This window comes from Pseudomonas sp. B111 (genome assembly GCF_026428275.1).
Taxonomy (GTDB): domain Bacteria; phylum Pseudomonadota; class Gammaproteobacteria; order Pseudomonadales; family Pseudomonadaceae; genus Pseudomonas; species Pseudomonas aeruginosa.
Genome location: NZ_CP097857.1, coordinates 3,488,936 through 3,544,065 on the forward strand (window position 1 = coordinate 3,488,936; position 55,130 = coordinate 3,544,065).

Sequence of the window (55,130 nt, forward strand, 5' to 3'; positions counted from 1 at the left end):
TTCGTCGAGCAGGTCGAGGACGCTCAGCGTTCCGATCGCCGACTCCAGCCGGCGGCGGGCGGTGTCGAACAGGTCTTCGCTGGCTGCGCTGCTGTCCAGGTAGAGGGTGGCGCAGCCGGAGTGCTGGTTGCATTGCGAGGTGCGTCGCAGGGGGATGAAGGTGGAAGGGGACTGTGCGGTTATTGCGGGATTCGACGTATCATCGGCCTTAGCCATGGGTCAGCTCCTATCGTTAAGCTGGTCTCTGGTTAGCGGGTCGTAGGTGTTCCTGCACCTGCGGCCCGCGTCTTTTCTGCCCCCAAGAAAACAGATGGACTTGGCGACCCCTCCATCTTCCTCCTACTGGTTTTTTATCCAATTCCTGGGCGTCTGAGAGAGGCTGCGGAAAAGTCTGGGGGAGATGTCCGGCGTTTCCAGGGCATGTCATCCGCCGCTGTCACGGGTATGTGGCGGATAACCGCCAGGCGGTTATCCGCCCTACGGGGTCGGGCCTCAAGCGGGCAGCGCGGGGGCGTTTGCCTGCGCGTAGCGCGGTGGTGGGGCGAATGACGCCATGGGCGTTATCCGCCGCTGCCATGGGTAATCGGCGGATAACCGCTAGGCGGTTATTCGCCCTACGGGGCTGGGCAACCGGCACGACCCTGCTGACCCTTCCTGACCACCCCGTCAACCCGTAAACTACGCGGTTCCCCTGCCCAGACAAGGACTGCCGTGAACAGCCCCGCCCTGCCCCTTTCCCGTGGCTTGCGCATCCGCGCCGAACTCAAGGAACTGCTGACCCTCGCCGCGCCGATCATGATCGCGCAACTGGCGACCACCGCCATGGGCTTCGTCGACGCGGTGATGGCCGGGCGCGCCAGTCCGCACGACCTGGCAGCGGTGGCGCTGGGCAACTCGATCTGGATCCCGATGTTCCTGCTGATGACCGGCACCCTGCTCGCCACCACGGCCAAGGTCGCCCAGCGCCATGGCGCCGGCGACCAGCCCGGCACCGGGCCGCTGGTGCGCCAGGCGCTGTGGCTGGCGCTGCTGATCGGACCGCTGTCGGGGGCGGTGCTGTGGTGGTTGTCGGAGCCGATCCTCGGCTTGATGAAAGTGCGCCCGGAACTGATCGGGCCGAGCCTGCTGTACCTCAAGGGCATCGCCCTGGGCTTCCCGGCGGCGGCGCTGTATCACGTACTGCGTTGCTACACCAACGGCCTGGGACGGACCCGGCCGAGCATGGTGCTGGGGATCGGCGGGCTGCTGCTGAACATCCCGATCAACTACGCGCTGATCTACGGCCACTTCGGCATGCCGAAGATGGGTGGCCCCGGCTGCGGCTGGGCCACCGGCTCGGTGATGTGGTTCATGTTCCTCGGCATGCTGTTCTGGGTGAACAAGGCCTCGATCTACCGCGCCAGCCAGTTGTTCTCGCGCTGGGAGTGGCCGGATCGCGCGACCATCGGCCCGCTGGTGGCGGTCGGCCTGCCGATCGGCATCGCGGTGTTCGCCGAGTCGAGCATCTTCTCGGTGATCGCCCTGCTGATCGGCGGGCTCGACGAGAACGTGGTGGCCGGCCACCAGATCGCCCTGAACTTCAGCGCGCTGGTGTTCATGATTCCCTATTCGCTGGGGATGGCGGTGACCGTGCGGGTCGGCCACAACCTCGGCGCCGGCCTGCCGCGCGACGCGCGCTTCGCCGCCGGCGTGGGGATGGCCGCGGCGCTGGGCTACGCCTGCGTCTCGGCGAGCCTGATGCTGTTGCTGCGCGAGCAGATCGCCGCGATGTATTCGCCGGACCCGGCGGTGATCGCCATCGCCGCCTCGCTGATCGTGTTCTCCGCGCTGTTCCAGTTCTCCGACGCCCTGCAGGTCACCGCCGCCGGGGCCCTGCGCGGCTACCAGGACACCCGGGTGACGATGATCATGACCCTGTTCGCCTACTGGGGCATCGGCCTGCCGGTGGGCTACAGCCTCGGCCTCACCGACTGGATCCAGGAACCCACCGGACCGCGCGGCCTGTGGCAGGGCCTGGTGGTGGGCCTGACCGGCGCGGCGATCATGCTCTGCATCCGCCTGGCGCGCAGCGCGCGGCGCTTCATCCGCCAGCACGAGCGCCTGCAGCGGGAGGACGCGGCGGCCGCCTCAGTCCTTGGCCGGTAGCGCCGGGGCGGCGCCACGCGACTTGACGCTGAGGGTAGTGCCGACCGAGGCGAGGATGATCGCGCCGATGGCCAGCCATTGGGTCGGGCTCAGCCGCTCGCCGAGGAACAGCAGCCCGGAGAGCGCGCCGAAGGCCGGCTCGATGCTCATCAGGGTGCCGAAGGTGCGCGCCGGCAGGCGGGTCAGCGCGACCATTTCCAGGGTGTAGGGCAAGGCCGTGGAGAGCACCGCGACGCCCAGCGCCAACGGGATCAGCGCCGGGTCGAGGAGGTCGGCGCCGGCGTGGGCGACGCCGATCGGCACAACCAGGATCGCCGCCACCAGCACCCCCAGCGCGGCGCCCTGGGCGCCATGGTCGGCGCCGGCGCGCTGGCCGAAGAGGATGTACAGCGCCCAGCACACGCCGGCGCCGAGGGCATAGGCGGCGCCGACCAGGTCGAGCGGCTCGGCGCTGTTGCCCAGCGGCAGCAACAGCCAGATGCCGAACACCGCCAGGCCGATCCAGAGGAAGTCCAGCAGGCGCCGCGAGGAGAGGATCGCCACCAGCAGCGGCCCGGTGAACTCCAGAGCCACCGCGATGCCCAGCGGCACGGTGCGCACCGAGAGATAGAACAGCAGGTTCATGCCGCCCAGGGCGATGCCATAGACCACCACCGAGCGCAGCGATTGCAGGCTCAGGCGCTTGCGCCAGGGACGCAGGAGCAGCAGCAGGATCAGCGCGGCGAAGAACAGCCGCAGGGCCGTGGTGCCCTGGGCGCCGACCAGGGGGAACATGCTTTTCGCCAGGGAGGCGCCGCTCTGGATCGAGGCCATGGCGATCAATAGCAGGCCGACCGGCAACAGCGTTCCGGCGAGGCCGCGGGAGGTGGAGGTCATGGAAGAGGTCCGGCAGTGGGAAGCAGCCCGATGGACTGCGGGAAACGGGATGTGCACTATAATGCGCAAAACCGCGACAGTGAGCAATATATTGCCCAGCCCTACCGAACGCCCCAGCGTCCTCGAACATGTCTCCGGCAACGTCCGCCGCCTGCGCCTGCAAGCCGGCCTCAGCCAGGAAGCGCTGGCCCGCGCGGCCAGTGTCAGCCGGCGGATGCTGGTGGGCATCGAGAGCGGCGACGTCAATGTCAGCCTGTCGACCCTCGACCGTATCGCCGCCGCCCTCGGCGTGCTGTTCCCCGACCTGGTCCAGGCACCGGCCACCGACCGCTCGCGGATCAATGCGGTGGCCTGGGTCGGCCACCACCCCGAGAGCCGCGCCACCCTCCTCGCCAGCGCACCGGCGCGGCGCGAGGTGGAACTCTGGGCCTGGTCGCTGGGACCGGGCGAGCGCTACGTATCGGAACCCGACGCCGCCGGCTGGCGGGAGATGGTTCTGGTCATCGAAGGTCGCCTGCGCCTGGAACTGGCCGACGGCGAACGGCGCATCGAGGCCGGCGACTTCCATGCCTTCGCCAGCGACCAGCCGTACGCCTACGTCAACGACGGCGACGAGGTGGTGCGTTTCACCCGCAACGTGGTGAGCTAGGCTCTAGCCTCGAGCCAGCCTTCCAGAGGAGACCGCGATGAGCGCACGCGTACGCCCCTTCCTGATGTTCCAGGGGGTCCAGGCCGAGGCGGCCATGAACTTCTACCTGTCGCTGTTCGACGACGCCGAGATCCTCCAGATCCAGCGCTACGGCGCCGAGGGGCCGGGCCCGGAGGGCTCGGTGCTGAAGGCGCTGTTCCGCCTCGGCGACCAGAGCGTGCATTGCATCGACAGCCATGTGCGGCACGCCTTCGATTTCACCCCGGCGTTCTCCTTCTTCGTCGACTGCGAGAGCAACGCGCAGATCGAGCGCCTGGCCGAAGCCCTGGGCGACGGCGGCAAGGCCCTGATGCCGCTCGGCGACTACGGCTTCAGCCAGCGTTTCGCCTGGCTGGCCGACCGCTTCGGGGTGTCCTGGCAGCTCAACCTGGCCTGAGCCCGGCAGTTGCCGTCAGGCTTCCTGGAGGACTTCCTGGCACACATCGACCCACTGCGCATCCACCAGCTCGGCCATCCGTTGCGGGGCGATGCGGACCGCGCTGTGCACCGCCCCGGCGGCCGGCAGCACTTCGTCGAAGGCTTGCAGCGAGACGTCGCAGTACACCGCCAGCGGCGTCGCCAGGCCGAACGGGCAGACTCCGCCGACCGGGTGCCCGGTCAGCTCGACCACGTCCTCGGCGCCGAGCATCTTCGCCTTGCCGCCGAAGGCGGCCTTGATCTTGCGGTTGTCCAGCCGCGCGTCGCCGCGCGCCACTACCAGTACGGTGCGCTCGCCGACCCGCAGCGACAGGGTCTTGGCGATCCGCCCCGGCTCCACGCCATGGGCCTCGGCGGCCAGGGCGACGGTGGCGGTGCTGGTTTCCAGCTCGATGATGCGCAGGTCCGGGGCTTTCTCGGCGAAGAACCGCCGGACGGATTCGAGGCTCATGGGGTGGGCTCCTTGGCGAAAACCCACGAACTTATGCAAGCGCGCCGAGGCTGTCCAGCGCCGCGCGCTCAGGCGAAGCGCACGCAGTAGATCGGCGGCAGGTTGGCGGAGAGCTGCTGCCAGTCCTCCCCGCCGTTCTCGCTGAGCCACAGGCCGCCGGTGGTCGAGCCCATGGCCAGGCGCTCGCCGCTGGGGTCGATGTCCAGGCCGTGGCGGTAGACCAGGTCGTAGGCCGGGCCGTCGGGCAGGCCGCGCTCGAGGGTCTCGAAGCTGCGGCCGCCGTCGCGGGTGCGGGTGACCACGAAACGGGCGTCCCTGGGAATGCGGCATTCGTCCTTGGTCGCCGGGACGAACCAGGCCGTGTCCGGCTGCCGCGGATGCACGGCGACGGCGAAACCGAAGCTGGACGGCTCGGCGACCACGCCCTGCCAATGCAGGCCGCCGTCGCGGGAACGGAAGATGCCGTTGTGGTGCTGCACCCAGAGGAACTCCGGGCGCGCCTGGCACTGCACCAGGCGGTGCGGGTCCTGGATCGCCGCCTCCTCGCTCTGCTCCGGCGGCATGTAGTCGGCGCGCATGCCTTTGGTGGTGCAGGTCCAGCTGCGGCCGTCGTCGTGGCTCTGCCAGACGCCGCCGCAGGACACCGCGACGGTGAGGTGGCGACTGTCGCGTGGGTCGACGCAGATGGAATGGATGCCGGGATGGTCGTAGCCGCCGCCGAACCACTGGGCGCGCTCGGGTCGTTCCCAGAGTTCGCGGTTGAGGCGCCAGCTGGCGCCACGGTCGTCGGAGCGGAACAGGCCGCCGGGGATGGTCCCGGCCCACAGCGTGCCGGGCCGGTCGGCGCCGCCTGGCTCGAGGATCCACAACTGCTGTAGCGACCAGGGTGGCTCCGCCGCCTGGCCTTCCAGCGGTTCGGCCGCTGGCGGCTGCGGCGGATAGACCGGCACCGCGCATTCCATCCAGTCCGTCGCGCCGGCGTCGCGACGCCACAGCTTGACGCCGAAATGGCCGAGGTTCAGCGCCGCGTAGAGCGCGCCGTCGCGCGGGTCGGCGAGGAGCATGCTCAGCGGCTCGCCGAGGAAGTGGCTGGCCATCGGCAGCCACTGGCCCGCCGCGTTGCGCCGCAGCTCGAACAGGCCCTTGCGGGTGCCGACATAGAGTCGCTCGCTCACCGGATGTCCTCCTCTGTTGGTCAACCGCCGCTCAGCGCCTGCACCACGTAGATCTCGCTATCGTCTTGGAGCGGATCGCCCAATCCCCGGCGATCGCGGACCTGCACGCCATCGACGAACAGCGCCACATGCCGGCGCAGACTGCCCTGGTCGTCGAGCAGGTAGCCGCGCAAGCGCGGCTCGCGGGCGAAGGCCGCCTGCAAGGCGGCGGCGACGGTGGCGGCGCCGACGTCCAGCGCGGGCATGGCGACATGCCGCTGGATGGCCGGGGCGAAGACGATACGGGGCATGCCGAGGCTCGCGGAAATGGTTCTGCTGGAACAGTGTAGAAGCCCTGCAGGCCACGGCTGGCGCGGCCCGCCCAGCGGTCGGCACACTCCGCAGCGACGCTCGTCGGCCATCCCGGCCGCTCGGCGCGGGCCTCCTATACTGCCCCGGCCAGCGAAAAAACCGCCGTCGCCTGTCGATCCGCCGGCCTGCCGTTCGACCAGTTCGGGAGGCGGGCCAGAACGGACCGTCATTGCGCAGAACAACAAGGAGAACGCAGATGAGATTCATGGTGATCGTCAAGGCCACCCAGGCTTCCGAAGCCGGCGAGATGCCCAGCGAGGAACTGCTCGCGGCGATGGGCCGCTACAACGAGGAACTGGTCAAGGCCGGGGTGATGCTCGCCGGCGAAGGGCTACAGCCCAGCGCCAAGGGCGCCCGGGTGCGTTTCTCCGGCAACGCGCGGACGGTGATCGACGGCCCCTTCGCCGAGACCCGCGAGCTGATCGCCGGTTTCTGGATGTTCCAGGTGGCCTCCCTGGAAGAGGCCATCGAGTGGGTCAAGCGATGCCCGAACCCATTCGACGGCGAATCCGAGATCGAGATCCGCCAGGTCTTCGAGGCCGAGGACTTCGGCGAGGAGTTCACCCCGGAACTGCGCGAGCGCGAGGAGCGCCTGCGCGCCGAGCTGGAAAAACGCAACTGAACCGCCCCGCACTCCGCCAAGAACGAGGAAAGCGCCATGCAAATCGTCCCCTACCTGATCTTCAACGGTAATTGCCGGGAGGCCTTCAGCTGCTACCACCAGCACCTGGGCGGCACCCTGGAGGCCATGCTGCCGTTCGGCGACAGCCCCGAGTGCGGCGACATCCCGGCCGACTGGAAAGACAAGATCATGCACGCACGGCTGGTGGTCGGCAGCTTCGCCCTGATGGCCTCGGACAATCACCCGGCCTATCCCTACGAAGGCATCAAGGGCTGTTCCATCAGCCTCAACGTCGACAGCAAGGCCGAGGCCGAGCGCCTGTTCAACGCCCTCGCCGAGGGCGGCTCGGTCCAGATGCCGCTGGGCCCGACCTTCTGGGCGGCGAGCTTCGGCATGTTCACCGACCGCTTCGGCGTGGCCTGGATGGTCAACTGCGAGCAGGACCGGTAGCGTCCGCTACGCGGGCCCGCCGCCAGGTGAATCGGCGGCGGGCCCGCGTTCCGCTGTGCGCGAGTCGCGATCGATAGACGCACTGCCGCGATAATTTAAGTTGCATTTTAAAACCAAAATTCCTAGCCTCCGCCTTAGTTTCATATTGAAACCTTACGGAGCGCTTCGCATGCCATCCTCGCCATCCTCCCTCCCCTCCGCGCTGGTGCTGCTGTTCGCCGTCGCCTGCGGTCTCAGCGTGGCCAACGTCTATTACGCCCAGCCGCTGCTGGACGTCCTCGGTGCCGAGTTCGCCATCGGCCAGGCCGGGGTCGGCCTGCTGTTCGGCGCGACCCAGGCCGGTTGCGCCCTGGCGCTGCTGCTGGTGGTGCCGCTGGGCGACCTGCTGGAGCGGCGCCGGCTGATGTTCGTCCAGCTCCTGCTGCTGGTGCTGTCGCTGCTGCTGGTGGGCTTCGCCGGCGATACCCTCGGCCTGGCGCTGGGGCTGCTCGGACTGGGCCTGCTCGGCACCGCCATGACCCAGGGACTGCTGGCCTACGCCGCGGCGCTGGCGGCGCCTGGCGAGCGCGGGCGGGTGGTCGGCGCGGCGCAGGGCGGCGTGGTGATCGGCCTGCTGCTGGCGCGCAGCCTGGCCGGGCTGCTCGCCGACCTCGGCGGCTGGCGCAGCGTCTACCTGGTCTCGGCAGCGAGCATGGGCGGGCTTGGCCTGCTGCTCTGGCGGGTACTGCCGGCGGCGCCGAGCAACGAACTGGGGCTGTCCTACCGGCAGCTGCTCGGCTCGATGTTCGGCCTGCTGGCGAGCCAGCGCGTGCTGCAGGTGCGCGGCCTGCTCGGGCTGTTGATGTTCGCCGCCTTCGGGGTGTTCTGGAGCAGCCTGGTATTGCTGCTCGGCGCGCCGCCGTATTCGCTGTCGCACAGCGCCATCGGCGCCTTCGGCCTGGTCGGCGCGCTCGGCGCGCTGGGCGCGGCGCGGGCCGGCAGCCTGGCCGATCGCGGCCACGCCCAGGCGCTCAGCGGCGGCGCCCTGCTGCTGTTGCTGCTGTCCTGGCTGCCGCTCGCCCTCGGCGCGCATTCGCTGGCGGCGCTGATTCTCGGCGTGCTGCTGCTCGATCTCGCCGGCCAGGCGATCCATGTGCTCAACCAGAGCCTGGTCTTCGCCATCGACCCGCGCGCCCACAGCCGCCTGGTGGGTTGCTACATGCTGTTCTACGCCGCCGGCAGCGGCCTCGGCGCCAGCGCCGGCACCGCCATGTACGCCTGGGCCGGCTGGGACGCGGTGAGCCTGCTCGGCGCGGCGATCAGCCTGGCGGCCCTGGCGTTCTGGTGGTTCACCCGCGGCGTTGGCGGCGAAGCGCGGACGGCCTGCGCCAACGGCGCCTGAGCCGGCCTCAATCGAGTTCGCGCAGGCGCTGCTCGATGAAGCGCCGCTCCGGCTCCTGGCGCGCCAGGGCCAGCGCCGCGCGGTAGGCCTCGCGGGCCTCGCGGCGGCGACCGAGACGGCGGCAGAAGTCGGCGCGCGCCGAGTGCGCCAGGTGGTAATCGGCCAGTTCACCCCGCGCCAGCAACGCATCGACCGCGGCCAGCCCGACCTCGACGCCATCGCACATGGCCAAGGCCACGGCGCGGTTGAGTTCGATCACCGGCGATGGCGCCAGGCGCAGTAGCGCGTCGTAGAGGGCGACGATCCGTGCCCAGTCGGTGTCCTCGGCGCGCGGCGCCTGGGCGTGCACCGCGACGATGGCCGCCTGCAGGGTGTAGGCCCCGAAACGGCGGCTGGCCAGGGCCCGCTCGACCAGGCCGAGCCCCTCGACGATCAGTCCACGATCCCACAGCGCGCGGTCCTGCTCGTCGAGCCGCACCAGTTCGCCGCTGGCCGAGGTCCGCGCCTGGCGCCGCGAGTCGTGCAGCAACATCAGGGCGAGCAGGCCGAGGGCCTCGGGGTCGGGCAGCAGTTCGACCAGCAGGCGGCCGACGCGGATCGCCTCGCCGCTGAGATCGGCGCGGGTCAGGCTGGTGCCGGTGGAAGCCGAGTAGCCCTCGTTGAACACCAGGTAGATCACTTGCAGGACGTTGCCCAGCCGCTCGGGGAGTTCCTCCAGGGTCGGTACCTGGTAGGGAATCCGGGCCTCGCGGATCTTGTTCTTGGCCCGCACGATGCGTTGGGCGATGGCGCTGGGCGCGGCGAGGAAGGCGCGGGCTATCTCCTCGGTGCGCAGGTCGCAGACCTCGCGCAGGGTCAGCGCCACCTGTGCCTCGGGGGTCAGCGCCGGGTGGCAGCAGGTGAAGATCAGGCGTAGCCGGTCGTCTTCCACCGCATCGCCCTCCTCCGCCGGCGCCTCGGCCTGCTCTTCCAGTTGCTCGGCGAGCAGTCGCTGCGAGGCGTCGAAGCGCGCTCGCCGGCGCAGGTTGTCGATGGCCTTGAAGCGCCCGGCGGAAACCAGCCAGGCGCGCGGGTTGCGCGGGATACCGTCGCGCGGCCACTGCTCGACGGCGGCGATGAAGGCGTCGTGCAAGGCTTCCTCGGCCAGCTCGAAATCGCCGAGCAGGCGGATCAGGGTCGCCAGCACGCGCCGCGACTCCTCGCGGTACAGTGCCTCGATGCGGCTGCGCAACGGCTCGCCGTGCTCCCTCAATGGCTGGCCTGCGCGTGGCAGCAGGCGCTTTTCGGCGCCTCGTCGTAGCGGTCGTGGTGACGCAGCCAGTCCATGATCGCGTCCTCGTTGCGCCCCTTGGGCGTCAGGTCGAGGAAGTTGTAGGTGGTGAGCAGGATGTCGAGGCCGCGCGCATAGGCCGAATAGGTGTGGAACACCTCGCCCGCCGGATTGCGCAGGAACACGCTGGCACCCGGCATTTCCTCGCCGGCGTCGGGGGTCGGCTGGTAGTTGTAGTCGACGCTGCCGGCGGCCAGTTGCGCCTTGTCGAAGGACACCCCGAAGTCACGGTTGAAATCGCTGCCGTACGAGGAGTACCAGTCGAAACGCCAGCCCATGCGCCGGCGGAACGCCTGGAACTCCTCCAGGGGCGCGCGCGATACCGCCACCAGGCTGACGTCGTGGTGCGCCAGGTGCCGGTTGGCGCCGTCGATGTGGTCGGCGAGGAACGAACAGCCGACGCAGCCTTCGCTCCAGCCCGGCGCGAACATGAAGTGGTAGACGATTAGCTGGCTATTGCCGCCGAACAACTCGGCCAGCGAACGCTCGCCGCGCTCGCCCTGGAAGCGGTAGTCCTTGTCCACCCTGACCCAGGGCAGTTCGCGTCGTTCGGCGGCGACCTGGTCGCGCAGGCGGGTGAGTTGCTTTTCCCGCGCCAGCAGACGGCGACGGGCGTCCAGCCATTGTTCCCGGTTGCTCACCGGGTGGTCCTGCAAAGAAGGATTCATTGCCGATTCTCCACGGAAATTCTCGGTTTTCCAGCCTGCCCGGGGTCGTTCCGCCAGCGGCGCCGGCGCCCGGTCGCCAGGGCGAAGCCGGCCAGCGAAGCGCCGCCGGCGCACAGCAGGGACAGGGATGCGATGCACAGGGGGCACATGCTTCACCTCCGGCGCCGGGCGCCCTCACTCCCATTCCTTGACCGGTCGCACTTCGACGCAGCCGAGCCGTCCCGGCGGAATCTTCGCGGCGATCTGCAGGGCCTGGTTGAGGTCGCGCGCCTCGATCAGGTAGAAACCGCCGAGTTGCTCCTTGGTCTCGGCGAACGGCCCGTCGGTCATCGCCAGCCGCCCGCCCTGGTGGCGCAGGGTGGTGGCGGTCTGCACCGACTGCAGGGCGTGCGAGGCGATGTAGTGGCCGGCCTTGCCCAACTGGTCGGAGTAGGTCATGCACTCGTCGACGATGGCGGCAAGCTCCTCGGCCGGCACGGCGGCCAGCTTCGCTTCGTCGAAATAGATCAGGCAGAGGTATTTCATGGCGGTGGGCTCCTGGTGCGGATCGACGATCCGTTCGTTCGGTAGTCGCCCGGCGAGGGCGCCTTTCGACAGCGGCGGGGAAAAAAGCCCGCGGCGCGGACGAACGGTCGGCGCTCGCCGTGGAACGCCGCCGACCGCAGCACAAGCCTAGACCCGCCCGGCCACCGGGCGCGGGCCGTCGGTCAGGGCTGGCGCGGTGCGTAGGGATTCAGGCGGGGATCGCGCAGCGGGCTTTCCCGGGTCGGCCCGGGATCGTCCTGGCGCAGGCGGAGACTGCCGTTGCCGATCTTCAAGCCGTCCTTGGTCGTCGCCTCCCCGTCGGCGCTGGCCGCGTCGCTGCCCGGCAGGTCCGGCTCGGCGGCCTCCGGTTGCGGCTGTGGCGCGCTGCCCATGGGCAACGGCGCGACCGGCGGCGCGGCGGGCAAGGCTGCCGGCAGCTCGTCCGGCAGGGGCGCGGCGAGGGTCGGTTGGCCCAGGCCGGCGAGCACCATGGCCAGGAGCAGGAAAAGCACACGCGACATGACAAAGCCTCGATAGGCCTCGGGACTTCCACCATAGCCGCGCAACGGCCCCGGCGAGCGAAGTACGGACCAGCGGCATCGCGCATTGGAAAAAGGGAATTCCTGGAATTGTTCGATAGGACCCTGGCCACCTCCGTCAGCTGTCAATCGACTTTTCGAACAACGCGCCCGCCCCCTATTAGAACAGCGCAAAAAAACTCGATCAAAAGTACAGCCTGAGCATGAGGTCGCGGATATAACCTGAAATCGAATTGCGCCCCGGCGTAGTTGCTCCGGTAACACTTCGCAGACGCAGGAGTCGAACGCCACCGAAAAGAAGATAGCACTTGCCAGAGAAACTTCCGCAGGACCCAACGAACATCCCGGCACGCACTCGCCTCGCCATCTTTCTTCCATTCAAAGACCCGCCCACATGTAAATGAGTGGAGTAGCCAATGACGCTATTGGATATCGAAAAGCTGCTGGACATGACTCACCACATGTCGGTGCACATTCCCATCGAACTGATCATTTCCTGGGAGCAGAGCGAAGAGGCCTGGAGTGTGAAAGACAACTGTCTCAACTTCGTCTATGTCAATCGTCGCTATACCGAACTGATCACCCCGCGGTTCGGCCAGAAGAACTCCCTGCTGTCCCCCTTCAGTGCCAGCATCGAAGAGCACGACAAGCTGGTCATCCAGACCGGCAAGCGCATCGAGGCCCTGGCGCTGCTCAGGCCGGACGACCATCCGGCGCCCTGCTGCCTGTACTTCGAGCGCATGCCGCTGTATGACCGGCGCGGCAACCGCATCGGGGTGATCGCCCATGCCAAGACCCTGACCTCGGTCGCCCCGCGCGGCTTCATCGCCACCGACGGCATCGGTACCTTCACCTTCACGCCCCCCTCGGAGTTGTTCACCTCGCGCGAATGGGACGTGATCTACCTGCTGCTTTCCGGTCTCTCGGAAAAAGAAATAGCCGAACAGATCAGCCGCTCCCTGAGTACCGTCAAGTTTCACAAGAGCAACATCTTCCAGAAGGTCGGTTGCAGTTGCATCGGCGCCTTCAAGGCACTCGCCCGGCAAAAGAAGTGGAACTTCTATATCCCGCCGACCTTCGCCAGCGCCAAGTACATCATCAATCACTAGTCGCGCCTCGCGAGAGCCTTCGGCGTGCCGGGCGACGCTTTTGCCGGCAAAACCGAGCGGTTCGAATGGACAAGGACAACAGCATGTCTCGAAACAATCCTTCGCGTCATTCAATACTCGTCACTTCCAACATAAACGCGGCCAATGATGCGAATCGTCTTTCCGAGCTTTGTCGACAACTGGAAATACGCGGCTATCGGCTCTTCCAGGCGCCAAGCCGCAAGGTCGCCCTGGATTTTCTCGGCAACGCCGCGCACCCCGCCGGCATCCTCCTGCTCGTCGCGGAGCCGACAGGCGAGAACGAGGCCGCACAATTGTCGGCCCTCGATGAACTCCGCCAGGTCGCGCCGTCCATCCCGCTGTTCCTGTTGTTTCGTCAACTGCGCATCGAGCAGTTGTCCAGCCAGCTACTGGACGAGGTCCAGGGATGCTTCAACCTGGCCGCCGGCCCCGCACGCTTCATCGCCGAGCGCATCGACAGCGACCTGCGCGAATGGCGCGCCCCGGCGGGCCCCAGGCGGCTGCGCGACTATGCCCCGCCGGTCCCGCGCACGCCGGTGAGCGCCCGCTACAACGGCCGCGCACGCCTCGATCTGGCGCCGGCCAAGCAGTGGCGGATCGGCTCGGGGAGCACCGCGGAGCGCCTGGCGACGCCGCTGAACGACCTCTCCACGGCCTACCGCAAGACGTCCGCAGGAGCCCCGGCGGCGCACGCCGGCGACATCGCCGAGGCCTTTCGCCGGGCGCTCTGGGAAGCCGCCGCGCGGCTCGCCAGGGAGGATGGCGATACGTGGTTCTTCGAGATACTGCGGGGCAACCCGGGGCCTGGCATCGAGGCCGGCCGGGAGACGCCGGCGAAGCGCTGGCACGGGCTCGCCGAGACACTCGACAGCAGTCCTCGGCTGGACCCGCTGCGCGTCGCCCTGAGCGCCCCCGGCCTCGATTCGCGCGGTCGCCCGGCCAGCTTCGGAGTACCCGCCGCGGTGGTCTGCCGCTACCTGCGCCGGCACGGCATCGCCCCGTTGCGCACCGGCGACTATCGCTTCCTGCTGCTGTTTCCCCAGGGCGCCAGGGCGGAACACGCGCAGCCGCTGGTGGACAGGCTGTGCGAATTCAAGCGCCGGCACGACGACGATGCGCCGCTGAAGCAGGTGTTGCCGGAGTTGCTCGACAGCTCGCCGCTGTACCGCTACATCGGCCTGCGCGAACTCTGCGCGATGATCCACGAGGCCAGCCTGCGGCTGCACCTGACCGCTCTCGCCGACGCCGCCGCCAGGGCTGCCGGCCACGCCGCGCTGGCGCCGGCCACGGTCTATGGGCACCTGGTCAGGGACGAAACCGAAGCGGTGGCGATCGACAGGCTCGGCGGCCGTGTGGTCGCCAGCCTGGTCGGCGTCCATCCGGCGGCCGCGCCGCTGCTGTTGCCCGGCGAACGGGTGGCCGAGGAATCGCCGGCGCTGATCGACTACCTGCTGGCCTTGCAGGCCTTCGGCGAGCACTTTCCCGGTTTCGCTCCCGAGTTGCAGGGCATCGAGATCGATGAGCGCGGCCGCTACCGGGTCCGTTGCGTCAGGCCGGCCGCCCTCGCCCGCGGCTCCGGCCTGCGCCTGGCCACGCGCCGGCCGGACTGAGGCGCGCCGCTCAGCGCAGCGCCTTGCTCAACTGGCCACGGTGCTTGAGTTCCAGGCGCTGGACGAAGGCCTGGAGGATGCGCCGGTAGAGTTCGTCGCCGAGCTGGCCGTCCTCGATGCCGGCATCGATATTCGGGTTGTCGTTGACCTCGATGACCAGCACCTTGTCGCCGGCCTGCTTCAGGTCCACCCCGTAGAGGCCGTCGCCGATCCGCCCGGCGGCCTCCAGGGCCAGCTCCAGCACCGCCGGCGGCACCTGCTCCAGCGGCACGGCGCGGCACTCGCCGTTGACGTCCTGGCCGTCGGCCTTGTGGTTGTAGATCTGCCAGTGGCCGCGCGACATGAAGTACTGGCAGGCGTACAGCGGTTGGCGGTCGAGCACGCCGATGCGCCAGTCGTACTCGGTGTAGAAGAACTCCTGGGCCAGCAACAGGACCGAGCGCTCGAACAGCTCGCTCGCCGCCGCCAGCAGTTCGCTGTCGTCGTTGACCTTGACCACGCCACGGGAGAAGCAGCCATCGGGAATCTTCAGCACCAGCGGGAAGCCCAGGCGCCGGGCCACCCGCTGCCAGTCCTGCGGGCGTTCCTTGTAGAGGATCTCGGTGAGCGGCATGCCCAGTTGCCGGCAACCGAGCAGGTCGGCCAGGTAGACCTTGTTGGTGCAGCGCAGGATCGATGCCGGGTCGTCCATCACCACCAGGCCTTCGCGCTCGGCCTTCTCGGCGAAGCGATAGGTATGGTGGTCGACCCGGGTGGTCTCGCGGATCAGCAGGGCGTCGAACTCGGCCAGGCGCGCGTAGTCCTTGCGTCCGATCAGTTCGACGTCGATGCCGAGGCTGGCGCCGACCCGTACGAAGTTGGCCAGCGCCTGCGGGTTGGACGGCGGCAGCGCTTCGTCGGGATCGTGCAGGATCGCCATGTCGTAGCGTGCCACCCGCCGCGAACGCGGCATGCGCCAGGCGCGCCGGCTGAAACCGTCGAGGGCATCGGCGAAGACATCCTCCTGGTCGCTGCGCAAGCGGTTCAGCACGCCAGGGCGCACGCCCTCGATATGCCAGCCCTGCTGGCGACGGAACTCCACCAGCAGGATCGGGCAGGGAAAGGCTTCGAACAACTGGCGCGCGAGGTCGGCCAGCGGCTCGAACTCGGTATGGCCGAAATACAGGGTCAGGGTGAAGCCGTCGGTGGCGCCATAGGGCGTACGGCACAGCGCCTTGTCCAGGGCCTTGTCGAGGCCGCCCAGGGCCAGCCCGTACACCGACTTGCGAGCCAGTTCGCTGATGCAGCGCAGCGACGGGATCACCCGGTGGCCGCGGGCCTCGGCCAGCAGCGAACAGTAGTAGCCGAGGCCGAGGTACTTGTAGCCGCGGCACAGGTTGATCACCTGCACGCGGCGGCCGCCGTGGTCGCGCGCCGATTGCTCGAGGTATTCCTGGGCGGTGAGTACTTCCTCGCTGGGCAGGTAGGAGGCCCAGTCCTCGCGTCGCTCGACGACGATCATCAGGCGGCTGCCGAGGTCGGCGAGAGCCGGCGGTCGGGGTTGCTCGACGGGGGTCATGCGGAGCGACCCGTCGAGGGTGGCTAACGAGGCTGCTGACATGAGTGGCGGTATCCTCTGAATGACGGTACCTGCCGTTCTAGACCTGCCGGCGCCTCCTGTCGCGCCTCGTTACGCAAGCTTTACGAGCGCCGCCGCCAGACGCCGGCGCGGCAACCGGCCAGGGCCGCCGGGTACCGCGCCGCGAGTGCCGAGGAGCATTTTTACGCTGGCGTTGCGCGCTCGTCAGGCCAGGCTGTCGAGCACCCCGCCGTCGACCCGCAGGGCCGCGCCGGTGGTCGCCGAGGCCTGGGTCGAGCAGGTGTAGACCACCAGGTTGGCGACTTCCTCGGGCGTCGCCAGGCGCTGGATGATCGAACTGGAACGGTGCTGCCGGACAAAGGCGGTGCCGGCCTCTTCTATGCTCTGCCCGGCCTTCTGCGCATCCTCGCGAAGCATCTCGGCGACGCCTTCGGTGAGGGTCGGTCCGGGCAGCACCGCATTCACCGTCACCCCGGTGCCGGCCAGGCGCTTGGCCAGGCCGCGCGACACCGAGAGGTTGGCGGTCTTGCTGAAGCCGTAGTGGATCATGTCCGCCGGGATGTTCAACGCCGATTCCGAAGACAGGAACACCACTCGCCCCCAACCCCGCTCGACCATTCCCGGGACGTAGGCGCGGGCCAGGCGTACCCCGGACATCACGTTGACCTCGAAGAAGCGGCTCCACTCGGCGTCCTCGATGTCGAAGAAGTCCTTCAGCTCGAAGATGCCCAGGTTGTTGACCAGGATGTCCGCCTTCGGCTCGGCCGCAACGAAAGCCGCGCAGCCTTCCGCCGTGCCCAGGTCGCCGGCGACGCCGCGTACCCTGGCATCCGGCTGGCCGTTCCGGATCGCCGCGATCGCACGGTCCACCGCCGCCTGGCTGCGTCCGTTGACCACCACGGTGGCGCCGGCGGCGGCGAGGCCGCTGGCGATGGCGAAGCCGATGCCGGCGGTGGAACCGCTGACGATTGCCAGTTTGTCGCTCAGATCGATCTGCATGGGAGTCTCCTGTCGAGTGACGAACCGCTCAGGAACGCGGCTCGGGGAACAGACGACAGCCTAGACCAGCCAGCGTTCCGTGCCCGCCCTGGGCCTCAGAGACGCAGGCCGAGGTTGATCATCGCCGCCGAATTGCCGAGCAGCACCAGCTCGCTGCCCAGCGGGCCGAAGCGAACGCCCACCGAGGGGATGATCGCCGGCGCGACGCCGAAGCGGTTCAGCGGGATCTTGTCGCGGTATTCGCCGCGATAGCCCTGCAACAGGCCGCCGGTGAGCTTCAGGTAGACCGGGTGGCTGTCACTGTCGAAGCGCTTGCCCAGGTAGGCGTAGTTGGAGCGCTGGCTGAACGAGTTGCGGAAGGTCGCGCCGCCGGCCAGCACGCCATCGGCGCGGTTGTATTCGAGGCCGAGCAGGTCCTGGTGATTGTTGTGTTCCGGATCCGGGTTGAAATGCCGGGTGTAGACGCTGGTCTGCAGGTACCAGAAGTCGCCGTCGTCGGCAGCCCAGGCAGGTGCGGCGAGCACGGCCAGCAGGCTCAGGATGAGATAGCGCATGGGGACTCCAGGCGGCCGTCGCCAGGTAAGAAAGGCAAGACGTGACGGCTTGCGCCTCGCAGCGTGAATTCTGCTGAACCCGGCCTGAATCGGGCCTGAACGAAGCCTGAACAATTTCTGAACGAACCGTCAGAAAAACCCGGAATGGCTCAAGAACGGACCTCGGCGAAACGTTCGGAAAACCGAACGCCATGCCCCGAAAATATTCGGAAGAGCGGACGAAAGGCCATTTCGGGGCATTTTCATCCAAATTTAATTTCTTTTACTTTCAAATATTTAGGCTAAAAAAAGCCGGATTTCATAAGCTGGCATGCATCCTGCCACTACACTGTTCGGCAAGCACGATACTCTCGTGGCTTCCCCCGCCGGGGAAAACCGCGAAACACCCTGTCCCGGAGAGGCCAGGCGCTCGCGGCTCAATAAAAATCAAAACAAGTCGAGGAAGAAATTCATGCGTATCGCTCCCAGTCTGCTGAGCACCGCCATCGTGGCCGCTCTGTTGTCCGCTCCGGTCGTCGCTGACGAGCTCACCGGCACGCTGAAGAAGATCAAGGACACCGGCACCATCACCCTCGGTCACCGTGACGCTTCGATTCCCTTCTCCTACCTCGGCACCGAGCCGGGCAAGCCGATCGGCTACTCCCACGACCTGCAACTGAAAGTGGTCGAGGCGGTGAAGAAGGAACTCAACCTCCCCGACCTGAAGGTCCGCTATAACCTGGTCACCTCGCAGACCCGCATCCCGCTGGTGCAGAACGGCACCGTGGACATCGAGTGCGGCTCTACCACCAACAACGAAGAGCGCCAGAAGCAGGTCGACTTTTCCGTCGGCATCTTCGAGGTCGGCACTCGCCTGCTGTCGAAGAAGACCGCCAACATCAAGGACTTCGACGACCTCAAGGGCAAGAACGTGGTGACCACCGCCGGCACCACCTCCGAGCGCCTGCTCAAGGCCATGAACGCGGACAAGAAGATGGGCATGAACATCATCTCCGCCAAGGACCACGGCGAGTCCTTCATGATGCTCGAATCCGGCCGCGCGGTGGCCTTCATGATGGACGACGCGCTGCTCTACGGCGAAATGGCCAAGGCCAAGAAGCCGGACGACTGGGTCGTCGGTGGCACCCCGCAGTCCTTCGAGATCTACGGCTGCATGGTGCGCAAGGGCGACGCGGCGTTCAAGAAAGTGGTCGACAAGGCCATCACCGATACCTACGCCTCCGGCGAGGTCAACAAGATCTACGACAAGTGGTTCACCCAGCCGATCCCGCCGAAGGGCCTGAACCTCAACTTCCCCATGAGCGAAGAGCTGAAGAAGCTGATCGCCAGCCCGACCGACAAGGCCGCCGAGCAGATGTAACGAGCGCCAGGCGTTCCTCCCGGAGCGCCAGCGCTTCGCGCGTCGCCCCCGCCTCGCGGCGGGGCCTCGGGGACGCGGGAGGGGCCTGCCCCTCCCCAGCCGTCTCCCCCGGAAGAGCAGCGCCGCCGGCCCGCACGGCCGCGCCGGCGCCTGCCTTCCCCGCCAGTGTCTGCAACCGATTGAACCGAGGGGAAACCCCAACATGAATTACAACTGGGACTGGGGCGTGTTCTTCAAGTCCACCGGGATCGGCAGCGAAACCTACCTCGACTGGTACATCGCCGGTCTGGGCTGGACCATCGCCATCGCCCTGGTCGGCTGGATCATCGCCCTGGCGCTGGGCTCGCTGCTCGGCGTCATGCGCACCGTGCCGAACCGCCTGGTATCGGGGATCGCCACCGCCTACGTGGAAATCTTCCGCAACGTGCCGCTGCTGGTGCAGCTGTTCATCTGGTACTTCCTGGTACCCGACCTGCTGCCCGAGGGCCTGCAGACCTGGTTCAAGCAGGACCTCAACCCGACTACCTCGGCCTACCTCAGCGTGGTCGTCTGCCTCGGCCTGTTCACCGCCGCGCGGGTCTGCGAGCAGGTGCGCACCGGCATCCAGGCGCTGCCCTACGGGCAGACCTCGGCGGCCCGCGCGATGGGCTTCCGCCTGCCGCAGATCTACCGCCACGTGCTGCTGCCGCAGGCCTTCCGGATCATCATCCCGCCGCTGACCTCGGAGTTCCTCAACATCTTCAAGAACTCCTCGGTGGCGTCGCTGATCGGCCTGATGGAGCTGCTGGCGCAGACCAAGCAGACCGCCGAGTTCTCCGCCAACCTGTTCGAGGCCTTCACCCTGGCCACGCTGATCTACTTCACGCTGAACATGAGCCTGATGCTGATCATGCGCCTGGTGGAGAGAAAGGTCGCCGTACCGGGCCTGATCTCCGTAGGAGGTAAATGATGGACTTCAGTGGAATCGTTCCCGCCCTGCCGAGCCTCTGGGAAGGCATGCTGATGACCCTCAAGCTGATGGTCCTCGGCGTCCTCGGCGGCGTCGCGCTGGGTACCGTGCTGGCGCTGATGCGGCTGTCGCACAGCAAGTTGCTGTCGAACATCGCCGGCTTCTACGTCAACTACTTCCGCTCGATCCCGCTGCTGCTGGTGATCACCTGGTTCTACTTCGCGGTGCCCTTCATCCTGCGCTGGATCACTGGCGAGGACACCCCGGTGGGGGCGTTCACCTCCTGCCTGGTGGCCTTCATGATGTTCGAGGCGGCCTACTACTGCGAGATCGTCCGCGCCGGCATCCAGGCCATCCCGAAAGGCCAGATGGGCGCCGCCCAGGCACTGGGCATGACCTACGGGCAGACCATGCGCCTGGTGATCCTGCCGCAGGCGTTCCGCAAGATGACCCCGCTGCTGCTGCAACAGAGCATCATCCTGTTCCAGGACACCTCGCTGGTCTATACCGTCGGCCTGATGGACTTCCTCAATTCGGCCCGTTCGCGCGGCGACATCATCGGCCAGGCCAACGAGTTCCTGATTTTCGCCGGCCTGGTCTACTTCGTCGTAAGCTTCACCGCCTCGTTCGCCGTCAAACGTCTGCAGAAAAGGTTAACCGTATGATTTCCATCAAGAATGTCAGCAAGTGGTATGGCGACTTCCAGGTCCTGACCGACTGCTCCACCGAGGTTGCGAAAGGCGAAGTGGTGGTGGTCTGCGGGCCGTCCGGCTCGGGCAAGTCGACCCTGATCAAGTGCGTCAACGCACTGGAACCCTTCCAGAAGGGCGACATCGTCGTCGACGGCACCTCCATCGCCGATCCGAAGACCAACCTGCCCAAGCTGCGCTCGCGGGTCGGCATGGTGTTCCAGCATTTCGAGCTGTTCCCCCACCTGAGCATCACCGAGAACCTGACCATCGCGCAGATCAAGGTGCTCGGCCGCAGCAAGGAAGAAGCCACCAAGAAGGGCCTGGCCCTGCTCGAGCGCGTCGGTCTCAAGGAGCACGCGCACAAGCACCCCGGCCAGCTCTCCGGCGGCCAGCAGCAGCGCGTGGCGATCGCCCGCGCGCTGGCGATGGACCCGGTGGTGATGCTGTTCGACGAGCCGACCTCGGCGCTCGACCCGGAAATGGTCAACGAAGTGCTCGACGTGATGGTCCAGCTGGCCCACGAAGGCATGACCATGATGTGCGTGACCCACGAGATGGGCTTCGCGCGCAAGGTCGCCAACCGGGTGATCTTCATGGACCGCGGGCAGATCGTGGAAGACTGCGAGAAGGAGGAGTTCTTCGGCGACGTCAGCGCCCGCTCCGAACGCGCCCAGCAGTTCCTCGCCAAGATCCTCCCGCACTGATGTACCCGCCCTCGCCGGCCCGCCCGGCGGGGGCCTGCTCCACCCTCGCCTGCGATAACAATAAATAGGGAAAGCCCATGCAACCTGTGCTCTTCAGAACCCTGTCCCTCGGCGTCGCCATTGCCGCCGCATCCTCCTCGGCCTTCGCCGCCACGCTCGACGGCGGCGCCGTCGCCGCGCCCGACGAGTACGGCGCCAAGGTCGCCGCGCAGATCCTCAAGGCCGGCGGCAACGCGGTGGACGCCGCGGTGGCCACCGCCTTCACCCTGGCGGTCACCTACCCCGAGGCCGGCAACATCGGCGGCGGCGGCTTCATGACCCTGTACATGGACGGCAAGCCGTACTTCCTCGACTACCGCGAGGTGGCGCCGAAGGCCGCGAGCAAAACCATGTACCTGGACGACAAGGGCGAGGTGATCGAGAACCTCAGCCTGGTCGGCGCCAAGGCCGCCGGCGTGCCGGGCACCGTGATGGGCCTCTGGGAAGCCCACAAGCGTTTCGGCAAGCTGCCCTGGAGCGAGCTGCTGACCCCGGCCATCGGCTACGCGCAAAAGGGCTTCAAGGTCGCCGACAAGCAGTTCCAGTACCGCCAGGACGCCGTCGCGCTGTTCAACGGCAAGACCAACTTCGGCGACTACTTCGGCCACATGAAGGCCGGCGAGGCGTTCCTCCAGCCGGACCTGGCGAAGACCCTGGAGCGTATCGCCGACAAGGGCCCGGACGAGTTCTACAAAGGCCATACCGCCGACCTGCTGGTGGCACAGATGCAGCAGGACAAGGGACTGATCACCCACCAGGACCTCGCCGACTACAAGGTCAGGTGGCGCGAACCGATGCGCGTCGACTGGCAGGGCAACACGCTCTATACCGCGCCGCTGCCAAGCTCCGGCGGGATCGCCCTGGCCCAGTTGCTGGGCATCAAGGAAAACCGTGCCGCCGACTTCAAGGGCGTCGAGCTGAATTCCGCGCGCTACATCCACCTGCTGGCGGAGATCGAGAAACGCGTGTTCGCCGACCGCGCCGACTACCTCGGCGACCCGGACTTCTCCAAGGTCCCGGTGGCGCGCCTGACCGATCCGGCATACCTGAAGCAGCGTGCCGCCGAGGTCAACCCGACGGCGATCTCGCCGACCGAGAAGGTCCGTCCCGGCCTGGAACCGCACCAGACCACGCACTTCTCCATCGTCGACGCCGACGGCAACGCGGTGAGCAACACCTACACCCTCAACTGGGACTTCGGCAGCGGCGTGGTGGTCAAGGGCGCCGGCTTCCTGCTCAACGACGAGATGGACGACTTCAGCGCCAAACCGGGCGTGGCCAACGCCTTCGGCGTGGTCGGCAGCGACGCCAACGCCATCGAGCCGGGCAAGCGCATGCTCTCCTCGATGAGCCCGAGCATCGTCACCCGCGACGGCAAGGTCAGCCTGGTGGTCGGCACGCCCGGCGGCTCGCGGATCTTCACCTCGATCTTCCAGGTGCTGAACAACATCTACGACTTCCACCTGCCGCTGGAGAAGGCCGTGGCCGCGCAGCGCGTGCACCACCAGTTGCTGCCCAAGGACACGATCTACTACGACGCCTACGCGCCGCTCGCCGGCAAGGTCGCCGAGGAGCTGAAGGCGATGGGCTACACCCTGGAGGACCAGGGCTGGAACATGGGCGATATCCAGGCCATCCGCGTCGACGGCAAGGCCCTGGAGACCGCCTCCGATCCCCGTGGCCGCGGCGTCGGCCTGGTGGTGAAACCCTGACAGGACGGCGGGCGGCCGACGCCGCCCGCGCCTGATTGCGTGCAACGACGATAACCCTACCAACCTACCGACACGAGATATCGCCATGAAGCCATTGCTCCACGCGTTCGCCCCCGGTGTTATGGCCCTGATGCTCCTGCTGCCGCAGGCCGCCCAGGCCAAGGAAGTCGCACCGCAACAGAAACTGTCCAACGTGGTCATCCTGGCCACCGGCGGTACCATCGCCGGCGCCGGCGCCAGCGCCGCCAACAGCGCCACCTACACCGCCGCCAAGGTGCCGGTCGACCAACTGCTGGCCAGCGTGCCGCAGCTCAAGGACATCGCCAACGTCCGCGGCCAACAGGTGTTCCAGATCGCCTCGGAAAGCTTCACCAACGAGAACCTGCTGGAACTGGGCAAGACCGTCGCCAAGCTGGCCGATAGCGACGACGTCGACGGCATCGTGATCACCCACGGTACCGACACCCTGGAAGAGACCGCCTACTTCCTGACCCTGGTCGAGCACACCGAGAAGCCCATCGTGGTGGTCGGCTCGATGCGCCCGGGCACCGCGATGTCCGCCGACGGCATGCTCAACCTGTACAACGCCGTGGCGGTGGCCGGCGACAAGTCGGCACGCGGCAAGGGCGTGCTGATCACCATGAACGACGAGATCCTCTCCGGCCGCGACGCGAGCAAGATGGTCAACATCAAGACCGAAGCGTTCAAGAGCCCGTGGGGCCCGCTGGGCATGGTGGTCGAGGGCAAGAGCTACTGGTTCCGCGCACCGGTGAAGCGGCACACGGTGAACTCCGAGTTCGACATCAAGCAGATCTCCGCGCTGGCTCCGGTGGAAATCGCCTACAGCTACGGCAACGTCAGCGACACCGCCTACAAGGCCCTGGCCCAGGCCGGCGCCAAGGCGATCATCCATGCCGGCACCGGCAACGGCTCGGTGCCCGCGCGCGTGGTGCCGACCCTGCAGGAACTGCGCAAGCAGGGCGTGCAGATCATCCGCTCCTCGCACGTCAATGCCGGCGGCTTCGTCCTGCGCAACGCCGAGCAGCCGGACGACAAGAACGACTGGATCGTCGCCCACGACCTGAACCCGCAGAAGGCGCGCATCCTGGCCGCGGTCGCGATGACCAAGACCCAGGACAGCAAGGAGCTGCAACGGATCTTCTGGGAATACTGAGTGAACCCTTCCGGCGCCGCCTGCCGGCCGTGCCGGAAAACCGCCCGCTCCGCCGCCCATCGTGGCGGCGGGCTGGCCTAGCCGCGACGACTGTGATGGAATCCCCCGACCCGCCCTGCAGCGTACCTCCGTCACTGACCGTGAAGCCCCGCCTCGTCCGCCAGTTGCTGCTCCCCATTCCCCTGCTCCTGCTGATGCTCGGCTTCGGCTACGGCGGCTACCGGGTCAGCGAGAGCGCCGGCATCCGTGCCCTCGCCGAGAATGGCGAACGCCAGCTGGAGCTGCATGCGCGGACGGTCGAGAGCGAGATCAGCAAGTACACCTACCTGCCCAGCCTGCTGGAGCTGGAGCGCAGCGTCAGCCACCTGCTCACCGACCCGACGCCATACCGGCGCAACCAGGTCAACGCCTACCTCGAAGGCCTCAATCGCCGCGCCGGCAGCCGCGCGGTGTACCTGTTGGACACCAACGGTCGGGTCCTGGCCACCAGCAACTGGAGCGACCCGGACAGCTACCTCGGCGAGGACCTGTCGTTCCGCGCCTACTGGCAGGACGCGATGAAGGGCAAGCCGGGCCGCTTCTACGGCATCGGCAGCACCCGCGGCGAGCCGGGCTACTACCTGGCCCACGGCCTGGTCCACGGCGGCCGGATCATCGGCGTGGCGGTGGTCAAGGTGAAGATGGACGCCCTCGAGGAGCGCTGGGAGAAGGCGCGCCTGGAAGCCTTCGTCAGCGACGAGAACGGCATCATCATCCTCTCCAGCAACCCTGCCCTGCGCCTGAAGGCGGTGCGCTCCCTGAGCGCCGACGACAAGGAGCGCCTGGCGCGCAGCATGCAGTACTACTGGTGGGCGCTGAACGAGTGGCAGCCGCTGCTGCGCGAGCCGCTGGCCGCCGGAGTGGAGAAGCTCAGTTTCCCCGCCGATGAGCAGTACCCGCGCGGCGAAGCGGTCACCTACCTGGCGCAGACCCGCGCGCTGAATGACACGCCGTGGAACCTGACCCTGCTCAGCCCGCTGGAAGACCTGCGCCGCGACGCGGTGCGCAACGGCATGCTGGCCGCCATCGGTTTCGCCCTCCTGGCATTCCTGCTGATCGCCTGGAACGAGCGGCGCAAGGTACTCGCCACCCGCCTCGCCGCGCGCGAGGCGCTGCAACGGGCCAACGGCGAGCTGGAAGTGAAGATCGCCGAACGCACCGCCGACCTGCAGGCCAGCAACGCACGCCTGACCGCCGAGATCCACGAGCGCCAGCAGGCCGAGGACACCCTGCGCAAGGCCCAGGACGAACTGGTCCAGGCCGGCAAGCTGGCGGTGATCGGGCAGATGTCCACCAGCATCGCCCACGAACTCAACCAACCGCTGGCGGCGCTGCGTACGCTGTCCGGCAACACCGTGCGCTTCCTCCAGCGCGGCAAACTGGAGACCGCCAGCACCAACCTCGCCACCATCAACGAACTGGTCGACCGCATGGGCCGCATCACCGCCAGCCTGCGTGCCTTCGCCCGGCGCAGCGACGACGCCGGCCAGGCCAGCCTGGCCAAGGCGGTGGACGCGGCGCTGCTGATCCTGCACGGGCGCCTGGAGCAGGACCCGCCGACCCTGCACCGGCATTTCGACGACGTGCGCCTGGGCATCGACCAGACCCGCCTGGAGCAGATCCTGGTCAACCTGCTGGCCAACGCCCTCGACGCCATGAGCGGGCAGGCCGACCGCCAGCTCTGGCTGGAAGGCCGGCGCGAGGAGGAGCGCTACGTCCTGCGCGTGCGCGACAACGGCCCCGGTATCCCGCCGGCGGCGCGCGTCCACCTGTTCGAACCCTTCTTCACCACCAAGCCCGGCGAACATGGCCTGGGCCTCGGCCTGACCCTCTCGGCCAGCCTGGCCACCGCCGCCGGCGGCAGCCTCAGCGTGCAGCACCCCGAAAGCGGCGGAACCGCCTTCGAGCTGAGCCTGTCCCTGGTTCCCGATTCCCCGACTGCGAGTCCCGCCCGATGAACGAGCCGCTTTCCGTCCTGATCGTCGAAGACGATCCGCATGTCTTGCTCGGCTGCCAGCAGGCGCTGGAGCTGGAGGACATCCCCTGCATCGGCGTCGGCAGCGCCGAGGAGGCGCTGCAACGGGTCGACCGCGACTTCGCCGGCATCGTCGTCAGCGACATCCGCCTGCCCGGCATCGACGGCCTGACCCTGCTGGAGCGTCTCAAGGCCCTCGACCCGAGCCTGCCGGTGGTGCTGATCACCGGTCACGGCGACATCTCCATGGCGGTACAGGCGATGCACGCCGGCGCCTACGACTTCATGGAGAAGCCCTTCTCTCCGGAACGCCTGGTCGAGGTCGCCCGCCGCGCCCTGGAGCAGCGCGGGCTGGCCCGCGAGGTCAGCGCGCTGCGTCGCCAGTTGGCCGGCCGCCAGGACCTGGCGCAACGGATCATCGGCCGCTCGCCGGCGATCCAGGCGTTGCGCGAGCTGATCGCCAACGTCGGCGACACCTCGGCCAACGTGCTGATCCTCGGCGAGACCGGCACCGGCAAGGAGCTGGTGGCGCGTTGCCTCCACGACTACAGCCGGCGCCACCAGCATGCCTTCGTCGCGCTGAACTGCGGCGGCCTGCCGGAGAACCTGTTCGACAGCGAGATATTCGGCCACGAGGCGCACGCCTTCACCGGTGCCAACAAGCGGCGGATCGGCAAGATCGAGCATGCCAACGGCGGCACGCTGTTCCTCGACGAGATCGAGAGCATGCCGGTCAACCTGCAGATCAAGCTGCTGCGGGTGTTGCAGGAACACACCCTGGAACGCCTCGGCTCGAACCAGTCGATCCCGGTGGACTGCCGGGTGATCGCGGCGACCAAGGCGGACCTCGCCGCCATGGGCAAGAGCGGCCAGTTCCGCAGCGACCTCTACTACCGGCTCAACGTGGTGAGCCTGGAACTGCCGGCACTGCGCGACCGCCGCGAGGACATCCTGCTGCTCTTCGAACACTTCCTCCAGCAATCCTCGCTCCGCTTCGACCGCCCCGCGCCGGAACTCGACCGTGCCACCGTGGCCAGCCTGATGGCCCACGACTGGCCGGGCAACGTACGCGAACTGCGCAACGTCGCCGAACGCTTCGCCCTCGGCCTGCCGGTGTTCAACAAGGGCGGCCAGGCCGTACAGACCGGCGGCCCGCGCTTCGCCGAAGCGGTGGAGGCATTCGAGAAGGCCCTGCTCGGCGACGCCCTGGCCCGCCACCACGGCAACCTGACCCAGGCCAGCCAGGACCTGGGCATGGCCAAGACCACGCTGTTCGACAAGGTGAAGAAGTACGGCCTGCAATAGGCCGGAGCGCCCTCTTCGCCCTGCCCGCCTGGCGTGGGGCGCAGGACGCGATGCTTCATCCGGCATTTCTCACCCGCCTGCGATTCCGCTCGGCGGATAACGCCGGGGGCGTTATTCGCCCTACCCGCCTGACGCAGCGCGTCATAGGCCATTCCTCCTCCCTCGGTGCGCCCTACCCGCCGGTGTCGGGAACGCGCTATCCGGGCATTCATGAATTGAACTCAAGTGTCATTTTCCCCGGCAGCGGTTTTTCGCACGAATCGTTCCGCCAATAATGCGCTCACCTTCTTCCAGCGCGCCGCGCCACGGCCGGCCTCACGAGCGAGATCGCCATCATGCTGTTCAGCCCCTATGCCCTTGGCCACCTGACCCTCCCCAATCGCATCGTCATGCCGCCGATGACCCGTTCCCGCGCCGCCAGTGGTGAAGTCGCCACCGCGCTGATGGCCGAGTACTACAGCCAGCGCGCCGGCGCCGGCCTGATCGTTTCCGAAGGCACCCAGATCAGCCGGCAGGGCCAGGGCTACGCCTGGACACCGGGCATCCACAGCGCCGAGCAGGTCGCCGGCTGGCGCCAGGTCACCGACGCGGTGCACGCCGCCGGCGGGCGCATCTTCGCCCAGCTCTGGCACGTCGGCAGGGTCTCGCACACCTCGCTGCAACCGGGCAACGCCGCCCCGGTGTCCTCCTCGGCGCTGGTGGCCGAAGGCGTGAAAGTCTTCGTCGATCCCCAAGGCCGCGGAGCGCAGGCCGGCGGCGGCGAGATGGTCCAGCACTCGGCGCCGCGCGCGCTGGCCGTGGAGGAAATCCGGGAGATCGTCGCCGACTATGCCCAGGCCGCACGCAACGCCCTCGACGCCGGCTTCGACGGGGTCGAGCTGCACGGCGCCAACGGCTACCTGATCAACCAGTTCATCGACTCCCAGGCCAATGCGCGCAACGACCAATACGGCGGCTCGCTGGAGAACCGCCTGCGCTTCCTCCGCGAAGTCGCCGAGGCGGTCACCGCGGTGGTCGGCAGGGAGCGCATCGGCGTGCGCCTGGCGCCGCTGACCACCCTGCAGGGCGCGGTCGACGACACCCCGCAAGCCACCTACCTGGCCGCGGCGCGGCTACTGGACGAGATCGGCGTAGCCTACATCCACATCGCCGAGGCCGACTGGGAAGACGCCCCGGCCATGCCGGCGGCGTTCAAGGAAGCGTTGCGCATCGTCTACCGTGGCAGCCTGATCTACTCCGGCATGTACACCAAGGCGCGCGCCGAGGAAGCCCTGGCCAGGGGCTGGGCCGACCTGGTCGGCTTCGGCCGGCCGTTCATCGCCAACCCTGACCTGCCCTACCGCCTGGAGCACGACCTGGCGCTGGCCGACGGCGACCGCTCGACCTACTTCGGTGGCGGCGCCGCCGGCTACACCGACTACCCGAGCCTGCCGCAGGCGGCCGGTTGAACCCCCTAGCCGACCGGACCGCGAGCGCGCGGCCGGTTGGCGAAACATGCCGCCACAACCTCGCCTTTGGTCGACTAGAACCCACGGCTGGCGGGACCTAGACTCAATTCGCCAGATATTCATTATTAATAGGCCTGATTTCCTGGACAGGGGGGACCACCGATAGCATCGAGGAACATTTCGAGGAATCCGCCATGAGCAAGTCCCTGATCGTCTCCCTGGCCGCCAGCCTGGTCGTCCTGGCCGGTTGCGCCAACCCGCCGCGCAGCGTCGAGCGCCCCTACAGCGACGCCGAAATCAAGTCCTACGCCCTCGACAGCCTGGAACGCAGCGACCTCTCGCCGAAGCGCCTCGACCAGTACCGCAGCGTGCTCGGCACGCCGCACCGGCAGACCCTCTAGCGCCTTCAGACGGGGCGCCGCCAGACGCTCGCCAGCCAGGGCTGCTGCTCGCGCGGCAGGCCCGGCGGCCGGTAGTAGTGCTCCAGCTCGACGAAACCGGCTTCCTCCAGCAGGCGTTTCCAGGCCGGGTAATCGTGGTAGGCACCGTAGCGTTGGCCATTCCAGCCCTCGCGGTTGTCGCCGCGCGGGTTGGAGCTGAACAGCACGCCGCCCGGCCGCAGCGCTTCGAAGAGTTCGCCGAGCACCCGCGGCAAGGCGCTGCCGGGCACATGGAACAGGCTGGCGTTGGCGAAGATGCCGTCGAAGTGCCCAGCCGGCAGTCGCAGCGCCAGGAAATTCTGTTGCCATACCTCGCAACCGCTGTCGGCCCTGGCCATCTCGACGAAGCGCGGCGTGCCTTCGAGTCCCACCGGCTGGTGGCCGAGGCGGCGGAAGGTGGCCAGGTCGCGCCCGGGACCGCAGCCGAAATCGAGGATCCGGTACGGCGGCGGCCCGTCGATATGGCGCAGCAGCGCCTCGACGTTCTGGCTCACGTCATGGCCGCGGGTGCCCTCGCGGAAGCCTTCGGCGTTGCGCTGGTAGTCGGCCAGGGTGGTGGCGGTGATCGCGTCGAAATCCTCGGTGCTCATGTCTGCTCGCAGTGGCGGGGTTCCGCCCAGTCTAGCGCCGGCACGGGTTTCGCCTAAGGTTTTGTAATAGTTTCCCGCTGTGGCGAGGGCCCGCGACACAGTAGGATCGACTTCCCTTTGACTCTCAATGGCCATCATGACCACCCTTTCGGAGCCCCCCAGTCGTCCTTCCGGACAACCCTCCCCGCTTCGCCTTCGCCACCTGCGTCCGCCCCTCGACGCCGAATCCCTCGCCTCGTCCCCCTCCGTCACCGCCGGCTGCCGCAGCCGCGCCGTGCAGCGTCGCGCCAGCGCGACGGCCAGCCGGACCGGGAGGTAAGCGCACATGGAATGGATAGCTGACCCGACTGCCTGGCTCGGCCTGGCGACCCTGATCGTGCTGGAGATCGTCCTCGGCATCGACAACCTGGTGTTCATCGCGATCCTCGCCGACAAGCTGCCGCCGCACCTGCGCGACCGCGCCCGGGTCCTCGGCCTGTCGCTGGCGCTGCTGATGCGCCTGGGCCTGCTGGCGAGCATCTCGTGGATGGTGACCCTCACCGAGCCGCTGTTCGAGGTATTCGGCAAGAGCTTCTCCGGCCGCGACCTGATCATGCTGTTCGGTGGCGTGTTCCTGCTGTTCAAGGCCACCATGGAGCTGCACGAACGCCTCGAAGGCCATGTCGCCCAGCACGCCGGCAACAAGACCTACGCGCTGTTCTGGCCGATCGTCGCGCAGATCGTGGTGCTCGACGCGGTGTTCTCGCTCGACGCGGTGATCACCGCGGTGGGCATGGTCGAGCACCTGGAAGTGATGATGATCGCGGTGATCGTCTCCATCGGCCTGATGATCGTCGCCAGCAAGCCGCTGACCCGCTTCGTCAATCGTCACCCGACGGTGATCATGCTGTGCCTGGGCTTCCTGATGATGATCGGCTTCAGCCTGACCGCCGAGGGCCTGGGCTTCCATATCCCGAAAGGCTACCTGTACGCGGCCATCGGCTTCTCGATCCTCATCGAGGTGTTCAACCAGGTCGCCCGCAAGCGCCGCAAGAAGAGCCTGCAGGGCCACCGCCCGCTGCGCGCGCGTACCGCCCATGCGGTGCTGCGCCTGCTCGGCGGCCAGCGCCTGGAGGCCGACGAGATCGGCGAGGAGGTCGCCGACCTGTTCGAGGAAGGCGACGACCAGGTGGTCTTCGACCGCCGCGAGCGGGTGATGATCAGCGGCGTGCTGCAATTGGCCGAGAAGCCCATCCGCAGCCTGATGACGGTACGCGCCGAGGTCGACTGCATCGACCTCGACAGCGGCCGCGAGGCGATCCGCGCGGCGCTGCTCGAATCGTCCTACTCGCGCCTGCCGCTGGTGCGCGACGGGCGCGTCGAGGAGCCGCTGGGCTACGTGCACAAGAAGGAACTGCTCAAGGAGCTGCTCGCCGGCGCCCAGCCGGACCTGGAAAGCCTGGCCCGCCAGCCGCTCAACCTGTTGCAGGACTGCTCGATCCTCAACGCCCTGGAGCAGATGCGCGAGGCCTCGACCCACGTGGCCTTCGTGGTCAACGAGTTCGGCGAATTCATCGGCCTGCTGACCCTGACCGACATTCTCGAATCCATCGCCGGCGAGCTACCCGACGCCAGCGAGATCGACGGTCCGGACGTGGTCGAGGAGAACGACGGCTACCTGGTCAGCGGTGCCATGAACCTCAGCCAGGTGCGTCGACGCGTGGGGTTCGACGCGCGCGCCACGGAGGACTACCAGACCCTCGCCGGGCTGGTGATGAGCCTGCTCGACCGCCTGCCGGTGATCGGCGACCGCCTGCAGTGGCAGGACTGGGAACTGCGGGTGGTGGAAGTGGAAGAACGCCGGGTGACCCGGGTCCTGCTGCGCAGGGGCTGAGCGAAGCGGCGGCCGCCGATCCGGCCGCCGCCCTCCCCGGCGCAGCGGCAGACCGCTACAGGCGGCGCTGCCAGGCCTGCACCTGCTCGTCCTTCACCACCTCGACGAAAGCTTCCGGCAACAGGGTGCGGAACGGTCCTTCGTCGGCCTCGGCCAGCTCGACCATCCGCGCGATCATTTCCTCCGGATCGTACTGCTCGAAGGGAAAGCGCACGCCGCTGTGGTCAGTGAAGTGACGCTGCGGGTCGTACCAGCGTTTCCAGGTTTCCATCATGCGATCGTTGAAACCGGTCTGGTACGGGCCGGGATTGATGGTGCCGACCTGGATGCCGAACGGCTTCAGCTCGGCATGCAGGGCCTCGGCGAAGGCCTCCAGGGCATGCTTGGAGGCGCAGTAGGGGCCGGTATAGGGACCGGTGATCAGGCCGGCGATGGACGACACGAAGAGCACCTTGCCGCCACGCTTCTGCTCGACCATGCGCCGGACGAAACCCTGGGTCAGTTCCAGGTTGGCGAACACGTTGGTCTCGAACAGCGCGCGCACCAGTTCCAGCGGGATCTCCGCGCTGGCCCCGGCCTCGGCGCTGCCGGCGTTGTTCAGCAGCACGTCGATATCCCATTCCCAGGCGCGTTCGCGATCGGCGGCGACGGTGATGTCGAGGGTTTCCACCCGCAGCGGGACGCCACGCCGCCCGGCCTCTTCGCGCAGGTCGGCGGCCTGCCCGGCGCCGCGCACGCCGGCGATCGTCCGATGGCCGCGGGCGGCCAGGCGCAACGCCACTTCCCGACCGAAGCCGCTGCCGGCCCCGGTCACCAGGATTCGCTTCTGTTTCATCTCGATTACCTCTGGATTGTTGCCATGGCCACGGCGGCCTCGGCGATGGATTGGTCCTGGGCCGCGCTGGCGCCGGAGACGCCGACGCCACCCAGGCAGGAACCGCCGGCATCGCCCAGCGGCATGCCGCCGGCGAAGCAGGCCAGCCCGCCGTTGCTCTGCTCGATGCTCCACAACGGCTGGCCCGGCCCGGCGAGTCGGCCCAGCTCGCCGCTGGGCAGGCGGAACAGCGCGGCGCTGCGCGCCTTGCGCTGGGCCAGGTCGATGGCACCGGGAACGCTGTCGTCCATCCGTACGAACGCCAGCAGGTTGGCATGGGCGTCGACCACCGCGACGCAGACCGCCAGGCGCTGCCGCTGCGCTTCGGCAATGGCCGCCGCGATGCAGCGTTGGGCATGTTGCAGAGACAGGTGGGTAGACATGGCCGGCGTCCTCATCGAGTGCTTGCGGGCCAGTCTAGAAAGGTCGAAGCTTTAACAGAACCGGCCTTCTCCTACGTAGACTTTCAAGTTTTTCTAACAATGAATCGACGCGATCCCCTCGCCGGCCTGCATGTCTTCAGGCAGGTCGCCGACACCGGCAGCTTCACCCGCGCCGCCGCCCTGCTCGGGGTGACGCCGGCGGCGGTGAGCCAGGCGATCAACCAACTGGAAGCCGAGCTGCGTCTCAAGCTGTTCCACCGCACCACCCGCGGGGTCAGCCTGAGCGAGGCCGGGCAGCGCTACCACGAACAGACCGAACAGCCCTACCGCGACCTGGTGCGCGCCCGCGAAGCGCTCGGCGAAAGCCTCGCGGAACCCTCCGGGCAGCTGCGCATCAGCGCCCTGCACCTGGCGAAGAACCTGGTGATCGCACCGATGCTCAACGAGTTCGTGCGACGCTACCCGAAGGTGCAACTGGAGATCCGCTACGAGGACCAGTTGGTGGATATCGTCAGGGAACGACTGGATGCCGGCATCCGCCTGGCCGACGCCCTGCAGCCGGGCATGGTCGGGGTGCAACTGACAGCGCCGCTGGCGTGCCTGCTGGTGGCCACTCCGGCCTACCTCGCCGAGCACGGTACGCCGGCCAGCGTCGCCGACCTCGATGGGCATGCCGCCGTGCGCTTCCGTTTCCCGCGCAGCGGCCGCCTGCACAAGTGGCGCTTGCGGGAAGACGGGCGGGAACTGGAAGTGGACCTGCCGGCACGCTTCGTCAGCACCGACACCGAGACGATCATCGAGGCGGCCCGCGCCGGCGCCGGGATCGCCCAGGCATTCATCCGCGAGCGGGTCGCCGCGGACCTCGCCGCCGGGCGCCTGGTGGAAGTGCTGCCTGGCAGTTGCCTGCCGCTGCCGCCGATGTGGCTGTATTACCTGAACCGCCGCCACGTACCGGCCAAGCTGCGCGCCTTCATCGAACTGCTACGCGAGTGGCGGCAGCCGGCCTGAACCTCAGCGGCCCTTGCCGGCCGGCCCCGGCCGGCTCAGCAGGAGGTCGTCCGGCCCGTCGATCTCGATGAAGCGTCCGCTTTCCAGCGCCTCCTCCAGCGGCGTGCCGGCGAGCACGTCGGCCTTGCGCAGGGCGCTGGAGAAACGCAGGTCGGCGCTGGCCTCGACCTTCGCCAACGGCACCTGGTAGGTCTTGAACGCACCGTAGCGGAAGCCTTCGCTGGGCATCATCCCTTCCTGCCCCAGCAGGTAGGCGGACACTCCCAGTTCGCCGCTGTCGGCGTCGATCATCGCCACCACCTTCCAGAACTCCAGCGGCACCTGCACGCCCTGGTAGAGCGGATCGTCGTCGCGGAACACCGGGCCGGTGAACACCGAGATGCGGAAGCCCTCGCTCCTGGCGTTCTGCAGCACGTAGTCCTCCAGCGACAGCCAGCTGCGCTGGTTGAGCTGCGCCACCTGGGGCACCGCGTTGGTATAGACGAAGGTGTCGTCCTCGGCCTGCCGGGCGATGGCATCGCTGTCGCCCCAGCCGGGATCCTCGCGACGCACCATGTGGCCCTTGTCGAACGAAGCCGGACCGTAGAAGTCCTTGTGTCCGACCTGCGCGGCCGCCTCGATGCGCGGGTCGAAGCCCCAGGAATCCTTGCGCTTGAGCGAACGCTTGAGCGCGCCGTCGATATTCACCGCGGTGAGGATCGGCAAGCGCCGGCTGGCGCTCATCACCACCGAGAAATGCAGGTAGTCCAGGCGCGTGCCCTTGCCCACCGGCAGCACCTGGTGGCTCTTGCCCGGCTTGGGCAAGGTCGCCTTCGCCCCGAGGAAGGCCTCGTCGAAGCCCTTGCGCTCGGCCAGGTCGGCGACGCTGCGCTGCTTTTCCTGGAAGCGCGGCGCGCCGCGCTTCAGCTCCGCCCCGGCCACCGGCACCCAGGCGCGACGCGCCAGCAGGCTGCGGATCACGCTGGCCTTCACCGCATAGTTGGTCTTGCGGAACTGGCCGCCGAAGTGCAGGCCGACCACCTCGCCGCCGTCGATCGAAAGCACCGCCGAGCCGGAATTGCCGCCCAGGGTCGAGCAGTCGTGGGTCAGGTACCAGGCGTCATGGGGCAATCCCACGACTTCGCCGGGAGCGAAACGCTTGACGTCGTAGATGTTGCCGAAGATATCTTCCATCGCCCCGGCGTCGTTGCGGCTGTCGCGCGCCGGATAGCCGACCACCGCCACCGCCTGGCGCGGCTCGGCATCCTGGCGCGCGAGGACCAGCGGCGGCGGCAGCAGGTCGCCCTTCACTACCTGGAGGATCGCCATGTCCGGCGCCTCGGAGACGTCCGGGGCGATCCACAGGACCCGCGCGATCACATGCTCGTCGCTTTCCGGCTGGCGGTATTCCTCGCGGAAGTCCACGCGGGTGCGCACCTGCTTGCCGGCCTGGTTGAGACGGAAGCGGAACAGGCTGCCCTGGCGTTCGGCGAACAGGCTGGCGACATGCCGGTTGGTGACGATCAGGTCGTCCTCGATGCGCCAGCCGGTACCGCACCAGTCCATGCTGTCGTGGTCGATCAATTCCAGCCGACCGACCGAGCGGATCGGCGTGGCCAGCGCGGCGCGATGCTTCTTCAGGCGCTGCTCCAGGCCGGCCAGCGGCGCTTCGTCGAAGATACCGTTCTTCACCAGCAGCACCGGCCGGCTCTTGAGCAGGACGATCGCCTCGCTGAAGCGCCGCGAGTCGAAGAACGAGGCGTCGGATTCCGGCGACACGCTCTTGCCCAGGTGGTCGGCGATCTGCTCGCGGCTGGCGTTGTACGCCGGCACGTTGCTCCATTCACCGCGGGCGGCGAGGTGGGCGAGTTCCTCGCGGGTGCCCTTTTCCTTCAGTACCGAGCAGACCCGCAGTTCTTCCGGCGTGGCCCGCCGGGGGTTGCGCTTGCGCATGGCCATGTCCCTCGCTGGGCGGATATCCCTGGCAGGAGTCTAGCCGAGGGACATGACAGGGCCATGTCCCGCTGGCGGAGCGCCGCTCAACCGGCGAACAGCCGGTAGGCCGGGTTGTGGGTTTCCTCCCAGTACGGATAGCCGATGGCTTGCAACGCCGCCTCCAGCTCGCCGCGCTCCTCGTCCGGCACCTGCAATCCGGCCAGCACCCGACCGTCGGCGGCGCCGTGGTTGCGGTAGTGGAACAGGCTGATGTTCCAGCGCGAGCCGAGCTTGTCGAGAAAGTTCAGCAAGGCCCCGGGGCGTTCGGGAAACTCGAAGCGGAACAGCCGCTCGCGGCGCACCTCGGTACCGTGGCCGCCGACCATGTGGCGGATGTGCAGCTTGGCCATCTCGTTGTCGGTCAGGTCGAGTACCGGGAAGCCCTGCTCGCGCAGGCCGGCGAGCAGGTCGGCGCGACTGTCGGTGAGCGGATGGGTCTGCACGCCGACGAACAGGTGGGCCTGGCGGTCGCTGTGGTAGCGGTAGTTGAACTCGGTGATCTGGCGCCGGCCCAGCGCCGCGCAGAAGGCCTTGAAGCTGCCCGGCCGCTCGGCCACGGTGACGGCGATGATCGCTTCGCGCTGTTCGCCCAGTTCGGCGCGCTCGGCAACGTGGCGCAGGCGGTCGAAGTTGATGTTGGCACCGGAGTCGATGGCCACCAGGGTCTGCCCCTCGGTGCGTTCGCGGGCCACGTACTTCTTGATTCCCGCTACGGCCAGGGCGCCGGCCGGCTCGGTGATCGAACGGGTGTCGTCGTAGATGTCCTTGATCGCCGCGCAGATTTCGTCGCTGCCGACGGTGATCACCTCGTCGACGTGGTCCTTGCAGACCTCGAAGTTGCAAGCGCCGATCTGCGCCACCGCCACCCCGTCGGCAAACAGCCCGACCTGGCCCAGCACCACCCGCTCGCCGGCGGCCAGCGCTGCCTGCAGGCAGTTGGAATCCTCCGGCTCGACGCCGATCACGCGGATATCCGGACGCAGGTGCTTGACGTAGGCGGCGATCCCGGCGATCAGGCTGCCGCCGCCGACCGGCACGAAGATCGCGTCGAGGCGGCCGCTGTGCTGGCGGAGGATCTCCATCGCCACCGTGCCCTGTCCGGCGATCACGTCCGGATCGTCGTAGGGTGGGACGAAGGTCATGCCTTCGCGCTCGGCCAGTTGCAGGGCATGGGCCAGCGCATCGGGGAAGGCGTCGCCGTGCAGCAACGCCTCGCCGCCGCGCGCCAGCACGCCCTTGACCTTGAGTTCGGGAGTGGTGCGCGGCATCACGATCACCGCCCGCACGCCCAGGCGCTGCGCCGCCAGGGCCAGGCCCTGGGCATGGTTGCCGGCGGAGGCGGTGATCACCCCGCGGGCCTTCTGCTCGTCGCTCAGGCGCGCGACACGGGTATAGGCGCCGCGGATCTTGAAAGAGAACACCGGCTGCAGGTCCTCGCGCTTGAGCAGCACCCGGTTGCCCAGGCGCTGGGACAACTGCGGCGCGACCTGCAAGGGGGTTTCCACGGCGACGTCGTACACCGGCGCGGCCAGGATGCTTTCCACGTAGCCGGCCAGCAGGGGTTTGCTTGCGCTGAGGGTCGAGGCGCTCATCGGCTGGCCTCCGCGCTCGCCGCCACCGAGGCCAGCAGGTCGGTGCCGTAGGAGTTGTCCACCGCGCAGCGCCACTGGCCATCGGCCTCCTGGCGGAACACGTAGGTGGCCCGACGTTGCAGGCGTCCGGCCTTCGACTCGATCACCGCCTCGGCCATGACCAGCGCCGTATCTCCCGCCTCGATCACCCGCAGGTCGTGCTGGCGCACTCGCAGGCTGTGCTCGAAGTGCCGGGCGATGGCGTCGAACGCCTGGCGGATCTGCGCCTTGCCGCAGGCGTTGAGGCCCGGCTTGACCACCAGGGTGGCGTCGTCGCAATAGAAATCCATCAGGGCATCGAACTGCCCGGCATTGATCAGGGCGTCGGCCCGGCCAACGAGGTTCTGGAGGGTCTGGTGCTGCATGCTGTTCTCCCGGTTCGGTGGTTTTGGCCCAGGAGACAGAACGAAGAACCCGCCTCGAGGGCGGGTTCGGAGTGGACGCTGGCTAACCCGCCATAGCTGGAATGGCGGTAATAATGCTGCGGCGGGTAAGCAGGGTCGCGAAGGTCATGGGTATCGAAACTACGGCGCCGCCCCGTTGGCTGTCAAGCGGTCCGGCCGCGCTGGCAGGAAAAAGCCCCTGCCGCGATGGCAGGGGCTTGCCGTTTTGGCCGAGCGCCGCCGGAGGTCAGCGGGTCAGCAGCACCTTCTGCGGCTGCGAGCCACTTACGGTGACCAGCTTGGTGACGGTGCCGCCCTCGGTGATGGTCTTGCCATCGCTCTGGGCGCTCCAGGTCAATTCGCTGGAAATGTAGTAGGTGCCGTTGGGGATGTGGTCGAAGTCGAAGCGACCGTTCTGGTCGGTGGTCGCCTCGCGCACATAGGTGGCGCGTCGCGGGTCGAGCACCGGCGGTTGCACGTCGGGATCGCGCTTGGCGGCATCGAGGTTGCCGAACTTCGCGTAGTAGGCCTTCATGTAGCTGGTCGCAGGCTCCAGGGTGACCTTGGTGTTGGTCCCCTTCTGGATCGCACCCGACGCGCTGGTCAGGTACAGGTCGCCGTTGATCACGCCCTCGCCCACCTGCTGGGTCGCCGCGTATTCATGCTCCGGGAAATCCGGCAGGTCGTTGGGGTTGGAGGCGCAGGCCGCCAGGGCCACGGTCATGGCCAGGAGGCCGAGGTTCTTCTTGATCGAAAGCATGGGCAATTCCTTTTTTCAAGCGAAGGTAACGAGTCCGTTGTGCGGCACCGACCGCGTGCTCAGGAGCGGCGCCCGAGCAGGAAGCCGGCGAGCAGGCCCACCGCGGTGGTGATGGCCACGGTCTGCCAGGGATTGGCGCCGATATAGCTTTCCGTCGCATCCACCGCGTGGCGGCTGCGTTCGGCCACGGCGCTACCGCCCTTGCCGAGGGCATCGTTGGCCTTCTCCAGCAGCGCGCCGATCCGCGCACGGGCGCTGTCGGCCTTGTCGCCGGCGAAGGCGGCGCTGTCGGCGAGCATGCTGTTGGCTTCGGAGAGCAGTTCCTGCAGCTCGCTGTAGCTCTGGTGCTGGATCTGCTCGAGGTTGTCTTTCACTGCGTTTTTGCGTGCCATCGAAGAGGCTCCCTGAAAAATGACTTGCAAAGGAGTTGATAGGCGCTGCAGTGAAAAAGTTCAGAGGAAATCGCCGGGAAGAACCGGCGCCCAGGCAGTGGGCGCCGGCTTCCATGGCCTGCCTGCCGTCAGAACGCGTAGATCGCCGAAAGAATCGCCGTGCGACCGTCGCCATACTCGATGGCCGAGGAGCGCGACTGGTTGCCGTACACCTGGCGCACCCGCTCGACGTAGGCCTTGTCGAACAGGTTGTCGAGGTTGAGTTGCAGTTTCAGGTCGCGCGTCGCCTGGTAGCCGAGCATCATGTTGTGCACCCAGTAGGCATCCAGCTTGCCGTTGTCCACCGAGGTGACGTTGCGCTGGCTGACGTAGCGTGCGCCATAGCCCAGGGTCACGCCCTCGGGCAGTTCGTAGGTGCTCCAGAGGCTCAACGAGCGCGGCGGGGTATTGCCCAGTGCCTGTCCCTCGCGCTGCGGGTTGCTGGATTTCAGGGTTTCGCTGTCGAGGTAGGTGTAGGTGGCGAAGAGGTCCCAGTGCTCGTTCAGCTTGCCGCTGGCGCTCAGCTCCAAGCCACGCACGCGCTGTTCGCCGGCAAGCACGTAGCTGCCGTCGGCCAGGCGTTCGCGGGCGTCTTCCTTCTTCACCTGGAACAGCGCCGCGTCCAGCTCCAGGCGCCGTCCGAGGAACTCCCACTTGGTGCCCAGCTCGTAGGTGCTGTTCTTCTCCGGCGCCAGGCCTCCGGTCGCCTCGGTCACGCCCGAGTCGGTGGTGACCAGGTGTTCCGCCGAGGGGTTGAAGGAGGTGCCGTAGGAGACGTACACCCGCCCGTTCTCCAGCGGCTTGAATACCAGCCCCGCCCGTGTGCTCAGCTTGCCGTCGGAACTGTCGGCGCGCACCGTCGGCTTGCCTGAGGGCGTGCTCCGCGAGGTGCCGTCGATCCAGTCGTAGCGCAGGCCCAGGCTGAGGTCCCAGCGCTCGTCCAGGGCAATGGTGTCGAAGGCGTACAGCGCCTTGACCTCCAGTTCGGTCCGGTTGCGCGCGCTGTCGCGCTTGTCGGTGGGGCCGTTCCAGTAGCCCGGCGGGTTGTGCAGGTCGAAGCCGGTGGCCGGGTAGAACTTGCCCAGGTTGTAGGAGTAGGTGGTGCGGTCGTAGGTCTCGCGGGACAGCTCGAAGCCGCCGATCAGCGTATGCGCCAGGCCGAAGGTGTCGAAGCGGCCGGTGAGGTTGGTCTGGTTGATCCACATCCGCGTCTTCGAATCGCGCCCGTAGGCTTGCGGTCCCGCCGGCAGGTAGCGCCCCGGCGGCAGGCCCTTCTGGTTGACGTGGGAGGCGGAGATCACCGTGTCCCGATGCAGGTGGGAATAGCGGATGAGGTTCTGCAACTGGAAGTCGTCGCTGAAATCGTGTTCGAGCTTGAGGGTGGCGACGTCGTTGTCGATCCGCTCCTCGTCCAGGTTGCGCCAGCCGAAATAATCGTGGCGGCTGACGCCGTCCAGCTTGCGCCCGTTCAGCGCCGGCACGCCATAGTCGGGAAGGTTGTCGTCGCGTTGGTGGAAGTAGCTCAGGGTCAGGCGGGTCGGGGTGTCCAGGCCGAAGGTCAGGGATGGCGCGATGCCCCAGCGCTGCTTGTCGATCTGTTCGCGCCCGGCGACATCGTTGTGGTGGGCCATGAGGTTGAGGCGGAAGGCGGTCGACTCGCCGAGCCCTTCCAGCGGCTGGTTGGTGTCCAGGGTCAGGCGCCGGTAGCGGTCCGTGCCCAGCCCGGCGCCCAGGTGGGTGAAGGCTTCGGCCTTGGGCTGCTTGCTGACCATGTTGATGCTGCCGCCGCTGGTGCCGGCGCCGCCGAACACCGAGTTCGGTCCCTTGATCACTTCCACCGCCTCCAGGTTGAACAGGTCGCTGCGGCTGGTCTGGGCGCTGTCGCGCAGCCCGTCCACCTGCATGTTGGCGTTGGCGCTGAAGCCGCGGATGTTGATGCTGTCGCCGGAACCGCCGCCGCCTTCGCCGGCGTTGAAGGTGATGCCGGAGACGTTGGACAGCACCTGGCGCAGGCTCAGGGCGTTCTGCTCCTGGATTACCTTTTGCGGCACCACCGTGACGGTCTGCGGGGTATCCAGCAGCGGCACGGCGTACTTGGCCGAGGCCGAGCGTTCGACCCTGGACGAGGCCTGCTCGCCGGTGACCGTGTCGGCTCCCAGTTCCAGGGGATCGTCCTTGCGCGCCGCGTCCTCGGCCAGGGCCGGCGAGGAGCAGGCGGCCATCAGCAGCATCAGCGGCGCCAGCGGGCGTTTGGTGGGCAAGGGGGACGGCTCGTTGCGACGATCCATGAAGTACTCCATCTTGGTTATTGAGAATCATTGGCATTTGATTGATGGAGGGTTTTTTCCACAAGCCGGACAGCTCCGAAAAAGCTCCCGGAAAAATCTGATAACCAACGGCAGAGTCCCGGAACAGAGGGCTCGCCGCGCGGCCCTTCTGCCAGGCGGCGACCGCATCCCTGCCATCGCGCAGACAAAAAAAAGCCCCGCCAATCGACCGGCGGGGCTTTCCCTAAAGCGTGTCGCCTCAGAACAGCGAGGCGACCAGATGAGTGGCGGGCGCCACCTGGAAGTCGATGGACATCATCACGCTCAGCGCGGTGATGGCGACGATGGAGAAGGCGAACAGCTTGCGCGCCCAGACCCGGTCGTCGGCGGTCCAGTAGCCGGTCAGGGCGATGGCCAGCCACCACAGGCTCACCGCCACCGCCACCAGCAGGTAGCCGTAGCCGGCGTAGCCGCCCAGGCACAAGGCGAGGGTCGCCGCCATGAAAGCGAGGATGTAGAGCACGATGTGGATCTTGGTCACCGCGATGCCGCGCGCCACCGGCAGCACCGGGATGCCGGCCGCCTCGTAGTCCTTCAGCCGGAAGATGGCGATGGCATAGGAGTGCGGCATCTGCCACAGGCAGAAGATCGCCAGCAGCGAGGCAGCTCCGGCGTCGAACTGGCCGCTCACCGCGCAGTAGCCGACCACCGGCGGCATCGCCCCGGAGAGGCTGCCGACCAGCGTGCCGTACTGCGAACGACGCTTGAACCACAGGCTGTACAGGCCGACGTAGACGAAGTAGCCGAAGCCGGCCAGCGCGGTGGTCAGCGGGTTGGTCCGCCACCACAGCAGGCCGAAGCCGGCGACCCCGAGGACCAGGCCGTGGGCCAGGGCAGCCTTCAGCGAGATCTGCCCGGTCACGGTGACCCGCCCGCGGGTCCGCTCCATGTGCCGGTCGATGTCGCGGTCGATGCAGTTGTTCAGCACGCACCCACTGGCGACCACCAGCGACAGGCCGATGACCGTGGCCAGCAACAGCATCGGCTCGACGCTGCCGCGGGCGGCGAGGAAGTATCCCCCCGCCACCGCGATCAGGTTGCCGAAGATGATTCCCGGCTTGGCCACCAGGAGATAGCGTTTCAGCTTCACGTCATGGCCCTCAGGGCATCGGCATCATCAGCATGTCGGCGCTGAAGATGATCCACAGCGAGAGACCGACTACCAGCAGGATGACGATCACCGTGAAGATGAACGCCATCACGTTCCAGCGCCCTTCCGACGACATGTTCATGTGCAGGAAGCAGATCAGGTGCACCACCACCTGCACCAGGCCGAGGACGACCATGGTGAGGATGGTCGCGTGGCGCGAGAAGCCGCCGTCCATGACCATGTAGAACGGGATCGCGGTGAGGATCACCGAGAGCACGAAGCCGATCGCGTAGGAACCCAGGCTGCCGTGGCCGGCGCCGTGGTTGTCGTGTGCAGCGCTGCTCATTACAGGGCCCCCATCAGGTAGACGACGGTGAAGACGCAGATCCAGACGATGTCGAGGAAGTGCCAGAACAGGCTCAGGCACATCATCCGGGTGTTGTTCTGCGCGGTGAGGCCGCGGGTCCAGATCTGCGCCATCAGCACCAGCATCCACAGCAGGCCGGCGCTGACGTGCAGGCCGTGCATGCCGACCAGGGTGAAGAAGGACGACAGGAAGGCGCTGCGGCTCGGGCCGAAACCTTCGGCGATCAGGTGGTGGAACTCGTTGATCTCCATGCCGATGAACGCGGCGCCGAGCAGGAAGGTGACCCCGAGCCAGGCGATCGCCTGGCCTTTGGCGCCCTTGTGCGCGGAGAGCATGGCCAGGCCGTAGGTGCAGCTGGAAACCAGCAGGATGGCGGTTTCCACCAGCACGTAGGGCAGCTCGAAGATGTCCTTGCCGCTGGGGCCGCCGGCGGTGTGGTGAACCAGCACCGCGTAGGTGGCGAAGACGCTGGCGAACAGCACGCAGTCGGTCATCAGGTAGAGCCAGAAACCGAATACGGTGTTGCCGCCGCTATCGTGTGCATGATCGTGGTCGTGGCCCACTTCGTGGGCGTCGGCCAGATGCTTGTTCAATACTGCCGTCGACATGGTTCAGACCTGCTTGGCGAGTTGCTGGAAACGGGCGCTTTCGATCTTCTCGATCTCTTCGGGCTGGACGTAGTAGTCGACGTCCTGGTTGTAGCTGCGCACGATGAAGGAGCCGATCATGCCGACGAAGCCGACCGCCATGAGCCACCAGATATGCCAGATGGCGGCGAAGCCGAAGACGAAGGCGAACACGGCGATGGAGAAGCCCGCGGCGGTGTTCTTCGGCATGTGGATCGGCTGGTAGGCCGGCAGCTTGCGGTAGGCGGTGCCGGCCTTCTTCATGTCGTGGAAGGCATCCACGTCCTGTACCTTCGGCAGCTCGGCGAAGTTGTAGAACGGCGGCGGCGAGGAAGTGGCCCATTCCAGGGTGCGGCCTTCCCACGGGTCGCCATTGACGTCGGCCAGTTGCTTGCGGTTGCGGACCGAGACGAACAGCTGGATCAGCTGGCAGGCAATGCCGCAGAAGATCAGCACGGCGCCGAAGAACGCGACCACCAGGTAGGGCTTCCACAACGGGTTGTCGTAGTGGTTCAGGCGACGGGTCATGCCCATGAAGCCGAGGATGTAGAGCGGCATGAAGGCCATGTAGAAGCCCACCAGCCAGCACCAGAAGGAGCGCTTGCCCCACTTCTCGTCGAGGGTGAAGCCGAACGCTTTCGGGAACCAGAAGGCGAAGCCGGCCAGGTAGCCGAATACCGCGCCGCCGATGATGGTGTTGTGGAAGTGGGCGATCAGGAACAGGCTGTTGTGCAGCAGGAAGTCCGCGCCCGGGATGGCCAGCAGGACGCCGGTCATGCCGCCGATGGTGAAGGTCACCATGAAGCCCAGGGTCCACAGGATCGGCGTGCTGAAGCGCAGGCGGCCCTTGTAGATGGTGAACAGCCAGTTGAACAGCTTCACCCCGGTGGGGATCGAGATCAGCATGGTGGCCACGCCGAAGAAGCCGTTGACGTCACCGCCCGAACCCATGGTGAAGAAGTGGTGCAGCCACACGGTGAAGCCGAGGAAGGTGATCGCGGCGCTGGCCCAGACCATCGACTTGTAGCCGAACATGCGCTTGCCGGCGAAGGTCGCGGTGACCTCGGAGAAGATACCGAAGGCCGGCAGGATCAGGATGTACACCTCGGGATGGCCCCAGGCCCAGAAGAGGTTGATGTACATCATGGCGTTGCCGCCGAGCTCGTTGGTGAAGAAGTGCATGTCCAGGTAGCGGTCGAGCGACAGCAGGCCCAGCGCAGCGGTGAGGATCGGGAACGAGGCGACGATCAGGATGTTGGCGAAGGTGCAGGTCCAGGTGAAGATCGGCATCTGCATCAGCTTCATGCCCGGGGCACGCATCTTGAACACGGTGACCAGGAAGTTGATCCCCGTGAGCAACGTGCCCATCCCGGATATCTGTAGCGCCCAGATGTAGTAATCCACCCCTACCCCGGGGCTATAGGCCAGCTCCGACAGCGGCGGATAGGCCACCCAGCCGGTACGGGCGAATTCGCCCAGGCCCAGCGACACGTTGACCAGCATGGCGCTGACCACGAGCAGCCAGAAGCTCAGCGAGTTGAGGAAGGGGAACGCCACGTCGCGCGCGCCGATCTGCAGCGGCACGGCCAGGTTCATCAGGCCGGTCATGAACGGCATGGCCATGAAGATGATCATGATCACGCCATGCGCGGTGAAGATCTGGTCGTAGTGCTCCGGCGGCAGGTAGCCGTGGTTGGCGCCTTCGGCCAGGGCCAGCTGGCCGCGCATCATGATCGCGTCGGCGAAGCCGCGGACCAGCATGACCAGGGCGACGACGATGTACATCACGCCGATCTTCTTGTGGTCGACCGAGGTCAGCCACTCGGTCCACAGGTAGGTCCACTTGCGGTAGTAGGTGATCGCACCGACCACGCCGAGGCCCAGCAGGGCGACGACGGCCAGTGTGACCATGACGATGGGCTCGTGGTAAGGCACGGCCGAGAGTGTCAGTTTCCCGAACATCTGCGCTTACTCCTGGGTACTCGGTTGCATGTGCATGTCCTTCATGTCTTTCATGCCCTGCATGGCTTGCATGTCCATGTCCTGCATGTCGTGACCGGTCATGGCGGCTTCGTGCTCAGCCCCGGCGTGCTCGCCGTGCGCGGCACCCTTGGCGTCGCCGTGGTGCTCGTACTTGGTGAGGATGTGGCCGAACAGTTCCGGGCTGACCGAAGAGAAGTAGGTCGGCGGAACGTTCTCGCTCGGCTTGACCAGCTCCGGATAGGTGCCGATCGACAGGCTGGTCGGTGCAGCCTTGACCTTGGCGACCCAGTCCTGGAAGCCCTGCTCGGAGGTGGCGATGGCCTTGAAGCGCATGCCGGAGAAACCGCCGCCGCTGTAGTTCGCGGAGATACCGTCGAACACGCCTTCTTCGTTGGCGATCAGGTGCAGCTTGGTCATCATCCCGGCCATCGAGTAGATCTGGCTGCCCAGCTGCGGGATGAAGAACGAGTTCATCACCGAATCCGAGGTGATCTGGAAATTCACCGGGGTGTCTTTCGGGAAGGCGATCTCGTTGACCGTGGCGATACCCTGCTCCGGGTAGATGAACAACCACTTCCAGTCCAGCGAAACGGCCTGGATGGTGACCGGCTTGACCTCGGAGTCCAGCGGACGGTATGGGTCGAGCTTGTGGGTGCTTTCCCAGGTGATCCAGCCGAGGATCGCGATGATCACGCAGGGCACCAGCCAGACCACCGCCTCGATGCGGTTGGAGTGGTGCCAGTCCGGCTTGTACTCGGCCTGGGTGTTCGAGGCGCGGTACTTCCAGGCGAACGCCAGGGTCATCACGATCACCGGGATGACCACGATCAGCATCAGCAGGGTCGCGGTAATGATCAGGGTGCGCTCGTCCATGCCCACCTGCCCTTTCGGGTTGAACAGGGTCATGTCGCAGCCGCCGAGCAGCAGCGCGGGCGCCAGGGAAAGCCATTTCAATGCGGCAAACGGGTTTGCTTTGGTCATCTTCCGGCCTTAATCGATGGAAGGAGCGAGTGGTCGCTCATGGATGTCTCCTTGCAAGGCTTGTGGCGGAGACCGCTGGCTTCAGCCAGTTCCAGACATGCAGTCGCCACCGGGGTACGGAACGGCCATTGCCCGGCCACGGGAGAAGGCAAGCGGATACCTTTCCCGATTCCGGTGACGGACTCGTTCCACGCGCTGAGTCGTTCCTTGATGAACAGCGTTTTCGAAGCTGTGCCGGAAGAGGCCAAGGGCGGCCAAGGCACGTGCATGCCTGGGCGAGAAGGATTGCCCTTCCCGCCGGGTGATCAGGTCGCAGTTATCGGTCGGCTATTTGTTGTGCAACAGGCAAGGCAGGAACCCATTTATCGCGATGCGGAGCAGAGACTCGCGCGACGCTCGTTGGACCGAAACTGAGCGTCAGTTATTACAATTCATTTCAGCTGAGGAGCCTATGACACATCTTGCAATAGACTTTCTCAAACATAGATAAAGTAGGGCTTTTACCTGCCTGCGACAGGTTGTCGCAGGCCATACCCTAGCACAACAGTTGGAATACGCGAATATTCTTCGCTTCGAGCAGCATAACGCAAGGAAATCGCCCCCACGCCAGCATCGTGACCCGAGAGTCAGTGTCTATCGGCCTGCAACTGTACCCCTGCCGTTCGTCCAGATGCGCCAACTGTATCCGCCGCCGGGCCGGCGCTAACGCGCAGGCGCCAGAGCAGCGCGGCGGCCAGCAGGGCGCTGGCTCCGGCCACCAGCATAGCCAGACGGAAGCCCTCGGCCAGCGCGGCCGGCAGCTCGGCGTCGAGCCCCGCCAGGGAACCAGGCAAGCGATGGGCCGTGATCGCCTGGGTGGCGAGCCGTTGCGCATCGGCAATCCCCAGCTCCTCCAGCCGATCGCCCAGGACGACGATCGCCCGCCCGCTCAGCAGCGCTCCCAGCAACGCGATGCCGACGGCCATGCCGGCCTGGCGCAGGGTATTCATGGTCGCCGAGGCCATCCCGGAACGCTCGCGGGCCACGCTCGCCATGACCGCCAGACCGGTGCCGGGAACGGCCAGGCCCATGCCCAGGCCGAGCGCCACCAGCAACAGGCCGACCCAGGGATACGCGGTTCCCGTACCGCAAGCGGCCAGCGCCAGCATGGCCAGGCCGATCACCAGGTAGCCCAGCACCAGCAGGCGTCGCAGCGGTACGTGCCGCTGCAACCGGCCGAACAGCATGGACAGTGCGCCCATGGCGAGGAACTGCGGCGCCAGGTAGAAGCCGGCCTGCTGCGCCGAGGCACCCTGCACCTGCTGGAAGAACAGGGAGAGGAAGAACAGGCTGGCGTAGCCGGAAAAACCGAGGACGAACGAGGCCAGGTTGCAGACGGCGAACCCGGCCTGGCGGAACAACCCCAGGGGCAGCAGCGGTCGGGCGGTCCGCCGCTCGACGAAGAGGAAGCCAAGCAGGCCGACCCCGGCCAGGAGCAGCGCCGGCCAGGCCGTGGGAGACAACCAGCCGCCCTCTCCCGCGGCGATCAGGGCGTAGGTCAACGCCCCCAGCCAGACCACGCTGAGCAGCTGCCCCAGGGGATCGAAGGCGGCGTGCTCGGGGTGCGCGGTTTCCTCGATGCCCCACAGGCCCAGGGCGAGCGCCAGCAGGCCGAGCGGCAGGTTGATCAGGAAGATGCTCTGCCAGCCGGCGTGCTCCACCAGCAGGCCGCCGAGCAGCGGGCCGAGGATCAGCGACAGCGCGCTGAAGGAGGTCCAGCCGCCGATCACCTGGGCGCGCTGGCCGGGATCGTGGAAAGCCTGGGTAAGGATCGACAGCGCGCCGGGTATCAACAGCGCCCCGGCGATGCCCTGGACCGCGCGTCCGAACAGCAGCAGCGGCAGCGAGGTGGCCAGCGCGCAGAGCAGCGAACCGAAGCTGAACAGGCCGACCCCGAGCAGCCAGGTGAGCTTGCGACCGTAGCGGTCGCTCAGCGGTCCGGAAGACAGCATGAAGGCGCTCAGGCACAGCGCATAGGCGTCGACCACCCACTGCAGGCCGGCCAGGTCGGTATCCAGGGCGTACTGCAGCGTCGGCAGGGCGAGGTTGACGATGCTGATGTCGAGCGAGGCGATGAAGGTTCCCAGGTAGATGGCGGCGACCAGGGCGACACGACGCGAAGGGTTCATGGAGTACTCCGATGAGAGGGCGCTGGCCCAGGAATAATCCATTGACCGACGGTCAGTCAATAAATATCGCGAAACATTCTCATCTTCCTGTCATGCCTCGTCTTCCCCTCCACGCTCTTTTACACTGCGGCCAACCCAACCACCGGACCCGCGCTCCATGCCCGATCGCCACGCCGAACAGCCTGCCCGCCAACCGCGCACCAAGCCTGCGGAGGTTCGTCTCGAGGAACTGATGGCGGCGGCGCAGCAACTGTTCCTAGACAAGGGTGTGGACGCCACCACCATCAGCGACATCGTCGCTGCCGCGGGGGTCGCCAAGGGTACCTTCTATCACTACTTCCAAGCCAAGACCGACATCCTCCTGGCCCTGCGCGAGCGCTTCACCCAGGCTTTCCAGCAGCGCATCGCGAATGCCGTCGAGGCCTGTCCGGCGAACGACCATCCCGGCCGCCTGCGCGCCTGGACCGAGAGCGGCCTGGCGGGCTACCTGGAGGGCTACCGGCTGCACGATGTGGTCTACAGCGAACACCATCACCACCAGCGCGGCAACCAGGAGCGCGACCGCGTGCTGGAGCAATTGGCGGAGCTACTGGAGAACGGCGCGGCGGCCGGCGCCTGGCCGCTGCGCAACCCACGGCTGAACGCCCTGCTGCTCTACTCCGGGCTGCATGGCGCCGCCGACGACGCCATCGCCGGCGGCCGCCTGGATACCCAGCCGCTGGCCGGCGAACTCGCCGATGCCTTCCTGCGCCTGCTCGGTGCCAGCGACTGAGGCAGGCTCAGCCGCAGAAGGTTTCCTGCAGGTGGCGCCAGTACAGCCGCCCTTCGTCGTCACGGTGCAGGACTACGGTGGACAGGCGCTCGCTGCGACCCGCCGCGTCGGACTGGATTTCCCGATAGGCCAGGGTCGCGCCATCCACGCCTGAAGCCAGCAGACTCTCGCCGTCGATCTCGATGCGCAGCCCAGGACGGGTGCCGCCCTTGCTGCGGAACAGCTCGCCCAGAGCAGTCTTGTCCAGGACCACGCCATGCGGCGTGACCATCGAGAAGTCCTCGGCGAAACGCGCCATCAACGCATCCAGCGCGTCAGCCCGTGAGTCGCCGGCCAGCCAGTCGCGGATCGCCACGTGGGCATGGTGGATTTCCCGGCGGTAGGCACAAGTCATGGTGTAGCTCCTTTCAGGTCTGGACCAGGGCGCGAACCCCGGCGGAATCGATACGCCTCACCCACGGCAGAGGCAATAGCGTGAAAGCGGCGGCGAACAGGAAGCAGTGGACGAAGGCCGCGGGGTCGGCCCGCGCCTGCAACAGGTTGAGCAACCCACCGAGCACGGCCATGCCCAGGCAGAACGCCAGTTGCCGATTGATGTTCCACAAGGCGCTGGCATGGCCCATGCGCGCCGCCGGGACGTCGAGCAAGGCCATGCCCTGTGCCGCGCTGCTACACAGGCTGCCGCCGAATCCCATGGTCGCGTAGGCCCCCGCCAGTTGCCAGAAGCCGCTCCCCTCCCCGCTTCGAGCCAGCCACAGCAGGCCGCCGGCCTGTATCGCCATGCCCGCCAGCAGCAAGGATTTCGGCCCCCAGCGATTGAAGCGTCGCCGGGTCAGGCCGATGGCCAGGCCGGCCGCCAGCGCCCAGGGCAGCATCAGCGCACCGGCACGGCTCGCGCTGAGGCCGAGGGGGCCTTGCAGATAGAGCATGGCGACCAGGTTGGCGCCCATGAAGGCTCCCGGCACGCAGAGATAGACCAGCATCGCCGTACGCAGCAATGGCGCCTCCAGCAAGCCAAGGTCGAGCAGCGCGTCGGTACGAGCGCGCCCGTCACGCCAGTAGCAGCAGCCCAGCACGCAGGCCAGCAGCGCCAGGAGCAGGCCACGCCCGCCGCCGCCGGGCGATCCCAGCCAGGCGAGCGCCACCAGCAGCGTGGCCAGCGCCGCCGAGCCGAGCAGCAGGCCGCGCAGGTCCAGGCGCTGCGCCGCATGCTTGTGCCTGGGCAGCCAGCGCATCGCCAGGGCCAGCACCAGCAGCGCCGGCGCCACGCTGGCGAAGAAGATCCCACGCCAGGACAGGCTGTCCACCAGCCAGCCGCCGAGGGCAGGCGCCACGGCGGGAACGATCAGCGCCACCAGCATCACCCGTGCGGTCAGGCCGGCCCGTGCCGACGACGGGACATTCCGATAGGCCATGGCCTGGCCGAGGGGGATCAGTAACCCGCCGGCCAACCCCTGGCACAGGCGCCAGACGATCAACGTCGCCGCCGATCCAGCCAGGCCGCAACCCAGCGAAGCGCTGGCGAAACCGGCCAGTGCCAGCAGCATCAGTCGCCGTTCTCCCAGGCGCGAAGCGAGCCAGACGCTCAACGGAATCACCAGGGTCAAGCCGAGCAGGTAGGTGTTGCCGATCCACGCCAGGGTCGCCACCGAAGCGCCAAGGGAACGCCCGATGTCCGGGTAGGCGACGCTGGCGATGAAGATGTTCACCAGGTCCAGGGCGAACCCCAGCAGGTACAAAGTGGCCAGGCGGGACGGTTGATTCATGGGCGCTCCGGAGGTTTGCCGGGGAGCATAGCGAGGCGCTCGCGCTATCTGGAGAGGCTAATCGCGCATAGACTGTCAAATCGAATTTGACAATAGGGTCGCCTTCCATGGTCAGCCTCGACCGCTTCGAAACCTTTCGCGCCGTGGTCGACTGCGGTTCCCTCAGCGCCGCCGCCGACACCCTCGGCCAGACGCGTGCGGTAGTCAGCTTCAACCTCAAGCGGCTGGAGGCCGAGCTGGGCGTTTCTCTGCTCAGCCGCAGCACCCGGCGGTTGGCCCTGACCGATGCTGGCGAACGCTTCTACCAGCGCTGCGTGAAGGTGCTCGACGAGGCGCGCCTGGCCATCGACGACGCCCGCGCCGAGCATGGCGAACTGCGTGGCAGCCTGCGCGTCACCACCACCCAGGAATACGGCCTGCGCCAACTGGTGCCGGCCCTGCAGGCATTCGCCCGGCTGCACCCGGCGTTGCAGGTACAATTGTCGACCTCATCGCTGCATGCCGACCTGATTGGCGAACGCTTCGACGTCGCGATCCGCCTGGGGCGCCTGGAGGACTCCACCCACCATGCGGTGCAACTGGCCAGCTTCGAGGTCCTGGCGGTGGCCAGCCCGGCCTGCCTGGCGGCGCTCGGCGAACCGCCGCCGACCGACCTGGAGAGTCTGGAGCGCCTGCAGAATCTCGGTCACAGCCGGCTGGCGGACTCCCTGCCCTGGCAAGTACGCGCCCCCGACGGCGCCCTGCGCAGCTACCGCGGACCGCGCCATCCCATGCTGCTGGCCGACAACGCCGCGGCCCTGCGCGCCTTTGCCCTCGACGGCCTGGGTATCGCCGTGCTGCCGGACTGGCTGGTGCAGGCCGACTTGCGCTGCGGCGCACTGCAACGCCTGCTGGCGGACCACGGGTTTCCGCTCCAGGGCGTGCATGCCGTTTATCCGCCGACCCGCCACCTGCCGTCGAAGGTCCGCGCGTTCATCGACTTCCTCAAGACTCGCCTGGGGCACCCGGACGCCGGTTAGAAAACCGAGGCCGCCGCGGTTGCCCGCGGCGGCCTCGGCACAGACGTGGCTCAGTTACCCTGCGGCATCTCGCCGCGCGCCAGGCGCGCATTGATGTCGCGGACCACCGCCGGCAGCTCGGCGATGGTCTCGATCAGGTAGTGCGGACGCGAACCTTCGAACATCTGTTCGATACGCGTCCGCTCGCGCTCCAGTTCGGCCGCCGGCAGCGCCTTGTACTGCTCGTAGGTGAGGCCCAGGGCATTGCCCGAGCAGGTCAGCGCCACCGTCCACATCCCGGCGCGGCGCCCTTCGAGGATACCCGGCCAGGTGTCGTCGACCTTCACGCAGGCCGCCACATCGTCGATCCCCAGGGCGATCACGTTGGCCAGCGCCTGGGCCGGCCATGGCCGGCCGTTGGGCACTTCGTCGGTGGCCACCACGTGGTCGGCGACGTAACCGTTGGTCTCGGCCAGGGCTACCACCTTCTCCATCACCACCGCCGGATAACCGGAACAGGAACCGATCTTCAGGCCCATCCCGCGGAGTTCGGCGATCGCCTGCAGGGCGCCGGGGATCAGCGCCGAATGTTCGGCGATCTTTTCGATCTGCAGCGGCATGAAGCGCTCGTAGATGGCGGTGACATCGTCGTCGCTGGGCAGGCGGCCGAAGACGGCGCGGTAGCGCTCGGCGATCGCCGGGATGTCGCAGAGGGTGCGGATGTGGTCCCACTTGCCCATTCCCATCGGACCGCGCGCTTCCTCCAGGCTGACCTGGACGCCGAATTCGGCGAAAGCCTCGACGAAGATTTGGGTCGGCGCGAAGGAGCCGAAATCGACCACGGTTCCCGCCCAGTCGAGGATGGCGGCCTGGAGGGTGGCTGGCTGGTTGTAATTCATTGTCGTGAACCCTTTTCTGCTCGTTGTCGTTCAGTTCAGATCTCGAGGACTTCCAGTTCGCGCAGCGCCTCGCCGATGGCGGCGACCGCCTGCCGCATCTCCGCGGCGTCGACGTGGCCGATGCAGCCGACGCGGAAGGTTTCCACCTGGGTCAACTTGCCCGGATAGAGGATGAAGCCCTTCTCCCGCACGCGTTGGTAGAAGTCGGCGAAGCGGTAGCGCGGATCGCGCGGCGCGTGGAAGGTAACGATGATCGGCGCCTGGATTTCCGCCGGCAGGAAGCTGCGGAAACCGAGCCGGGCCATCTCGCCGAGCAGCGTTTCGCAATTGCTCGCGTAGCGCCGCTGGCGCGCCGGCAGGCCGCCCTCCTCTTCGTACTGGCTGAGCGCTTCGTGCAGGGCGGCGACCACATGGGTCGGCGGGGTGAAGCGCCACTGCCCGGTCTTGCGCATATAGGCGTGCTGGTCCTGCAGGTCCATGGCCAGGGAGTGGCAGTTGCCGGCGCTGGCTTCCAGGGCGGCGCTGCGGGCGAAGACGAAGCCCATCCCGGGGACGCCCTCCAGGCACTTGCCGGAGGCGGCGATCAAGGCATCGAACGGAACTTTCCGGGCATCGATCCCGATCGCCCCGAAGGAGCTCATGGCATCGACGATCAGGCGCTTGCCGTGACGCTCGACGACCTTGGCGATGGCCTCGAGCGGATTGAGGATGCCGGTGCTGGTCTCGCAGTGGATCAGCGCCACATGGCTGATCGCCGGATCGGCGGCCAGCAGGCGCTCGACGTCAGCGGCGGTGGTCGGCACGTTCTCTTCGGTCTCGAAGGTGCTGAAGGGCCGTTGCAGGACCTCGCAGATCTTCGCCAGGCGCTTGCCGTAGGCACCGTTGATCAACACCAGGACCTTGCCGTCGCGCGGCACCAGGGTGCCGATCGCCGCTTCCACGGCGAAGGTGCCGCTGCCCTGCAACGGTACGCAGGTGTGGCTGCCTTCGCCGCCGACGATCTTCAGCAGGCGCTGGCAGACGCTGGCGGTGAGTTCGTTGAAATCGCTGTCCCAGGAGCCCCAGTCGACCATCATCGCCCGACGGGTACGGTAGGAGGTGGTCAGCGGACCGGGGGTCAGCAGGATAGGTGCGCGTTCGGCAGTGCTCATGCTCATTTCCTCTGCGGGAATCGGCGAAAGAAACCGGATCGGGCTTCGCGGCCCGGGCGGTCGTTCCGCGCCGGCGTTCCGGGGAAGCCTGGAGACATAAGGTGAGCGCCGCGCTACTATCGTTCAAATTGTTTGTTCCGATGCCAGCCATAAGCCAGGCCGATACCATGAATCTCTTCCAGCTCCGCGCCTTCGACGCCGTCGCCCGCGAAGGCAGTTTCACCCGCGCCGCCGAGCGCCTGTGCATCAGCCAGCCGGCGGTGACCGGACACGTCAAGGCACTCGAGGAGCACTACCAGGTCACCCTGTTCCGACGCACCGCCCGGCGCATCGAACTGACCGAGGAAGGCTCGCGCCTGGTGGCGATCACACGCACCCTGTTCGCCCTGGAGGAAGAAGCCGAGGCCCTGCTCGACGCCAATCGACAATTGGTCTCCGGCCGCCTCGAGGTCGCCGCCGACGGCCCGCACCTGGTGATGCCGATGCTCGCCCGGCTGCGCGCGAGCTATCCGGGAATCACCGTCAACCTGCGCCTGGGCAACGCCCAGGAAACCCTCGCGGCGCTGCTCAGCGAACACGTCGACGTCGCCGTGCTGACCGAGGTCGAGGCGCGTCCCGGGCTGTTCCTGGAGGAGTTGGTGAATTCGCGCATCTGCGCCCTGCTGCCTCGCCAGCATCCCTGGTGCGAACGCAGCGAAGGCGTACCGCTGGAAGAACTCGACCAGCAGATCATGGTGCTGCGCGAAC

General features: G+C 67.3%; 54 protein-coding genes (2 of these 54 running past the window's edge). 23 read left to right on the top strand and 31 right to left on the bottom strand.

All coding sequences use genetic code 11. From position 1 onward, the window contains the following. Window positions 1-216 carry the 5' portion of a hypothetical protein gene (locus M6E97_RS16145; protein ID WP_023112165.1) on the bottom strand. Its footprint begins 108 nt before the window's first position, so only the first 216 of its 324 coding nucleotides appear in the window; the start codon lies at window positions 214-216; its stop codon lies off the left edge, out of view. Between the two features lie 495 nt (window positions 217-711). Here M6E97_RS16145 and pmpM point away from each other — a divergent pair, with 495 nt between their 5' ends. Then, the gene (pmpM, locus tag M6E97_RS16150) at window positions 712-2,145 is read left to right on the top strand and encodes a proton-coupled multidrug efflux MATE transporter PmpM (RefSeq protein ID WP_003086920.1); all 1,434 of its coding nucleotides are present in this window, start codon (window positions 712-714) and stop codon (window positions 2,143-2,145) included. Here pmpM and rhtA read toward each other — a convergent pair. Next, complete coding sequence (gene rhtA, locus M6E97_RS16155; protein ID WP_003086919.1) at window positions 2,128-3,021, bottom strand: threonine/homoserine exporter RhtA; 894 nt, start codon at window positions 3,019-3,021, stop codon at window positions 2,128-2,130. The two genes, pmpM and rhtA, sit on opposite strands and share 18 nt — an antisense overlap. On the opposite strand from rhtA, the gene M6E97_RS16160 reads away from it, so the two are divergent. After that, window positions 3,020-3,670, top strand: coding sequence for a helix-turn-helix domain-containing protein (locus M6E97_RS16160; RefSeq protein WP_003133347.1), 651 nt, complete (start codon window positions 3,020-3,022; stop codon window positions 3,668-3,670). The genes rhtA and M6E97_RS16160 overlap by 2 nt on opposite strands. 37 nt (window positions 3,671-3,707) lie before the next feature. Beyond that, entirely contained in the window at window positions 3,708-4,106 is a 399-nt protein-coding gene (locus M6E97_RS16165; protein WP_003109594.1) for a VOC family protein, read from the top strand. 15 nt (window positions 4,107-4,121) lie between these two features. On the opposite strand, the gene M6E97_RS16170 is transcribed toward M6E97_RS16165, so the two are convergent. The 3 genes from M6E97_RS16170 to M6E97_RS16180 all read right to left on the bottom strand — a co-directional run bounded on the left by M6E97_RS16170 (window position 4,122) and on the right by M6E97_RS16180 (window position 6,063). Beyond that, a complete protein-coding gene (locus M6E97_RS16170; protein WP_003086914.1) occupies window positions 4,122-4,598 on the bottom strand; it encodes a YbaK/EbsC family protein in 477 nt (158 codons plus the stop codon). Between the two features lie 68 nt (window positions 4,599-4,666). Next, window positions 4,667-5,773 (bottom strand): WD40/YVTN/BNR-like repeat-containing protein, encoded by a 1,107-nt coding sequence (locus M6E97_RS16175; RefSeq protein WP_003109596.1) that lies wholly within the window; start codon window positions 5,771-5,773, stop codon window positions 4,667-4,669. A 20-nt stretch (window positions 5,774-5,793) separates the two neighbouring features. Further along, window positions 5,794-6,063 (bottom strand): MoaD/ThiS family protein, encoded by a 270-nt coding sequence (locus tag M6E97_RS16180; protein WP_003086912.1) that lies wholly within the window; start codon window positions 6,061-6,063, stop codon window positions 5,794-5,796. 257 nt (window positions 6,064-6,320) lie between these two features. On the opposite strand from M6E97_RS16180, the gene M6E97_RS16185 reads away from it, so the two are divergent. The 3 genes from M6E97_RS16185 to M6E97_RS16195 all read left to right on the top strand — a co-directional run bounded on the left by M6E97_RS16185 (window position 6,321) and on the right by M6E97_RS16195 (window position 8,577). Next, window positions 6,321-6,746: a YciI family protein gene (locus M6E97_RS16185; protein WP_003086910.1), complete on the top strand. Its 426-nt coding sequence runs from the start codon at window positions 6,321-6,323 to the stop codon at window positions 6,744-6,746. A 36-nt stretch (window positions 6,747-6,782) separates the two neighbouring features. Then, window positions 6,783-7,196, top strand: a complete 414-nt coding sequence (locus M6E97_RS16190; protein WP_003082839.1) for a VOC family protein — start codon at window positions 6,783-6,785, stop codon at window positions 7,194-7,196. Between the two features lie 169 nt (window positions 7,197-7,365). Next, complete coding sequence (locus tag M6E97_RS16195) at window positions 7,366-8,577, top strand: MFS transporter (RefSeq protein ID WP_003145238.1); 1,212 nt, start codon at window positions 7,366-7,368, stop codon at window positions 8,575-8,577. A gap of 7 nt (window positions 8,578-8,584) precedes the next feature. Here M6E97_RS16195 and M6E97_RS16200 read toward each other — a convergent pair whose 3' ends face one another. The 4 genes from M6E97_RS16200 to M6E97_RS16215 form a co-directional block, all read right to left on the bottom strand. Next, window positions 8,585-9,808, bottom strand: coding sequence for an RNA polymerase sigma factor (locus M6E97_RS16200; RefSeq protein WP_031631469.1), 1,224 nt, complete (start codon window positions 9,806-9,808; stop codon window positions 8,585-8,587). A 17-nt stretch (window positions 9,809-9,825) separates the two neighbouring features. Then, window positions 9,826-10,575 carry a DUF899 domain-containing protein gene (locus M6E97_RS16205; protein ID WP_003107663.1) on the bottom strand — a complete coding sequence of 250 codons (750 nt, stop codon included), beginning with the start codon at window positions 10,573-10,575 and terminating at the stop codon, window positions 9,826-9,828. 174 nt (window positions 10,576-10,749) lie between these two features. Next, entirely contained in the window at window positions 10,750-11,100 is a 351-nt protein-coding gene (locus M6E97_RS16210) for a YciI family protein (protein WP_003082795.1), read from the bottom strand. A 182-nt stretch (window positions 11,101-11,282) separates the two neighbouring features. Next, entirely contained in the window at window positions 11,283-11,621 is a 339-nt protein-coding gene (locus tag M6E97_RS16215) for a hypothetical protein (protein WP_003112384.1), read from the bottom strand. 434 nt (window positions 11,622-12,055) lie between these two features. Between M6E97_RS16215 and M6E97_RS16220 the strand changes: the two genes are divergently transcribed. Together M6E97_RS16220 and M6E97_RS16225 are read left to right on the top strand one after the other, a co-directional pair. Next, window positions 12,056-12,748, top strand: a complete 693-nt coding sequence (locus M6E97_RS16220) for a helix-turn-helix transcriptional regulator (RefSeq protein ID WP_014603097.1) — start codon at window positions 12,056-12,058, stop codon at window positions 12,746-12,748. A 65-nt stretch (window positions 12,749-12,813) separates the two neighbouring features. Continuing rightward, window positions 12,814-14,379 (top strand): aminotransferase class I/II-fold pyridoxal phosphate-dependent enzyme, encoded by a 1,566-nt coding sequence (locus tag M6E97_RS16225; RefSeq protein WP_034005206.1) that lies wholly within the window; start codon window positions 12,814-12,816, stop codon window positions 14,377-14,379. 10 nt (window positions 14,380-14,389) lie between these two features. On the opposite strand, the gene M6E97_RS16230 is transcribed toward M6E97_RS16225, so the two are convergent. The 3 genes from M6E97_RS16230 to pagP form a co-directional block, all read right to left on the bottom strand. Further along, complete coding sequence (locus M6E97_RS16230; RefSeq protein WP_003133393.1) at window positions 14,390-15,979, bottom strand: RimK family alpha-L-glutamate ligase; 1,590 nt, start codon at window positions 15,977-15,979, stop codon at window positions 14,390-14,392. A 183-nt stretch (window positions 15,980-16,162) separates the two neighbouring features. Beyond that, on the bottom strand, window positions 16,163-16,957 hold the full coding sequence (locus M6E97_RS16235) for an SDR family NAD(P)-dependent oxidoreductase (protein WP_003082773.1): 795 nt from the start codon (window positions 16,955-16,957) through the stop codon (window positions 16,163-16,165). A gap of 95 nt (window positions 16,958-17,052) precedes the next feature. Further along, window positions 17,053-17,511, bottom strand: coding sequence for a palmitoyltransferase PagP (gene pagP, locus M6E97_RS16240; RefSeq protein WP_003109244.1), 459 nt, complete (start codon window positions 17,509-17,511; stop codon window positions 17,053-17,055). A gap of 451 nt (window positions 17,512-17,962) precedes the next feature. Between pagP and M6E97_RS16245 the strand changes: the two genes are divergently transcribed. From M6E97_RS16245 to M6E97_RS16290, 10 genes are all read left to right on the top strand, one after another. Beyond that, window positions 17,963-18,871: a glutamate/aspartate ABC transporter substrate-binding protein gene (locus M6E97_RS16245; RefSeq protein WP_003140367.1), complete on the top strand. Its 909-nt coding sequence runs from the start codon at window positions 17,963-17,965 to the stop codon at window positions 18,869-18,871. 202 nt (window positions 18,872-19,073) lie between these two features. Then, entirely contained in the window at window positions 19,074-19,820 is a 747-nt protein-coding gene (locus M6E97_RS16250) for an amino acid ABC transporter permease (protein ID WP_003082767.1), read from the top strand. Beyond that, window positions 19,817-20,485, top strand: coding sequence for an amino acid ABC transporter permease (locus tag M6E97_RS16255; protein ID WP_003082765.1), 669 nt, complete (start codon window positions 19,817-19,819; stop codon window positions 20,483-20,485). The genes M6E97_RS16250 and M6E97_RS16255 overlap by 4 nt, the downstream gene beginning before the upstream one ends. Then, window positions 20,482-21,216 (top strand): amino acid ABC transporter ATP-binding protein, encoded by a 735-nt coding sequence (locus tag M6E97_RS16260; protein WP_003082761.1) that lies wholly within the window; start codon window positions 20,482-20,484, stop codon window positions 21,214-21,216. The genes M6E97_RS16255 and M6E97_RS16260 overlap by 4 nt, the downstream gene beginning before the upstream one ends. 77 nt (window positions 21,217-21,293) lie before the next feature. Beyond that, on the top strand, window positions 21,294-22,967 hold the full coding sequence (ggt, locus tag M6E97_RS16265; protein ID WP_003086881.1) for a gamma-glutamyltransferase: 1,674 nt from the start codon (window positions 21,294-21,296) through the stop codon (window positions 22,965-22,967). Window positions 22,968-23,052: 85 nt separating this feature from the next. Continuing rightward, on the top strand, window positions 23,053-24,141 hold the full coding sequence (locus M6E97_RS16270; RefSeq protein ID WP_003109247.1) for an asparaginase: 1,089 nt from the start codon (window positions 23,053-23,055) through the stop codon (window positions 24,139-24,141). Between the two features lie 95 nt (window positions 24,142-24,236). Next, window positions 24,237-26,138, top strand: a complete 1,902-nt coding sequence (locus M6E97_RS16275; RefSeq protein WP_033937654.1) for a sensor histidine kinase — start codon at window positions 24,237-24,239, stop codon at window positions 26,136-26,138. After that, window positions 26,135-27,460 carry a sigma-54-dependent transcriptional regulator gene (locus tag M6E97_RS16280; RefSeq protein ID WP_003086877.1) on the top strand — a complete coding sequence of 442 codons (1,326 nt, stop codon included), beginning with the start codon at window positions 26,135-26,137 and terminating at the stop codon, window positions 27,458-27,460. The genes M6E97_RS16275 and M6E97_RS16280 overlap by 4 nt, the downstream gene beginning before the upstream one ends. 335 nt (window positions 27,461-27,795) lie before the next feature. Beyond that, entirely contained in the window at window positions 27,796-28,908 is a 1,113-nt protein-coding gene (locus M6E97_RS16285) for an alkene reductase (RefSeq protein WP_003109249.1), read from the top strand. A gap of 194 nt (window positions 28,909-29,102) precedes the next feature. Then, complete coding sequence (locus tag M6E97_RS16290) at window positions 29,103-29,309, top strand: hypothetical protein (protein ID WP_003086874.1); 207 nt, start codon at window positions 29,103-29,105, stop codon at window positions 29,307-29,309. 5 nt (window positions 29,310-29,314) lie between these two features. Here M6E97_RS16290 and M6E97_RS16295 read toward each other — a convergent pair whose 3' ends face one another. Continuing rightward, complete coding sequence (locus M6E97_RS16295) at window positions 29,315-29,938, bottom strand: class I SAM-dependent DNA methyltransferase (protein WP_003086873.1); 624 nt, start codon at window positions 29,936-29,938, stop codon at window positions 29,315-29,317. Between the two features lie 325 nt (window positions 29,939-30,263). Here M6E97_RS16295 and M6E97_RS16300 point away from each other — a divergent pair, with 325 nt between their 5' ends. Beyond that, a complete protein-coding gene (locus M6E97_RS16300) occupies window positions 30,264-31,811 on the top strand; it encodes a TerC family protein (RefSeq protein WP_022580679.1) in 1,548 nt (515 codons plus the stop codon). Between the two features lie 55 nt (window positions 31,812-31,866). On the opposite strand, the gene M6E97_RS16305 is transcribed toward M6E97_RS16300, so the two are convergent. Both M6E97_RS16305 and M6E97_RS16310 read right to left on the bottom strand, forming a co-directional pair. Beyond that, entirely contained in the window at window positions 31,867-32,646 is a 780-nt protein-coding gene (locus M6E97_RS16305; RefSeq protein WP_003145264.1) for an SDR family oxidoreductase, read from the bottom strand. 5 nt (window positions 32,647-32,651) lie between these two features. Continuing rightward, complete coding sequence (locus M6E97_RS16310; protein WP_003082743.1) at window positions 32,652-33,083, bottom strand: GlcG/HbpS family heme-binding protein; 432 nt, start codon at window positions 33,081-33,083, stop codon at window positions 32,652-32,654. An 84-nt stretch (window positions 33,084-33,167) separates the two neighbouring features. Here M6E97_RS16310 and M6E97_RS16315 point away from each other — a divergent pair, with 84 nt between their 5' ends. Continuing rightward, window positions 33,168-34,076 (top strand): LysR family transcriptional regulator, encoded by a 909-nt coding sequence (locus M6E97_RS16315; RefSeq protein WP_003140381.1) that lies wholly within the window; start codon window positions 33,168-33,170, stop codon window positions 34,074-34,076. Window positions 34,077-34,079: 3 nt separating this feature from the next. Here the strand turns inward: M6E97_RS16315 and M6E97_RS16320 are convergent, their stop codons facing one another. From M6E97_RS16320 to M6E97_RS16375, 12 genes are all read right to left on the bottom strand, one after another. Further along, window positions 34,080-36,008 carry a DNA/RNA non-specific endonuclease gene (locus tag M6E97_RS16320; protein ID WP_033937662.1) on the bottom strand — a complete coding sequence of 643 codons (1,929 nt, stop codon included), beginning with the start codon at window positions 36,006-36,008 and terminating at the stop codon, window positions 34,080-34,082. A gap of 86 nt (window positions 36,009-36,094) precedes the next feature. Next, window positions 36,095-37,642, bottom strand: coding sequence for a threonine ammonia-lyase, biosynthetic (gene ilvA, locus M6E97_RS16325; RefSeq protein WP_003082739.1), 1,548 nt, complete (start codon window positions 37,640-37,642; stop codon window positions 36,095-36,097). Continuing rightward, window positions 37,639-38,046 carry a YybH family protein gene (locus M6E97_RS16330; RefSeq protein WP_003082737.1) on the bottom strand — a complete coding sequence of 136 codons (408 nt, stop codon included), beginning with the start codon at window positions 38,044-38,046 and terminating at the stop codon, window positions 37,639-37,641. The genes ilvA and M6E97_RS16330 overlap by 4 nt, the downstream gene beginning before the upstream one ends. Window positions 38,047-38,311: 265 nt before the next feature. Continuing rightward, entirely contained in the window at window positions 38,312-38,824 is a 513-nt protein-coding gene (locus M6E97_RS16335; RefSeq protein WP_003082734.1) for a prealbumin-like fold domain-containing protein, read from the bottom strand. A gap of 59 nt (window positions 38,825-38,883) precedes the next feature. Further along, window positions 38,884-39,216, bottom strand: a complete 333-nt coding sequence (locus M6E97_RS16340) for a DUF883 family protein (RefSeq protein ID WP_003082731.1) — start codon at window positions 39,214-39,216, stop codon at window positions 38,884-38,886. Window positions 39,217-39,344: 128 nt separating this feature from the next. Continuing rightward, the gene (locus M6E97_RS16345) at window positions 39,345-41,543 is read right to left on the bottom strand and encodes a TonB-dependent receptor (RefSeq protein WP_049311373.1); all 2,199 of its coding nucleotides are present in this window, start codon (window positions 41,541-41,543) and stop codon (window positions 39,345-39,347) included. A 238-nt stretch (window positions 41,544-41,781) separates the two neighbouring features. Next, window positions 41,782-42,672 (bottom strand): heme o synthase, encoded by an 891-nt coding sequence (gene cyoE, locus M6E97_RS16350; protein WP_003082726.1) that lies wholly within the window; start codon window positions 42,670-42,672, stop codon window positions 41,782-41,784. 10 nt (window positions 42,673-42,682) lie between these two features. Next, on the bottom strand, window positions 42,683-43,018 hold the full coding sequence (cyoD, locus tag M6E97_RS16355; protein WP_003109258.1) for a cytochrome o ubiquinol oxidase subunit IV: 336 nt from the start codon (window positions 43,016-43,018) through the stop codon (window positions 42,683-42,685). Next, window positions 43,018-43,647 (bottom strand): cytochrome o ubiquinol oxidase subunit III, encoded by a 630-nt coding sequence (gene cyoC / locus M6E97_RS16360; RefSeq protein WP_003086858.1) that lies wholly within the window; start codon window positions 43,645-43,647, stop codon window positions 43,018-43,020. The genes cyoD and cyoC overlap by 1 nt, the downstream gene beginning before the upstream one ends. A 3-nt stretch (window positions 43,648-43,650) precedes the next feature. Next, entirely contained in the window at window positions 43,651-45,627 is a 1,977-nt protein-coding gene (gene cyoB, locus M6E97_RS16365) for a cytochrome o ubiquinol oxidase subunit I (RefSeq protein WP_003082705.1), read from the bottom strand. 6 nt (window positions 45,628-45,633) lie between these two features. After that, window positions 45,634-46,629, bottom strand: a complete 996-nt coding sequence (gene cyoA, locus M6E97_RS16370; RefSeq protein ID WP_003086856.1) for a ubiquinol oxidase subunit II — start codon at window positions 46,627-46,629, stop codon at window positions 45,634-45,636. Between the two features lie 626 nt (window positions 46,630-47,255). Further along, window positions 47,256-48,797, bottom strand: a complete 1,542-nt coding sequence (locus tag M6E97_RS16375) for an MFS transporter (protein ID WP_003100101.1) — start codon at window positions 48,795-48,797, stop codon at window positions 47,256-47,258. 157 nt (window positions 48,798-48,954) lie between these two features. Between M6E97_RS16375 and M6E97_RS16380 the strand changes: the two genes are divergently transcribed. Beyond that, a complete protein-coding gene (locus M6E97_RS16380; RefSeq protein WP_003082696.1) occupies window positions 48,955-49,569 on the top strand; it encodes a TetR/AcrR family transcriptional regulator in 615 nt (204 codons plus the stop codon). 7 nt (window positions 49,570-49,576) lie between these two features. Here the strand turns inward: M6E97_RS16380 and M6E97_RS16385 are convergent, their stop codons facing one another. Together M6E97_RS16385 and M6E97_RS16390 are read right to left on the bottom strand one after the other, a co-directional pair. Further along, the gene (locus tag M6E97_RS16385; RefSeq protein WP_003082694.1) at window positions 49,577-49,963 is read right to left on the bottom strand and encodes a DUF4440 domain-containing protein; all 387 of its coding nucleotides are present in this window, start codon (window positions 49,961-49,963) and stop codon (window positions 49,577-49,579) included. A gap of 13 nt (window positions 49,964-49,976) precedes the next feature. After that, entirely contained in the window at window positions 49,977-51,335 is a 1,359-nt protein-coding gene (locus M6E97_RS16390) for an MDR family MFS transporter (protein ID WP_003133440.1), read from the bottom strand. 107 nt (window positions 51,336-51,442) lie between these two features. Here M6E97_RS16390 and M6E97_RS16395 point away from each other — a divergent pair, with 107 nt between their 5' ends. Next, complete coding sequence (locus M6E97_RS16395; RefSeq protein WP_003133443.1) at window positions 51,443-52,354, top strand: LysR family transcriptional regulator; 912 nt, start codon at window positions 51,443-51,445, stop codon at window positions 52,352-52,354. A 50-nt stretch (window positions 52,355-52,404) separates the two neighbouring features. On the opposite strand, the gene phnX is transcribed toward M6E97_RS16395, so the two are convergent. Next, entirely contained in the window at window positions 52,405-53,232 is an 828-nt protein-coding gene (phnX, locus tag M6E97_RS16400) for a phosphonoacetaldehyde hydrolase (protein ID WP_003100114.1), read from the bottom strand. Between the two features lie 35 nt (window positions 53,233-53,267). Then, complete coding sequence (gene phnW / locus M6E97_RS16405; RefSeq protein WP_003086851.1) at window positions 53,268-54,383, bottom strand: 2-aminoethylphosphonate--pyruvate transaminase; 1,116 nt, start codon at window positions 54,381-54,383, stop codon at window positions 53,268-53,270. Window positions 54,384-54,550: 167 nt separating this feature from the next. Between phnW and M6E97_RS16410 the strand changes: the two genes are divergently transcribed. After that, a protein-coding gene (locus M6E97_RS16410; protein WP_003109262.1) for a LysR substrate-binding domain-containing protein crosses the window boundary here: on the top strand, window positions 54,551-55,130 show its 5' portion. It continues 281 nt past the right edge of the window; 580 of the gene's 861 nt are visible here — the first part of the coding sequence; its start codon is at window positions 54,551-54,553; the stop codon falls past the right edge of the window.

Bases quoted from the DNA above. Each gene is read 5' to 3' on its own strand.
- M6E97_RS16330 (WP_003082737.1), bottom strand. From the start codon at position 38,046: ATGCAGCACCAGACCCTCCAGAACCTCGTTGGCCGGGCCGACGCCCTG.
- M6E97_RS16295 (WP_003086873.1), bottom strand. From the start codon at position 29,938: ATGAGCACCGAGGATTTCGACGCGATCACCGCCACCACCCTGGCCGAC.
- ilvA (WP_003082739.1), bottom strand. From the start codon at position 37,642: ATGAGCGCCTCGACCCTCAGCGCAAGCAAACCCCTGCTGGCCGGCTAC.
- rhtA (WP_003086919.1), bottom strand. From the start codon at position 3,021: ATGACCTCCACCTCCCGCGGCCTCGCCGGAACGCTGTTGCCGGTCGGC.
- M6E97_RS16195 (WP_003145238.1), top strand. From the start codon at position 7,366: ATGCCATCCTCGCCATCCTCCCTCCCCTCCGCGCTGGTGCTGCTGTTC.
- M6E97_RS16270 (WP_003109247.1), top strand. From the start codon at position 23,053: ATGAAGCCATTGCTCCACGCGTTCGCCCCCGGTGTTATGGCCCTGATG.
- M6E97_RS16280 (WP_003086877.1), top strand. From the start codon at position 26,135: ATGAACGAGCCGCTTTCCGTCCTGATCGTCGAAGACGATCCGCATGTC.
- M6E97_RS16305 (WP_003145264.1), bottom strand. From the start codon at position 32,646: ATGAAACAGAAGCGAATCCTGGTGACCGGGGCCGGCAGCGGCTTCGGT.
- M6E97_RS16245 (WP_003140367.1), top strand. From the start codon at position 17,963: ATGCGTATCGCTCCCAGTCTGCTGAGCACCGCCATCGTGGCCGCTCTG.
- M6E97_RS16255 (WP_003082765.1), top strand. From the start codon at position 19,817: ATGATGGACTTCAGTGGAATCGTTCCCGCCCTGCCGAGCCTCTGGGAA.
- cyoD (WP_003109258.1), bottom strand. From the start codon at position 43,018: ATGAGCAGCGCTGCACACGACAACCACGGCGCCGGCCACGGCAGCCTG.
- M6E97_RS16235 (WP_003082773.1), bottom strand. From the start codon at position 16,957: ATGCAGATCGATCTGAGCGACAAACTGGCAATCGTCAGCGGTTCCACC.
- M6E97_RS16300 (WP_022580679.1), top strand. From the start codon at position 30,264: ATGGAATGGATAGCTGACCCGACTGCCTGGCTCGGCCTGGCGACCCTG.
- M6E97_RS16345 (WP_049311373.1), bottom strand. From the start codon at position 41,543: ATGGATCGTCGCAACGAGCCGTCCCCCTTGCCCACCAAACGCCCGCTG.
- M6E97_RS16250 (WP_003082767.1), top strand. From the start codon at position 19,074: ATGAATTACAACTGGGACTGGGGCGTGTTCTTCAAGTCCACCGGGATC.
- M6E97_RS16160 (WP_003133347.1), top strand. From the start codon at position 3,020: ATGGAAGAGGTCCGGCAGTGGGAAGCAGCCCGATGGACTGCGGGAAAC.
- M6E97_RS16375 (WP_003100101.1), bottom strand. From the start codon at position 48,797: ATGAACCCTTCGCGTCGTGTCGCCCTGGTCGCCGCCATCTACCTGGGA.
- M6E97_RS16165 (WP_003109594.1), top strand. From the start codon at position 3,708: ATGAGCGCACGCGTACGCCCCTTCCTGATGTTCCAGGGGGTCCAGGCC.
- M6E97_RS16185 (WP_003086910.1), top strand. From the start codon at position 6,321: ATGAGATTCATGGTGATCGTCAAGGCCACCCAGGCTTCCGAAGCCGGC.
- M6E97_RS16285 (WP_003109249.1), top strand. From the start codon at position 27,796: ATGCTGTTCAGCCCCTATGCCCTTGGCCACCTGACCCTCCCCAATCGC.
- M6E97_RS16290 (WP_003086874.1), top strand. From the start codon at position 29,103: ATGAGCAAGTCCCTGATCGTCTCCCTGGCCGCCAGCCTGGTCGTCCTG.
- cyoC (WP_003086858.1), bottom strand. From the start codon at position 43,647: ATGTCGACGGCAGTATTGAACAAGCATCTGGCCGACGCCCACGAAGTG.
- M6E97_RS16335 (WP_003082734.1), bottom strand. From the start codon at position 38,824: ATGCTTTCGATCAAGAAGAACCTCGGCCTCCTGGCCATGACCGTGGCC.
- M6E97_RS16210 (WP_003082795.1), bottom strand. From the start codon at position 11,100: ATGAAATACCTCTGCCTGATCTATTTCGACGAAGCGAAGCTGGCCGCC.
- cyoA (WP_003086856.1), bottom strand. From the start codon at position 46,629: ATGACCAAAGCAAACCCGTTTGCCGCATTGAAATGGCTTTCCCTGGCG.
- M6E97_RS16320 (WP_033937662.1), bottom strand. From the start codon at position 36,008: ATGCGCAAGCGCAACCCCCGGCGGGCCACGCCGGAAGAACTGCGGGTC.
- M6E97_RS16390 (WP_003133440.1), bottom strand. From the start codon at position 51,335: ATGAATCAACCGTCCCGCCTGGCCACTTTGTACCTGCTGGGGTTCGCC.
- cyoB (WP_003082705.1), bottom strand. From the start codon at position 45,627: ATGTTCGGGAAACTGACACTCTCGGCCGTGCCTTACCACGAGCCCATC.
- M6E97_RS16225 (WP_034005206.1), top strand. From the start codon at position 12,814: ATGGACAAGGACAACAGCATGTCTCGAAACAATCCTTCGCGTCATTCA.
- M6E97_RS16380 (WP_003082696.1), top strand. From the start codon at position 48,955: ATGCCCGATCGCCACGCCGAACAGCCTGCCCGCCAACCGCGCACCAAG.
- M6E97_RS16230 (WP_003133393.1), bottom strand. From the start codon at position 15,979: ATGTCAGCAGCCTCGTTAGCCACCCTCGACGGGTCGCTCCGCATGACC.
- pagP (WP_003109244.1), bottom strand. From the start codon at position 17,511: ATGCGCTATCTCATCCTGAGCCTGCTGGCCGTGCTCGCCGCACCTGCC.
- M6E97_RS16395 (WP_003133443.1), top strand. From the start codon at position 51,443: ATGGTCAGCCTCGACCGCTTCGAAACCTTTCGCGCCGTGGTCGACTGC.
- M6E97_RS16340 (WP_003082731.1), bottom strand. From the start codon at position 39,216: ATGGCACGCAAAAACGCAGTGAAAGACAACCTCGAGCAGATCCAGCAC.
- M6E97_RS16170 (WP_003086914.1), bottom strand. From the start codon at position 4,598: ATGAGCCTCGAATCCGTCCGGCGGTTCTTCGCCGAGAAAGCCCCGGAC.
- M6E97_RS16220 (WP_014603097.1), top strand. From the start codon at position 12,056: ATGACGCTATTGGATATCGAAAAGCTGCTGGACATGACTCACCACATG.
- phnX (WP_003100114.1), bottom strand. From the start codon at position 53,232: ATGAATTACAACCAGCCAGCCACCCTCCAGGCCGCCATCCTCGACTGG.
- M6E97_RS16275 (WP_033937654.1), top strand. From the start codon at position 24,237: ATGGAATCCCCCGACCCGCCCTGCAGCGTACCTCCGTCACTGACCGTG.
- phnW (WP_003086851.1), bottom strand. From the start codon at position 54,383: ATGAGCACTGCCGAACGCGCACCTATCCTGCTGACCCCCGGTCCGCTG.
- M6E97_RS16260 (WP_003082761.1), top strand. From the start codon at position 20,482: ATGATTTCCATCAAGAATGTCAGCAAGTGGTATGGCGACTTCCAGGTC.
- M6E97_RS16190 (WP_003082839.1), top strand. From the start codon at position 6,783: ATGCAAATCGTCCCCTACCTGATCTTCAACGGTAATTGCCGGGAGGCC.
- M6E97_RS16315 (WP_003140381.1), top strand. From the start codon at position 33,168: ATGAATCGACGCGATCCCCTCGCCGGCCTGCATGTCTTCAGGCAGGTC.
- M6E97_RS16180 (WP_003086912.1), bottom strand. From the start codon at position 6,063: ATGCCCCGTATCGTCTTCGCCCCGGCCATCCAGCGGCATGTCGCCATG.
- M6E97_RS16385 (WP_003082694.1), bottom strand. From the start codon at position 49,963: ATGACTTGTGCCTACCGCCGGGAAATCCACCATGCCCACGTGGCGATC.
- M6E97_RS16205 (WP_003107663.1), bottom strand. From the start codon at position 10,575: ATGAATCCTTCTTTGCAGGACCACCCGGTGAGCAACCGGGAACAATGG.
- M6E97_RS16310 (WP_003082743.1), bottom strand. From the start codon at position 33,083: ATGAGGACGCCGGCCATGTCTACCCACCTGTCTCTGCAACATGCCCAA.
- M6E97_RS16215 (WP_003112384.1), bottom strand. From the start codon at position 11,621: ATGTCGCGTGTGCTTTTCCTGCTCCTGGCCATGGTGCTCGCCGGCCTG.
- ggt (WP_003086881.1), top strand. From the start codon at position 21,294: ATGCAACCTGTGCTCTTCAGAACCCTGTCCCTCGGCGTCGCCATTGCC.